This window comes from Rhizobium grahamii CCGE 502, from assembly GCF_000298315.2.
GTDB classification, from domain to species: domain Bacteria; phylum Pseudomonadota; class Alphaproteobacteria; order Rhizobiales; family Rhizobiaceae; genus Rhizobium; species Rhizobium grahamii.
Genome location: NZ_AEYE02000034.1, coordinates 1 through 57,671, shown reverse-complemented (window position 1 = coordinate 57,671; position 57,671 = coordinate 1). Strand labels below are relative to the sequence as shown.

At 58.8% G+C, this 57,671-nt stretch carries 36 protein-coding genes; 22 read left to right on the top strand and 14 right to left on the bottom strand.

The genetic code is table 11. The features are described from left to right. The first annotated feature begins 49 nt into the window (after positions 1–49). Positions 50–400, top strand: a complete 351-nt coding sequence (locus RGCCGE502_RS27380) for a VanZ family protein (protein ID WP_019280307.1) — start codon at positions 50–52, stop codon at positions 398–400. A gap of 71 nt (positions 401–471) precedes the next feature. Here the strand turns inward: RGCCGE502_RS27380 and pbpC are convergent, their stop codons facing one another. Both pbpC and RGCCGE502_RS27370 read right to left on the bottom strand, forming a co-directional pair. After that, positions 472–2,553: a penicillin-binding protein 1C gene (pbpC, locus tag RGCCGE502_RS27375; protein WP_016557461.1), complete on the bottom strand. Its 2,082-nt coding sequence runs from the start codon at positions 2,551–2,553 to the stop codon at positions 472–474. Then, a complete protein-coding gene (locus RGCCGE502_RS27370) occupies positions 2,550–8,018 on the bottom strand; it encodes an alpha-2-macroglobulin family protein (RefSeq protein WP_016557460.1) in 5,469 nt (1,822 codons plus the stop codon). Before RGCCGE502_RS27370 ends, pbpC begins: the two co-directional genes overlap by 4 nt. Positions 8,019–8,262: 244 nt before the next feature. Between RGCCGE502_RS27370 and RGCCGE502_RS27365 the strand changes: the two genes are divergently transcribed. Continuing rightward, entirely contained in the window at positions 8,263–8,661 is a 399-nt protein-coding gene (locus tag RGCCGE502_RS27365; RefSeq protein WP_016557459.1) for a response regulator, read from the top strand. 35 nt (positions 8,662–8,696) lie between these two features. On the opposite strand, the gene RGCCGE502_RS27360 is transcribed toward RGCCGE502_RS27365, so the two are convergent. From RGCCGE502_RS27360 to RGCCGE502_RS27340, 5 genes are all read right to left on the bottom strand, one after another. Then, complete coding sequence (locus RGCCGE502_RS27360) at positions 8,697–9,299, bottom strand: HupE/UreJ family protein (RefSeq protein ID WP_016557458.1); 603 nt, start codon at positions 9,297–9,299, stop codon at positions 8,697–8,699. A gap of 108 nt (positions 9,300–9,407) precedes the next feature. After that, positions 9,408–10,283: a copper homeostasis membrane protein CopD gene (gene copD / locus RGCCGE502_RS27355; RefSeq protein ID WP_016557457.1), complete on the bottom strand. Its 876-nt coding sequence runs from the start codon at positions 10,281–10,283 to the stop codon at positions 9,408–9,410. Further along, positions 10,280–10,645 carry a copper homeostasis periplasmic binding protein CopC gene (copC, locus tag RGCCGE502_RS27350; protein WP_016557456.1) on the bottom strand — a complete coding sequence of 122 codons (366 nt, stop codon included), beginning with the start codon at positions 10,643–10,645 and terminating at the stop codon, positions 10,280–10,282. Before copC ends, copD begins: the two co-directional genes overlap by 4 nt. Before the next feature lie 46 nt (positions 10,646–10,691). Next, positions 10,692–11,210 (bottom strand): copper chaperone PCu(A)C, encoded by a 519-nt coding sequence (locus RGCCGE502_RS27345; RefSeq protein WP_016557455.1) that lies wholly within the window; start codon positions 11,208–11,210, stop codon positions 10,692–10,694. A gap of 174 nt (positions 11,211–11,384) precedes the next feature. Then, the gene (locus RGCCGE502_RS27340) at positions 11,385–11,789 is read right to left on the bottom strand and encodes a hypothetical protein (RefSeq protein ID WP_016557454.1); all 405 of its coding nucleotides are present in this window, start codon (positions 11,787–11,789) and stop codon (positions 11,385–11,387) included. A 1,129-nt stretch (positions 11,790–12,918) separates the two neighbouring features. Here RGCCGE502_RS27340 and RGCCGE502_RS27335 point away from each other — a divergent pair. Next, positions 12,919–13,671, top strand: a complete 753-nt coding sequence (locus RGCCGE502_RS27335) for a right-handed parallel beta-helix repeat-containing protein (RefSeq protein ID WP_016557453.1) — start codon at positions 12,919–12,921, stop codon at positions 13,669–13,671. Positions 13,672–13,702: 31 nt separating this feature from the next. Beyond that, a complete protein-coding gene (locus tag RGCCGE502_RS27330; RefSeq protein WP_141652423.1) occupies positions 13,703–15,226 on the top strand; it encodes a hypothetical protein in 1,524 nt (507 codons plus the stop codon). Positions 15,227–15,554: 328 nt separating this feature from the next. Here RGCCGE502_RS27330 and RGCCGE502_RS27325 read toward each other — a convergent pair whose 3' ends face one another. Then, positions 15,555–16,529, bottom strand: a complete 975-nt coding sequence (locus RGCCGE502_RS27325; RefSeq protein WP_244441803.1) for an O-antigen ligase family protein — start codon at positions 16,527–16,529, stop codon at positions 15,555–15,557. Between the two features lie 3 nt (positions 16,530–16,532). On the opposite strand from RGCCGE502_RS27325, the gene RGCCGE502_RS38315 reads away from it, so the two are divergent. Then, complete coding sequence (locus RGCCGE502_RS38315) at positions 16,533–16,805, top strand: hypothetical protein (RefSeq protein ID WP_244441802.1); 273 nt, start codon at positions 16,533–16,535, stop codon at positions 16,803–16,805. 373 nt (positions 16,806–17,178) lie between these two features. Here the strand turns inward: RGCCGE502_RS38315 and RGCCGE502_RS27320 are convergent, their stop codons facing one another. Further along, positions 17,179–18,108: a glycosyltransferase family 2 protein gene (locus tag RGCCGE502_RS27320; protein ID WP_016557450.1), complete on the bottom strand. Its 930-nt coding sequence runs from the start codon at positions 18,106–18,108 to the stop codon at positions 17,179–17,181. 259 nt (positions 18,109–18,367) lie between these two features. On the opposite strand from RGCCGE502_RS27320, the gene RGCCGE502_RS27315 reads away from it, so the two are divergent. Beyond that, positions 18,368–19,591: a glycosyltransferase family 4 protein gene (locus tag RGCCGE502_RS27315; protein ID WP_040675762.1), complete on the top strand. Its 1,224-nt coding sequence runs from the start codon at positions 18,368–18,370 to the stop codon at positions 19,589–19,591. Here RGCCGE502_RS27315 and RGCCGE502_RS27310 read toward each other — a convergent pair. Further along, positions 19,570–20,514, bottom strand: coding sequence for a glycosyltransferase family 2 protein (locus RGCCGE502_RS27310; protein ID WP_051158732.1), 945 nt, complete (start codon positions 20,512–20,514; stop codon positions 19,570–19,572). The genes RGCCGE502_RS27315 and RGCCGE502_RS27310 overlap by 22 nt on opposite strands. Positions 20,515–20,951: 437 nt before the next feature. Between RGCCGE502_RS27310 and RGCCGE502_RS27305 the strand changes: the two genes are divergently transcribed. From RGCCGE502_RS27305 to tnpC, 6 genes are all read left to right on the top strand, one after another. Next, entirely contained in the window at positions 20,952–22,232 is a 1,281-nt protein-coding gene (locus RGCCGE502_RS27305; protein ID WP_016557447.1) for a hypothetical protein, read from the top strand. Next, positions 22,233–22,994, top strand: coding sequence for a WecB/TagA/CpsF family glycosyltransferase (locus RGCCGE502_RS27300; protein WP_040675759.1), 762 nt, complete (start codon positions 22,233–22,235; stop codon positions 22,992–22,994). It abuts the gene before it with no gap. Between the two features lie 43 nt (positions 22,995–23,037). Next, a complete protein-coding gene (gene wecC, locus RGCCGE502_RS27295) occupies positions 23,038–24,297 on the top strand; it encodes a UDP-N-acetyl-D-mannosamine dehydrogenase (protein ID WP_016557445.1) in 1,260 nt (419 codons plus the stop codon). A 316-nt stretch (positions 24,298–24,613) separates the two neighbouring features. Beyond that, on the top strand, positions 24,614–25,033 hold the full coding sequence (gene tnpA / locus RGCCGE502_RS35805; RefSeq protein ID WP_081647321.1) for an IS66-like element accessory protein TnpA: 420 nt from the start codon (positions 24,614–24,616) through the stop codon (positions 25,031–25,033). After that, the gene (gene tnpB / locus RGCCGE502_RS27285) at positions 25,014–25,367 is read left to right on the top strand and encodes an IS66 family insertion sequence element accessory protein TnpB (RefSeq protein ID WP_016557443.1); all 354 of its coding nucleotides are present in this window, start codon (positions 25,014–25,016) and stop codon (positions 25,365–25,367) included. Before tnpA ends, tnpB begins: the two co-directional genes overlap by 20 nt. 53 nt (positions 25,368–25,420) lie before the next feature. Beyond that, positions 25,421–27,001 carry an IS66 family transposase gene (tnpC, locus tag RGCCGE502_RS27280; protein ID WP_040675753.1) on the top strand — a complete coding sequence of 527 codons (1,581 nt, stop codon included), beginning with the start codon at positions 25,421–25,423 and terminating at the stop codon, positions 26,999–27,001. A 917-nt stretch (positions 27,002–27,918) separates the two neighbouring features. Here the strand turns inward: tnpC and wecB are convergent. Next, complete coding sequence (gene wecB, locus RGCCGE502_RS27275) at positions 27,919–29,139, bottom strand: non-hydrolyzing UDP-N-acetylglucosamine 2-epimerase (protein WP_016557441.1); 1,221 nt, start codon at positions 29,137–29,139, stop codon at positions 27,919–27,921. Between the two features lie 498 nt (positions 29,140–29,637). On the opposite strand from wecB, the gene RGCCGE502_RS27270 reads away from it, so the two are divergent. Beyond that, complete coding sequence (locus RGCCGE502_RS27270) at positions 29,638–30,564, top strand: glycosyltransferase family 2 protein (RefSeq protein WP_141652424.1); 927 nt, start codon at positions 29,638–29,640, stop codon at positions 30,562–30,564. Positions 30,565–30,930: 366 nt separating this feature from the next. Here the strand turns inward: RGCCGE502_RS27270 and RGCCGE502_RS34740 are convergent, their stop codons facing one another. Next, positions 30,931–32,178: a glycosyltransferase family 4 protein gene (locus RGCCGE502_RS34740; RefSeq protein WP_176705732.1), complete on the bottom strand. Its 1,248-nt coding sequence runs from the start codon at positions 32,176–32,178 to the stop codon at positions 30,931–30,933. A gap of 286 nt (positions 32,179–32,464) precedes the next feature. Here RGCCGE502_RS34740 and RGCCGE502_RS27260 point away from each other — a divergent pair, with 286 nt between their 5' ends. From RGCCGE502_RS27260 to RGCCGE502_RS27235, 6 genes are read left to right on the top strand one after another with little or no spacing between them, the layout of a single operon-like run. Further along, the gene (locus tag RGCCGE502_RS27260; RefSeq protein WP_016557438.1) at positions 32,465–32,971 is read left to right on the top strand and encodes an acyltransferase; all 507 of its coding nucleotides are present in this window, start codon (positions 32,465–32,467) and stop codon (positions 32,969–32,971) included. Then, a complete protein-coding gene (locus RGCCGE502_RS27255; RefSeq protein ID WP_016557437.1) occupies positions 32,968–34,005 on the top strand; it encodes a Gfo/Idh/MocA family protein in 1,038 nt (345 codons plus the stop codon). The genes RGCCGE502_RS27260 and RGCCGE502_RS27255 overlap by 4 nt, the downstream gene beginning before the upstream one ends. Then, positions 34,002–35,108 carry a DegT/DnrJ/EryC1/StrS family aminotransferase gene (locus RGCCGE502_RS27250; RefSeq protein WP_016557436.1) on the top strand — a complete coding sequence of 369 codons (1,107 nt, stop codon included), beginning with the start codon at positions 34,002–34,004 and terminating at the stop codon, positions 35,106–35,108. Before RGCCGE502_RS27255 ends, RGCCGE502_RS27250 begins: the two co-directional genes overlap by 4 nt. Continuing rightward, entirely contained in the window at positions 35,098–35,808 is a 711-nt protein-coding gene (locus tag RGCCGE502_RS27245) for an acyltransferase (protein ID WP_016557435.1), read from the top strand. Before RGCCGE502_RS27250 ends, RGCCGE502_RS27245 begins: the two co-directional genes overlap by 11 nt. A 2-nt stretch (positions 35,809–35,810) precedes the next feature. Next, positions 35,811–36,785, top strand: coding sequence for an NAD-dependent epimerase/dehydratase family protein (locus RGCCGE502_RS27240; protein WP_016557434.1), 975 nt, complete (start codon positions 35,811–35,813; stop codon positions 36,783–36,785). Beyond that, entirely contained in the window at positions 36,782–37,963 is a 1,182-nt protein-coding gene (locus tag RGCCGE502_RS27235; protein WP_016557433.1) for a DegT/DnrJ/EryC1/StrS family aminotransferase, read from the top strand. Before RGCCGE502_RS27240 ends, RGCCGE502_RS27235 begins: the two co-directional genes overlap by 4 nt. A 651-nt stretch (positions 37,964–38,614) precedes the next feature. Here RGCCGE502_RS27235 and RGCCGE502_RS27230 read toward each other — a convergent pair. Both RGCCGE502_RS27230 and RGCCGE502_RS27225 read right to left on the bottom strand, forming a co-directional pair. Further along, positions 38,615–40,120 (bottom strand): O-antigen translocase, encoded by a 1,506-nt coding sequence (locus RGCCGE502_RS27230; RefSeq protein WP_016557432.1) that lies wholly within the window; start codon positions 40,118–40,120, stop codon positions 38,615–38,617. Positions 40,121–40,177: 57 nt separating this feature from the next. After that, positions 40,178–41,500, bottom strand: a complete 1,323-nt coding sequence (locus RGCCGE502_RS27225) for a polysaccharide biosynthesis/export family protein (protein WP_016557431.1) — start codon at positions 41,498–41,500, stop codon at positions 40,178–40,180. Between the two features lie 337 nt (positions 41,501–41,837). Here RGCCGE502_RS27225 and RGCCGE502_RS27220 point away from each other — a divergent pair, with 337 nt between their 5' ends. The 3 genes from RGCCGE502_RS27220 to RGCCGE502_RS27210 all read left to right on the top strand — a co-directional run. Continuing rightward, positions 41,838–43,286, top strand: coding sequence for a GumC family protein (locus RGCCGE502_RS27220; RefSeq protein WP_040675773.1), 1,449 nt, complete (start codon positions 41,838–41,840; stop codon positions 43,284–43,286). Positions 43,287–43,419: 133 nt separating this feature from the next. After that, positions 43,420–44,166, top strand: a complete 747-nt coding sequence (locus RGCCGE502_RS27215; protein ID WP_016557429.1) for a CpsD/CapB family tyrosine-protein kinase — start codon at positions 43,420–43,422, stop codon at positions 44,164–44,166. Between the two features lie 920 nt (positions 44,167–45,086). Beyond that, positions 45,087–57,671 (top strand): peroxidase family protein (locus RGCCGE502_RS27210; RefSeq protein WP_016557428.1); only part of this gene is annotated, 12,585 nt, incomplete at its 3' end.

Below are 57,671 nucleotides of genomic sequence, written 5' to 3'. Positions count from 1 at the left end.
CACTTCAGCTGACTGGAGGCCGGAGCACTGGTCGGCTATCGTGCGCCTCATGGATCGACTGACAAAGGCAGCCGCGTGGCTGTGGCTTGGCGCTATTCTGTTCGTAACCGTTTCACCGATCGGCATGAGGCCGCATGACGTGATGCCGGTAAACTATGACAGGGCACTTGCCTTCACGCTGATGGCCGGACTTTTCGTGACCGCTTATCCTCGGCGGTTCTGGACCTGCGCGGTCCTGATGATCGTCGGTGCGGCTGCAATCGAACTGCTGCAATATTTGTCCGCCAGCCGCCATGCCAGGCTCGGAGATGCGTTTGTGAAGGCATTCGGCGCGATGGTCGGTGTTGCTTTCGGCTACGCAGCAAACCGTCTGCGCCGGCTTCGCCCGTTCAGCCGCTAGCGAGATGTTTTCGGTTGATCACAGCCACTGGCTGCGAAAACAGGCGCTTGGTTTGGAGAGCCGACCGTCCCTCATTCAATATAGACGCCGACGCTCGCCGCCCGACCTATAGCGTCAATCACCGTCAGCTTTGAGTAGCCGGCACCGTCGGGGATCCATTGGTTGGTACGCCGCCTGGACATATCCGGCAACGGCTTGCCGTTCGCAAGCCACCGGAAAGGACCTCGCCCGCCCTGCAGCTTCAACATCAGCGGCAAACCGTCTCCGGTTCGTGCCCCGAGATCGACGTGGGCCCCTTCGGGCGGATAAACGATCTGCGGTGCCTGCTCGCGGCTCGACATCGCAAGGAGACCACCCGCATTGATGGCAAAGCGGCGTTGGCTTATCGGCAGGTCGGCCTGGGCGATCCGTGCTGCACCTGAGGGCGGGCGGGGAAGGGGCGTCGTCGCAATCCCCGATTTTGCAAAACCTTCAAACAGGATGGGAGCAGCAGTTCCGTATCCTGTCAGCCCGGGAACGGAACCATTATCGGGTCGACCGACCCAGACGCCGAGCACGTAGCGGCCATCGTATCCCACGGACCAGGCATCGCGATACCCGTAGCTGGTGCCGGTTTTGTAAGCGATGCCGCGTCTCGGTGCGCCAGCTGGTGGAATGACGCCCGAGAGGATATCGGCGACATTCCAGGAGGCCACCGGATCGAGCATTCCCTCGCCGTCGATCTTGCCCGGCCGGTCGTTAACGCCATCGCCGATGCGAACTGGCTGGCCGCGATTGGCGAGTGCCGTGTAAAGCTGTACCAGATCCTTCAGCGTTATGCCGAGGCCCCCGAGCCCGATTGCCAGGCCGGGCGTTTCATTCGGCGGCAACAGAGGGCGCACCTCGGCGCGGCGAAAGCGGATCAATAGCTTGGCCGGATTGACGGCATCGAGCAACTTGACCGCCGGGACGTTCAGCGACAATTGCAATGCTTCGCGCACCGTGACATCCCCCTGGTAGCTCATGTCGAAATTCCGCGGCCGGTAGCCGAAAAAATCGGCGGGGCGATCTTCGATGATTGTCTCCTGGCTGACGAGACCTTCCTCGAATGCGAGGCCATAGATGAACGGCTTCAGGGTGGAGCCCGGCGAACGACTGGCGCGCGTCATGTCAACCCAGCCAGAGCGGCTGGCGTCGAAATAGTCGGCGGAGCCAACCTCACCGATGATGTCGCCCGTCTGGGCATCGGCCATGACCATGGCGATCGACAGTTTCGGGCCGAGCCTCAGGGCGGAGGCCCGGGCGACTGCTTCCAATCCCGTCTGCACTTGTTTCTTCAGGGTTGTCTGGTATCGCAGCGCTTTTGGATCCGTGCGTCGCGCTGTTTCGCCGACATGGGCTGCAATCGCCGGGAGCTGCATGCGTCGAGACGGCACCGGTACGACTTCCGCACGCGCCGCTTCACCCTCGCCGACAGCCTCTGCAACGGCGACACGCTCCAGCACCCGTTTACGCGCCGCCTCGGCTGTCGCTAAATTGCGATCCGGCCGGCGCCTTTCGGGCAGCTGTGGCAGCGCGACAAGGAGAGCGGCCTCCGCAACGGTTAGCCGCCGCGGTTCCTTGCCAAAATAAGCAAGGCTTGCGGCGCGCACCCCCTCGAGATTGCCGCCATACGGGGCATGCGTCAGATAGAGATCGAGGATCTGCTCCTTGGAAAGGCGACGCTCAATCTGGATGGCACGCGCCATTTGCAGAAGTTTTGCCGACAGCGAGCGACCTTGCCGCGGTTCGATGAGCCGGGCGACCTGCATTGATAGCGTCGATGCTCCGGAAACGATGCGGCCATGGATGACGAGCTGGAGCACGGCACGTCCGATGGCCTGCAAATCGACACCGGCATGGGTGTAGAACCGCCGGTCCTCGTAGGCGACGAGCATCTTGAGAAACTGCGGATCGACGTCGGCCACGGTAGTCTTCAGCCGCCAGAGACCTCCAGGGATTGCGAATGCACGCAGCAACTGACCGTCCTTGTCGAGCACTTCGGCCGAAACTATGTCTGCCATGGCGAGCGGCGGCGGATACGCTCCGTCGGCGACGTCGAGGACGACCATGCCGGCACCGGCAAGGAGTATGCCGGCAGCACTTCCGATCGCGAGCTTTCTTCCAGATCTCATTTCGACGCTGCTGTGACCTCCATCTTGCCGGTTGCGGTCCGCGCAAAGAGCTGCGGTCGATACATGTCCTCGACGACGGCGGCCGGATGATCGTAAGTGCCTGTAGTCACGGCGCGCACGACATAGGCGACATTGATTTCACGGTTGTCGGCCGCCGACCGATTGAATGCGGCCACGAACCGGTCGTTCCGGAATTCGGTGTGGGCAGCCGTCACCTCGCCGATCCAGTCGAAGTTCGTCAGTTGGGCGCTGTCGACCAGGCTCGGATTGTCGATCTGGAAGCCGGCGGGCAGAAGGTCCGTCACGACGATCCGCGACGGCCAGTTGTTGCTTTCCGTGATGTGGAGGACAACGACATAGCGTTGATTCTGCGTGGCCTCGGTGACATTCGTCTCCTCGCCATCCATCGTGTAGTAGGTACGCTCGATGGCAAAGCCATCGCCACCCGCGGGCGGCGGCACGACGGGGGCGGCAACCGTCGTCACGACAGCCGAGAGTGGCTCTCCGGTCTGGTTGGTGAGCGCAAGGCTGTTGCCGAGCAAGGCGTCGCCCGTCATCTTTGCCATGTAGGCGCCATTGTGAAACGCGCCGTTGACATCGATCTTGATCGAATCATCACCGCCCTGGATAGCGCGCGCGGCAAGCAGCATCCAGGCTTGTTCCTGTGTGCTTGTGTATTTGCTGCGGCTCCATTCCTTGGCGACTGCTTTCGCCAGTTCCGCAACCACGGGTGGAACCGGACGGCTCTCGGCGGCAAGCGCCAGGATTGCAGCTCCATCTCGCAGGATCGAGCCATAGTCCGTCCTCGAGAGATTGACGCGCGTTATCATCGACTGTTCCGACATCTGCAGGGCGTCGACGAAGATGTTTTTCGAACGGGTCGCATCGCCATAGAGGGCCAGTGCCGCGGCAATATGAGCCTTGGCAAGTGGCGTCGGGAAGTCGTTGATCATTGTATCGGCATAATAACGAAGGTCGCTGATCGCGGCTTTCTTGTTGCGGGCGAGAACATAGAGGGCATAGGCGATCTGGTCCCCTTGTTCCTTGACATTGACATCGTAGCTCAGCGCGTTCTGAAGGTTTTCCAGCGCCTGTGCGAAAGCGAGCTCCGGGACATCGTATTTCTGCTCGCGTGCGCGGGTGAGGAAATCGGAGACATAGGAATCGAGCCAGAGATCGCCGCTATCAGGTCCCCACAGGCCAAAACTCCCGGCCGAGGCTTGATAGGAGAGCACCCGATAGATCGCATCCTGTACCCGTTTCTTGACCTCTGCGTCATCCTCTAAGCCAGCCTGTCTGGCAAGCTCGCTCAGATAGAGCAGCGGCAAGGCACGGCTGGTCGTTTGCTCTGCGCATCCGAGCGGGTAGCGATCTAGCGACATCAGCAGGGCAGGAATGTCAAATGCGGCCGAACGCGTGACGCTGACGCTCACAGAGGCGCCTGGCAGCACGCTGTCGGCTAACAAGGCGCTGTCGATGGCGAGTTTCGTAGCGGGATTGAGCGCAAGCACTCGGCGTTCAGTCATCGGCAGAGCAGCCGGTCGGACGGGGACGTCGACCGTCTGATTCAGCGACAGGCCGGCGGCGTCAGCAAGATTGATCGAAACGCTGCCATTGCCCGGCTGCTTGCCGACAACAGCGAGCGTGACGGCTGATTTGGCTCCCGCCTCCAGATGGATCGTCTGCGCGGCCTGATTGACCCCCACAGCCTCATTACCGGCAACAGTCAGCTTGAAATCGCCTGCTGGCGCATCCGTATTGGCAATATCGAGCCGAAGCTCGGACGTATCTCCAGGCGCCAGGAAGCGCGGGAGGCTCGCCGTCACCACGACCGGATCGCGGATGACGACGTCCTTCGTTGCGTGGCCAACGCCGGCTTTCGACCAGGCAACCGCCATGAGCCGGGCCGTCCCGTTAAACTGCGGAATATCGAAACTCACCGTTGCCTTGCCTTCGGCATCGAGCTTCACTGGACCGGAGAAGAAGGCGACAAGCTTTTGCGTCGGCGGGCTTCCCTGAAGTGCCACAGCACCTCCGTCCCCGCCTGTCCTCAGCATGCCGGTAGCGCCGAGCGAACCGTCGATCAGCCGTCCGTAGAGATCGCGGATCTCAAGCCCAAGCTGCCGCTGGCCAAAATACCAGTCTTCTGGGTTGGGCGGTTCGTAGCGGGTCAGATTGAGGATGCCGACATCAACGGCGGCAACGGTCACATAGGCATCCTCATTGGCGCCAGAGCCGGCAACGGCAAGGGTGATCGGCAAGGACGCCCGCGGCAACATCTTTTCCGGCGCATCGATCGCAACCTGCAACGAGCGCTCCGCCGGATCAACCTTCAGCCATGTCACGCCGATCGAGCGCATCGGCATGTGGCTTTCCTGCGCGTCACCCGGGCGAAACAACGTGGCGGTCACATAGGCACCGGCACCCCAATTTGAGGTGACGGGAATATCGACTTCGCCGCCCTTCTCACCAATTGATGCGTTCTGCACGGCCACGAGATTTTCCGTTCCGGCTGCGATCATCAATTCGCCGGCGTAGCGCGACGAGACCTTAAGCCTGGCCGTCTCACCAATCTTGTAGCTGTCCTTGTCGAGCGCAATCTCGAGCCCATCCGGCGTTTCCGTCGACGTCGCCTGGACGAACCAGCCTGCGTCGAATTCCACGCTTGTTGCAGGTCCGTCGGTCTCAGTACTTTCGACTTCGAGGCGGTAACGCCCCCAGGCGACGGGAGACGATATCTTTGCTCCGTCCAGAGATGCATCGACATTGCCGTTGGCAACCTGCTCGGCGGTATAGATCGGCTCGTATTTCCAGGCGGTACCGTCGCGATACCATTGGTAGTCCCGATTTAGCTTATAGAGCTTCCAGCGCAGGCCACTCATAACCTGCTTCCCGCCGTCTGTATCGACCCCGATAACGGTGAAGTTCGCGATCGAGTTCTCGCCAAGGTCGCCGGAAAATTCCGGCTTGATGCCGATCATCGGGCCCTGGTTCCTAACGGGAAGGACAAGCGAACGCTCGATGGCACGACCACCGGCTTCCTGCATCCTTATGTAGACGGTGGCGCTCAGAAGTTGCGTCGTCGCGGGCAGATCGCCGACAGTCAGCTCAGTGACAGCATCGCCATTTTCGTCGAGGTCGGGCAGGCCTTCTATGGTCTGGCGTGTGTCTTCGCTCGCTTCCTCGTCGGCGAGGCCAAAGAAATATCCGGGGAAGGCCTCCGCCTGGCGGGTGGGCTTGATCACGACATCGCCTTCCAGCGACAGTCCTGCTGCTGGCGCGCCATAGAGATACTTGCCGCTGATGTTGATTGTCGAAGACGTTTCCGTACCGATGATTTTTGCTTCGGTCTTGATCTCCATGTCGGTGCGATCGGGCACGAAATCATCGACGAGGAAGGTTTTTGTCGCGATCAGCGAGCCTTTTGGGTCGGTATGAATGTTCATCGTCCAGGTGCCGCGCATGGCGCTTTCCTGAACGGGCAGGTCGACGGCATAGCCGCCGACATTGCTGGTCTGGCTGACGATCCGGCGGTCCTCGACACCATCGGGGCGCAGGAAGATGAAGGTCAGCGGCAGGTTCTCGATCGCCTTGCCATCGGTATCGCGGGCAAGGGCAGCGGCATGGACCGTCTCGCCGGCGCGGTATATGCCGCGCTCGGTCCAACTCAAGACGTCGATGGCACCGGGAGACCCGCGCCCTGTGACGCCCCGATCGGAGAGGTCAAATCCCGCTCGGGTCATGTCGAGGAAGACGTAGTCTGAGTCACTCTTCCTGGCGGTAATAACAGCGGGGGTCAGGGCAGCCGTGGCGCGCATCAAGCCGGCGGTGAACGTCGCGCGGCCGTTCTCATCCGTGGTCGCGGTGCCGAGCACCTCGTTGTTCTTCGCCAGAAGCTGCAGCTCTACGCCAGCGATCGGCCTTGCCGAAGCTAGCGAGCGGGTGAAGACATTGAGGCCATCCGTACCTGCATATGTCGTGATGCCGATATCGGAAACGACAAACCATTGCGTCGCCTGGGCATTCCAGTCCTGGTTCGGGGCGTTTGGCGCCGTTGCCGTCAGAACATAGACGCCCGGTTTGCGCTCTGGCAGCGCCTCATCCACCGGGAAGCTGGTGACGACATCCTTGTTGAGATCATTGGCGACATCGATCGACCCTTGCCAGACCAGTTCGCCGGTTTCGTCCTCGATCCGCTGCGCGCTATAGCCATCGATCTGTGTCAGGAACTGCGAGCTCGTCAAAAGCGACGCGATGCCGCGATCGCCAATGCGATAGAGCTTGAGATCGGCGGAAGCCATGTTGACCGAAACGATCGGGATCCCGCGACGGACGGTCGAAGGCAGGACGAAACTGTCCCCCGTGAAGCGTACGCTTGCCGTGCGATCCTTGACATAGATATCGAGGCTGACCGGCACCTCCAGGACTTCGTCCACGGAAGACGGAAGGCCAGTACGAAAGGTGATCTTGTAGTTCTCGCCGTGTGCCAGCCCCTCGATGCATATCTGCTTGTCCTTGGTCTCGAGAGCCTTGGGCGCGGCGCCGTTCAAGGTCACGAAGGCGGTGTAGTCGATCGTCTTGACCAGCGTTTCCGAGAATGTCGTACAGGCGCGAGGGTTTGCACCGTCGGCATCGACGGTATGCTCCGTCATGCGAAACCCGTGAGTCGCCTTCAGCTTCAGGAACGCCGCCTGGACATCCTTCGAGCTGACCAGTGCGAGGCTCGCCTTGTAGGCGTTGAGTGCGGCACGATAATTTGCATTCTTGTCGAGGGCGGCGGCAAGGACGGCCAGCGCCTCCGCACGGCTCGCCGTCGTCCGCGTCAGCTCATAGCCGTTGACGGCGGCAAGGACGGCCTGTCCGTAGAGGTCGCTGCCATTGTTGTCGTCGGTCTGGACGAAGCTGTCGGCCGCGCGGGCCGTCTCCAGCCACAGTGCGGCGTCATCAGCGGAGAGAGCGAGCGCACTTCGAAGAGATTTCACGGCGTCGATGGCGTTGCCTGACGTCAGGTCGAGGCGACCATTGGCGATCAGGCTGTCGGCACTCTGGCCCTGCTGATCGTCAGCCACTTCAAGATTGGACTTGTCGTCGCGGGCCTGCTGGATAACGTCGCCGGACAGGAAGGTGAGGCGGGGAGCCGCACCAATGTCCGGTTCCTTCTTAGCGGCGGAAGTCTCGACGATCTTGCCAGCGATGGCGCCGGGGAAAGCATTCATCGTCTTGAAGTCGGATTTAAGGAAGCACCATTTCACCTTCGGATTATAGGTGAAGGCCTTGCAGGACTTGTCGCCTATGCAGGACGACTTGCACTGATCCAGGGTGAGGTTCTGTTCCGTGCGCAGGTCGAAGCCGAAGTAATCGGCATCCTGAACCGTCTGTATGGTGCGTGTGGTCTCGGCAGCTGCTGTCGGTAAGCTGACCGAGATAAGGGTCACGGCAACGGCAAAAAACGCGCGTACAAACATACGTCCCCCAAGATGCTGGCGCTGATCAGGCCTGCACTCTCGGCACTCTCTATCCAGTTGTCAACACAGGCAAAACGCTGTCTGACAATCACCTTGCAGACCGCAAGCATGCATAGCCGGCACTCGTCCAATCCGACTGGTTTGGCAACAACAACTCTGCATGTCCGGAACCATTTCGCTTACGTCCCGTTTCCGCAAGGCCTACGCAAGGCGATCAAGTGGATGTGGATTTAAAGGGGCACTTATGTTCGGCCGGGCGGAAAACAAGTTCACCGGAGACAGCGCACGCAAGGTCATGATCGTGGAAGACGAATTCCTGATTGCGCTTGATCTGGAAGCAACCGTAACAGGAATGGGTCTCGATGTCGTTGGTCTTGCACGCGACACGGAGCAGGCTCTTACGCTTGCGCCAAAAGCCGATATTGCGTTTGTCGACGTCAATCTAGCAGACGGTGCGACGGGGCCTGACATTGGTCAACGTCTTGTCGACGAGTTTGGCGTTACGGTTGTTTTCATGACGGGAAATCCTGAGATGGTCGAGGGCCGCATCCGCGGCGCTCTCGGTGTCGTCAAAAAACCTGCGACGCCGTCAATCGTGCAAAAGTCCCTCCAGGAAGCACTCGAAGCGCGCCGCTTGGTGTAGAGTTCGGGTCGACGTGGGGGATCAGTATCGCCACATCAGATAAGTCCTGTGAGAAGGCCGAAGCCGGCCAGTGCTGCAATGCTTCCGCCCGCGCGGGTGACGATTTTCCCGTGGCGTTCGGTTGCCTTGCCTATTAGCCAGCCCACCAGGATCCCAAGGCCGTGCAGTATTGCGGTTGCCACCAAGAACCCGGCTGCATAGGCGATCCTGCCAGCCGCTTCGGGCATCTCAAGGCCATGGGCATGTCCATGAAAGACTGCAAATAGACCAACGGCGCCCGTCGCGAGGGCAACCGGCATCCATATTTCGATTGCAATAGCGGCACCAAGTACAATGACGGATAGGGCGATGCCGGTTTCAACGAAGGGCACGGAAATCTTCGCTGCTCCAAGCGCGCCGCCGAGAGCCATCAACGACACAAAAGCGGTTGGCACCGCGAATAGCGCACGACCGCCGAGCTGCCATGCGAGGATGCCAACGAGGACCATCGCGAGCACATGGTCAAGTCCCGCCACCGGATGAACGAAGCCATGAAAAAACCCGAGCGTTTGGCCGTCGCCTGGATGGGCGAAGGCAAGCGAAGGAACAAGAACGCAAGCCGCGAGTGCGATGTTGAATCTTTTCGTTTTTGAAAACATGGGTTGCCTCTTTCAATGCAGCTTTGCCGGGAAAATGGCACGGCGAACGGCAAGCATAAAGCTCAAATTGCCTCGCCACCGTTATTTGACGTAGGTCGCTCGAGGAGCTTACGTCGGTTGCAACGTGCCGAAGACGGCAACAAGGCCAAGGACAAGGAAGCCGAAAGCCATTTCCGCAATGGTGGCCCACTTCAACCATCCCAGGGTCGCGCTCCGGCCGAGCCTCGGAACAAGGATATAGCGATTGTTGATCGCGATCCCGACCAGAAGGCAGACGATCAAGATCTTGATACCGAGGAGACGTTGATAGTCTATCTGCCAGTCTATTGGAGGGGCTTTGACGACAAGTATGGTGTTGGCGATACCTGTTGTGATCACCAGCCCGACGGCCACATGTCCCGCTGTCGAAAACCGTGTCAATGCAAGACGAGCGTCCTGCTGCCACATTGGTTCACGAAGTTTAGGAAGGATAACCACGATGGCGGGAAGCGCACCGATCCAGGCGCCTCCCGACAGGAGATGAAGACCGTCGTTGATGCGGTGCAGGGGTCGTAGCCAGCCACTGTTCATGGCGGCGTGACCGGTCATCGTCGCGCTGATCAAAAGCGGTGCTGCACCGACGGCTATCGCGCGTCGCCCGACAAATGGCACCACGAACGACAGGAGGAGAAAGACGGTCGCGCAGGCCTGGCCAATCCAGGCCTGGCCAACGTTGGTCTCGCCCAGGATAGACTTAAGCATCTTCGGCTGAAACGCGTCGGTCCATCCCTCGCCGATCGTTGCAGCCTGCAGTGGAAGCGTCAGGGCGGTCGTGATGACGACCAGAAACAGTGCGAGGCGATACCAGGTGCGCAACTGCTGGCCCACCTGTGCAGCCAATCCCGATGGAACGAACCAGCCGAGGTACGCGGACGCTCCCCACAAGAACATGGCAGAGCCATAAAGGGAAAAGCGGCACAGAATGAGCGCAGCGTCGGGAGTCACGGCTTGACCACGAAGCTATAATTGCCGTTTGATTTGTGTCCGTCCGTCGAAAGAACGTGCCAGTCCACCGAGTAGGCCCCTGGACCTAGCCGCTCCGAAAGTGGGACCTTTAGCGTCTTGCCTTCGTCGACGAGAACAGGATCGCCTGTTTTGACAGATGCCTTGCCAGGGCCGGTGATCTTTGCGCCCGAGAACTTGATGTTGAGTTCCTCGGAAAAATGCAAATCGATTTCCGCGGGCGCTGCCGCGACAGTTGCCTTGTCGGCGGGGAGGCTGTCAGTCAAATGGGCGTGTGCCAAGGCGCGGCCTGCAAAGCAGAGAAGCGCTGCGAGCAACAGGGCTGTGAAACGAGAATTGGTCATTGAAATTCCCCTTGCTGAGACATTTTGAAACTCGCCGTCAAACACGCTATTGCGGCTTTGACATATCCATTCCGCCCATATCGTGATGACCGTCCGGAGAAGTCGACTTTACACCTCCAGCGTTTCCGACAGTGAATTCTACGTCGACGGAACCGGCCTTTTCGAAGGTCAGGGTCGCCCTGATCGTTTCGCCCTCCTTGAAAGGCTTAGCAACATCCATGAACATGACGTGATAGCCGCCCGGCTTGAGTTCTACCGTTTTGCCGGCTGGTATCGTCAGTCCGTCAACAACCGGCCGCATTGTCATCACTCCATTGGCGACGCTCATGTGGTGGACCTCCGCCGTTGCCGCGCGTTCGGATGTAATGCGGACAAGCCTGTCATCGATAGAACCGGTGTTGGTAAGTTCAAGGTAACCGCCACCCACCTTGGCACCGGGCACCATGGCCCGTGCACGGGGGTGTCCGATATCGATGGCGCCCACCTTGATGTCATTGGCGGTAGCGACTGCAGCAAACAGGCCGGTAAAAAACAGGCTTGTTATGAGAATCATCAGCTTTTTCAAAATGTGTTCCTAGCAGAGGGATTCCTCGCAACGACGGAAAGCGACGGTCGGAAGAAAAACGCCCCTTGTGAGATGGAATTGGATGCGGTTCGATCTACTAACGGCCGAACGGATGTCCACAGCGCAAATCAGCGCCTATTGTGCCAAGCATTGCGGATGAGCCGATTTGCCGGTTCAAGCAAATGCGGGCGAACCGGGTGGTGCCCGGGGCCCAGTGTTCGGCGATATGATCCGTCTGAAAGACACTTCAACGTCATAATGCCACAAAGCAAGGGTCGCGGCAGGAAGATGTTTGCTGCGATCATTGTCAGGAACCGGCAATAGAACCGAGGCGGCAATCCGGCAAGCTTCACAGCCATGCAATTGCTGCGCCGTATGCTTGTCCATCCCGGTTGCCTTGTCCGCTATGCAGATAACGGGAAGCGTGCCGTCAGGAAGGATATATTCTGCAAACTCGGCAGGAACGAACGCCTCTTTCGCAAGGGAGGGCATTTGATGGGCGAAGCTGACAAGCAGCAAGGCGATTGCGCAGGTCATGCGCAACATCCATAGCATGATCATCGCCTTTCGTGCCTGCAACCGCCTCTCCTTCGCTGACGCGCATGCTTATAGGGAGCAAAGCAATAGATCTCAATGCGGCAATTTGAAAGGGGCTCGAAACGGATATAGCTCGCGTCGTCGCAAACACAAATCCGGGTTTAGCGTGTTTGTGATATGGCCGACTAACTCCTTGACTGTTCGGAGGCGCAAACGGGCAACATAACTGGCTTGTTGTCGATGGCCTCGGCCGTCGATGGTCGCTGCTTGTTCGCGTTTTGGTGGCGCTAACATTGTATCAACTCAACAAGCGGCTTCTCGGCCGCGCGTGGGGTCTTTGCCCGACCAGACGTCGTTGTGCTTATCCGGCATGACAAATTGGTTCCGGTTACGACGAGACTTTATAATGGCGCGCCGGCGTACGCGTTTACTTTTCTTCATCTTGCGGACGTGCTCTAGGTCAAATTGCGTAGCAGCGGATATATTGAACAAAACAATATAAATTGATCTATTTTACGAAGAGGAACTAGGCGCCTGCTCTCAAAGAGAATTGCCACTGGAGAAAGCTTTCATCTCCCTTTTAAGGACAGTGATGGGTGCGATCTCTGAAAACAACGGTTCGTTAGAGAGCATGTCGATGCGCGGGTGACTATCACAAAAGTCGTCATCTAGAGTCCTTGGTAGAGGTTGATTGGGGAGGACCCTACAGCAACAATTGCGAAGGCAGTGACCGAGCCGCCGCAAGGTTACTAGAGCGGAGAAACGGGGAATGAAGGCAGTCAGATTCGGCCATCGAGTCATCGGATTTCTAGCGCGCAGATCGCGTAGAGCCGATGCCATTGGCAGCTGTCAGGCGAACAGACCGAGGTTGAGCCGATCGTCATGGGCCACCTTCCGACAGGCCAGGCTGCGCAATGCTGCGTGGGGGAGCATTGCCATGCTTATGTCGGCCACATTATCAGCGTCCGGCGCCTCCCTTGCCGAGGGCCAAGATGACGTGTGCGGCGGCTCGTCACCATGCCTGCCCGCCCCCGAACAGACGCATTGCGCCGAGCGCCCATCTGTATGCGGCTATCCCGATGAGACTAATACCGGGCCTGCACGCGGAACCGTCCTCCGACGGGTGCCGCAAGATGTGTCGTCAGGCCCAGGATGGGCGTGGGAGCCGAACATGGGCAGGCTGCGCGTCACGGGGCCGGGAGCAAAGATCGAAGCCGTCGAAGTGCGTGGACAGGTCGTCATCGACGCACCGAATGTCACACTGCGTGACAGTAAGATACTCGCGTGCGACACAGATTCCATCGTTGCCGTCCGTGCCGGTCGCCCCGCAGATGGCTATGACGCCGACGGCGCGCGTATCGAGAATAATCTCCTGGGATGCGATGGCGCGGCAGATCAGCGGGCTAGCCGCGGCGTAAGCGATGTTTATGGCAGTGCAAGGGGCTTGATCGTTCGCGGAAACAATATCTGGAACGTTTCCAACGGTATTACGATCGAGCGCGAGGGCCTAGTACAGGGAAATTTCGTGCGCGATCTTGGCCACAAGGCGGGCGACCATCATTCGGGCATCTCAAATCATGGCGGAGCGACCGATGTTATCTTCGACCACAATACGGTTCTGCTTTCTCAGGAGGGCGTTTCAGCTCCGATCGTTGTCTATTCGGATTTCGCCCCCGCGCGCAACGTGACGATTACACGCAATCTTGTTTCGGGCGGTTCCTACTGCGTGTACGGTGGCGAATCCGGGGCATTCGCACCCAGTAGTGGCCACATCCGGATCATCGGCAACCGTTTTTCAAAAATCTACGGCCACAATGGCCATTGCGGAATTTACGGTCAGATCGCGACGTTCGCTCCAACCAACCGCAGTGACTTGTCTGGCAATGCCTGGGACGAGGATCTTCGCCCCTTAAGCGGCGAGTAGTTCCCAGTCCAAAGCAAAATAGGAAGTCAAGTTGACTAGCAAAATGATGATTGGAACCAGCCACATTTTTCCCCTCCCTGATTTCCAAGGACAGTTCATTGTTTCGCGGGGCGACTGCCCGACGGCTGCGAGTGCCACGCGCCACTGTCTAGAAACGCTATGCGTTGACGTCTTTGAACCACTAAACAGGGTTGATGTGCTGGATGCGTCCGGCCGCTCAATAGGACTTCTTCTAGGAACCGTCATCGATACCGACGCGGAGGAAATTCTTACGTCCTCCATACGGTTGGACGATTCACTGGATCAGATCAACGATATCGACCAGTGGGTTGAGGAACAGATCTACCGGCTAGCGGGCAGTTTTGTCTTCGTACTCGATACAACCTTCGCGCGACGTATCTATCTCGATGCGAACGGCAGCAATTCCCTGGTTTACGACCCTCAAACCAAAACTGCAGCCGCCACGACCGCGTTGCTTCTCGACCCATCAGCCTACCGCCAACGGTTCGATAACGAGCTGTATCGAGGATTGACCGTTGATCAGGATGGCTGGTTTCCAGCAGGACTGACTGCACATACCGGCATCAGACGCCTGATGTGCAACCACTATCTTGATATGGTAACTATGCAGACGGTGCGGCATTGGCCTGCCGGCAAGATTGAGGAAGCCAAGGATCTTTCAGAGCCGGTCGCCTTGATAGCGGATAAAGTCGAACGCACAATACGGGCAATCCAGCGGACCGGACTTGGGACAATGGCTCTTACAGCGGGCAACGAGACGCGCCTTCTTCTCGGCTGTTGCCGTAGTTTTGCCGGAGATATTGACTTCGTCACGGTCAAGGCCCCGGGTGCGGAACTGGACGTCACGCGCTCGAGGGAACTAGCAAGGCGCTTCGACTTGAAGCATCGCCTGCTCGAATATGTAGAAGCGGACGCGAATGGAGCGAGAGCTTGGCAGATGCGCGTCGGCCATTGCATCAGCGGCTCCAATATGACGATGCATCCAAGCGTCGAGCCATTGAACGGCAGGATCTTCATCGGAGGGCTCGGCGGCGAGATAGGCCGCGGCTTCCTTTGGTTGAATTCTGAACAAGGAATAGCCATTGATGCGCCTGGCATCGTGTCGAGGCTGAAACTTCCGCATCATCCTTTGTTACTTAAGGAGGTGCAGCGTTGGCTCGAACCGCTCAGGCACTATGACAGCCTCTTCCTGTTGGATCTTGCCTATATGGAACTGCGGATGAGTTGCTGGGCTTTCTCGCAGTCGTACGCTGCGCCGCGGATAGTCGAGGTGAACCCGCTTGTTTCAAGAGATATCTATATGGCGATGCTGTCTGTGCCACCATCCCTCAGACGCAACAACGGCCTCATAGTACAGGGGATCCAACAAACGTGGCCGGAATTGCTATCGCTTCCAATAAATCGCTATGGCGATTGGCGCGACAGGGCGAGGATAGCGCGTAACGCAATGGCATCTCCGAATCGGGCGATTCGGAAAATCCGACAGCTGACCTCAGTCAAACTCGGCCGCATGCTCGCACGCCGCGCCGAGTAGGCAAGGCTGCGCAACCTGGGGACGGAGTGTATAGAGGGCGGCGACCATGTCGACATCGCGGTCCACGGGCAACGACCCATCCGTGCTGACAGCCTCAATGGCCGGCATTCGGCAATGACCCTATGCCGGCGCCATTCATGACCTCGAACGCAAAATCCCTGTCACTGTGCCTGCGTCACACGCGAGCCAAGTTCCGAAGAGATCGCCGCGACAATCTGTACTTCATCTCGTTGCCGAAACGTCGCCACCGGCCGCAATCGACAAGCTCAAGCCGTCCCATTCCTCCCTGTCCGTTTCGATAGGTAAAGTCAACGCCAGTCGACGGTGCCTACAATAGGCCGCCCGACTCGGTCGCGTACGGTCGTGATGACAGGCGGCCGGAAGGCCGACGGTTCGGAATGGCGCCAGGCCCGTCGCGGCTTGTCTTGCGATGCTGGTTGCCGGTATCGAGAAGCCAGCTGCCGCTTCCCAGGAAAAACAAGAAAAGTACGTAGGTGGCGTTCCAGAAATGCACAGTCCAACCAACGAGGAAATAACCGCTCATGACGGCCAGATAGGCCGTGCGATACTGGACGAGCCGTGGCTCGAGACCGCGCTTGAAAGCAACCGGAATGACCATCATGAGGAAGGCCAATATCATCAGCAGACCGGCAGGGATGCCGAACAGGACGGCATGATAAAGCCAGAACATGTCGATGCTGTTTGGCATCCATTCCGGTCGGTCCCATCGGTTGAAGCCAACCCCGAAGAGCGGGTGATTGAGGGCTGAACCGGATCCGAAGTGCCATATCAAGGTACGATAGTTAGCCGAGGCCGCATCAAAGGTGAAATGGGTCATGAGAAATTCTGGGACCGACTGGTTGGAGACCAGCGAGATCATCCCGTACATTGCGAGGAGAAGGATCCAGAGCACGCGCCAGCGCTTCGGATAAGCCTTGAAAACCCGGTCCCAGAACAAGATGAGAATCTGAACCATAAGGGCGGTTATCGGACCTGAGGACAGCGAAAGAGCTGCGGTCACGAGCACAACTCCGGTCGCACCCCAGCGCTGCACGGGTGACGCTCTCTCGCATACAACGAGGTGGACGAGGGCGAGGATGGCGCCGCAGGTTACGCCGAACAGTATCGGGTGTTCGAAGACGCTTTGCACGCGCCGCAACCCCCAGCGCGGAATGTTTTCCGCAACGACGTGAGTCGGGAAAAGTGTCGAAAAGACATCCAGCGATATGTTCGTGTTCGACACGGACTCAATGATCGCGAGGGGAAAGATCATGACGATGATCCAGAATAGCAGGCGGGACATCGCATGGAACTGCTCGGGCGTACGGATGAAGCACCGTCCCAAAAAATAGGCTCCGGCGGTTTCGATGGTCATCGTTCCGGCGGGTTGAAGGGCAGCATCTACGCCATGCACGACGGACAGGCTGATGAAACACCACAGACAATAAAAGCATATGGAAATGTCGGCGGCGCGAATGGTGCCTGCTCGACCGCTCAACCACATGAAGATGCAGGGCACCGCGGCAAGAATCAACACGAGCCGGTACGGAGAAATCCAGACGGAGCCGATCTGCCATAGCCAAGGAAGGAATGCACAAATGATGAAAGCCTTAACGGCCAATGCCAGCCGGGTGGTGGGCGCAGCGGCAGTCTCTCGCTGGCGAAGCGTTTGGCGCGAAAGGGGGGCAGGGCCGTCCTCAAGGATGGCGGTGTCCCTATTTGCCCTTGTTCTGGCTGAAGCCCTCATAATAAACCGCAGTCTGGATTGCTGATATTTCACTTTGATATCACGGTCGCAGATCTCTGGCGCACTACGCACTAAGGATGAGGAGGGCACTTGGAGCGCCAGGTCCGCGATCCAATCGCTACGTCGAGCGAGTGTCCCACCCCCGAAAAAGGACTGTGCGTTGACATGGAATCTCCTTTGCCTGATCCCGCATCGCGTTTGTGACCTACGACCACACTAGCAAGGATTGGACCCGCCGCGTTGTCGTCCTGCAAGCCCTTCTCAAGAAACCTGTTCCGAGTAAAAGGCTATGAGCCGGATGATCCTTGAGACCGGCCAGCAGGAATTTCATGGCCCACCTGGGCTTGCCGACTTTGTAGAACGTGATGGCAAGATCGATGAGCATCCACGACCGCTGGTTTTTCCGGAGCGACAGGACCGCCCTATGCTTTCGCAAGATACGGAGCATACCGATCATCTGCTTGCGCGGATTGGAGGAAATGCTGTCTGCTGAAGCAAAGCCAAGAACGACCGGCTCGATATCCTCGTAAACCGTCGTGTGTTGGACGAGCCTGATCGCGAATTCCCAATCCTCGTTGGCGCGAGCGCAGCTATCAAACCAAGCGATGTACGGCAGGCAGTCACGCCGAAAAAGTCCGTTCTGCACACTAATTCGGTTTTCCGTCAGGAGATGGCTCAGTTGATCTTCGTCCACGCGCAGGCAGGTTTCTGGTTGCGGTGCGTATGCGACGCGTCCTGAGCCATAGTTGAAGCGGGCGTCCCGGCCGTAAACGATCTTTGCGCCCGTGAGAGCGCCAACATGATGCGGCATACCCGAGAGCAGTGTTACCTGTTTCATGAGCTTTCCGGGCAGCCAGAGATCGTCACTGTCCTGAAAGGCAATGAAACGGCCTTTGGCTTCCATAAGCCCGGTATTGCGGGCGGCCGCTGCCCCCCCATTGATCGACCGGCGTACATAGCGCAGCCGGGGGTCGTCGATCGCCTTGACGACCCCTTCCACATCTTCTCGCGAACCATCGTCAACGATGATCAGCTCGAAGTTGGTATAGGATTGTGAAAGAACACTTGCGATAGCTGCTGGAAGGCTGTGCGTCCGATTGTAGGTAGGTAGTATGACGGAAACCTCAGCAGTCATCGTGGCCCTCCGGGCGCATACTCTTTCATCGCTTCGATAGTGTCATGATTATACAATCTGGAATCTGTCGAAAAGACAGACCAAAGCGGACTATGCCCTATCCTTTAGAGGAACTGCTGTCTCGGCACAGGGTGATGGAAAGAGGGCGTATATAGACCACACCAAAGGTGGCATTGTCTCTGATCAAGCGCGCATCCATACTGCTTTACTAAATCCTCGTTTGAAGGGATCTCCACGGTTAAGCAAGGGAATAAATGACGTGGCGAAGATTGTGCTTGTAGCGCCAACGTGCAACGGGGAAGATGTTGGCGAGGCATGGGTGGCGTCTCAATGGGCGCGAAGGCTTTCCGAGCGTCACGATGTAACACTGCTGACGTATTTCAAACGCGGAGCCAGGCCCCCCAGCGAGCAAATGACCGGCATAAGGGTCATCGAGTGGCGGGAGCCGCCGTTGCTTGGCCGAGCGGAGCGATTGAACAGTCTCATGAAACCAGGCTACGTGCCCTTCTACATCAGGGCCCGCCGATGGCTGATCTCAGCGCTAGAGAGGGGAGAACGCTTCGACATCGTTCATCAACCAGTCCCGGTTGCCATGCGCTACCCGTCACCCGCGGCGAAGCTGGGGCTGCCGCTGATCATCGGTCCGGTTGGTGGCGGTTTGTCAACGCCAGCGGGCTTTGCTGCCGACGAGGCGTCCAGCCCTTGGTTCATGAAGCTTCGGCATCTGGACCGCATGCGGTTACGCTGGGACCCATTGTTGCGCGCCAGCTTCCAAAGCGCCGATTGTGTCCTCGGCATCGCCAGCTATGTACGTGAACAACTTGCCGGGGTTCCGTTGCAACGTTTCGAGGTGATGAGCGAGACCGGCCTCGACGGCATCCCGGCGCCTATCGACAGATCAGCGCGACCTAATCCGGTAAAGCTGATCTATGTCGGGCGCCTCGTGCGAACCAAGGGCGCGCGCGACATCATTCGCTCCATGAACCTGATTCGCGATTTGCCTGTTGAGCTCGATATCGTCGGAGAAGGTCCGGAGCGGTCAGAGTGCGAACGGCTCATCGCGGAACTCCATCTAGGCGACCGTGTGCGGTTGCACGGCTGGCGGCGGAAGGAAGAGTTACCGGAGCTTTATCGTAAGGCCGATATCTTCGTCTTTCCGAGCTATCGAGAACCGGGCGGCAACGTGGCGTTGGAGGCTATGGCGTTCTCATTGCCCTTGATCGTCGTCGATCGCGGCGGGCCGGGAAGTGCCGTGTCTTCCGGCTGTGCGATTAAGCTTCAAGTCACGACACCGGATGCTCTGGCTATTGATATCGCTGCGGCCATCCGAAAACTGACTGTGGATCAAGATCTGCGAAACAGGATGGGGGCGGCTGCCTACGCGCATGTGGGCCAGACTGCACTCTGGTCGGCAAAGCTCGACCGGATGGACGCAATTTACGCCGATCTTATCAACGCGTCTCAACGCGCCGGCGCGCTTTGAGGCCCCGCGGCCGAGAAGAGTGCGGCGTATAAGGCTGCCCGATGTCCGGGGCCAAGCGTCATGCGCATCGTCTCGCCGACGATGATGCCGAGGCGGAAAAACAAGGTGGCGAAGGCACTGTGATGCCGACGGAAGTAGCGTATCCGATTGGACGTCATAAGCCCTGAAAGATAGGCGTTCTGGTGATACTCGCCGCCGGAATGTGCTACACAGGCATCGGCCACATACGCGACCTCCATTCCGGCACTCCGCACCCTTTCCATGTAGTCGACCTCCTCGCTGTAGAGAAAGAAGGTTTCGTCCCAGGAGCCGACTGTTTTGCGCGCCTTGGCTGAAATCGCCAGGGCTGCACCGGTCGCCCAGTCGACTGCGCCGCCGCGCCTGTAAAGATCGGGTGAAGCAACGATTTCGCCGAGACCGAGTTTGGCTGCCAGCTTCGTTCCGAGAAGTGCGTCCGACCAGATCGTGAGAAGAGACGGCTCGCGCCGCACTGAATGGGCGACTGTTCCATCATCGTTGAGGAGTTTCGGGGCAACCACGCCGATCGCATCATCCGAAAGCCGCCGGGAGAGAGCGCGAACACAGCCCGCCTGCAACCGAATATCGGGATTGAGGACTAGGACATCGATCTCTGGGGCAATTGTCGCGACAGCAACGTTGATCCCACCTGCATAGCCGGCATTTTTACCCGTTTCTATCACCGTCGCGCCGATTGGATGCGCCTGCGCCAAGGCGACGGAATCGTCGTGAGAAGCATTGTCGACGATAATAATCTCATATCGATCTGTGCCTTCAAGGCCGCTCGCAAGAGAATCGAGCATTCCCGGTAGAACTTGGGCGCTGTTGTAGGTGACGACTACGAGAGCAATCCCCGCAAAGGTGCTGAAGCAGGGGTCAGCACCAAGCGGGACCTTTTTCGACATCGCATCCATCTGCCTTTTCTCACTTTCGTTGCAATTTGGCTGCGGGTAGGATGCCGCCACATTGTCCAAAGATGGCGTCTGATGGAAGACTGTCGAGAGAGGTAGGGATACGAGGTGCACACAGCCGCCGTTATCCTGAAAGGCTAGTCGGGCTTTAGAAAAGATCATCCTATTGGGGAATGAGAGGATGGTCTTCACCTGATGGGGACTACGGACGTAAGCCTTTGCCATGAGGATTAGGTGGCATACCCGTTTAGTATAGCACCCTATTGGTGCATCTACCCGCTGCCACCCTATTCACATGCGGCATTACGTAAGTCTTTGAGAGCGGTGGTTGGGGCCTTCGAATTTTCTAATATGATTTTATCGCAGCTGGCGTCTCGCCCATTGAGGCGGAGGGACCGTTCGGTTGTCCACTCTATCGTTCAGGGTTTTGTATGGCCAATGATCTTCATGACAGCCGATGGCCGAACGGGCGAACGCCCGGACAGTTCGCAGAGCGGCATGCAGCCGGCGGCTTCAATCCCGCGGATATGCGCTTGAAGGCACTCGCCGCCATATCCTTATCAGCCAGCAATCAGCTCGATCCGCTCCTGCAGCTTGCGTTGGATGGTTTGCCGGCCATGCACCGCAACGGCATTTTCGGTCACACGCTGCGCGGTTTGCATTCGACATCAGGATGGAACACGCGGCTGGAAGGGGAAAGCATTCGCTATGCGGCGATGGTCGCACTTGGCCTTTCTCGCGTGAGCGACGAGGTCCAGCGGCGTGTGCTCGGTTTCGGCAATGCTATCGATCTCGCCAGGATGACCGCCCAGCGCGCCGAGGCGTCGCAGGACATCGGTGCGTTAGCCGTTGCGGCATGGGCGACAGTCGAAGTTTCCGGCGACCGGCCCTCCGCTCTCTTTCTCAAGCTCCGGGACTACCTCGCGGCCGACGTTCCCATCGCGACGGTCGCGTGCTCCTGGGCCTTAACAGCCGCTGTCGCGGCGTGGGGATGGGGACCGGCAATTGAGGTGGCGCATCTGGCCCGCAGGAAGCTTCTCTCGGGTTGGTCGGGCTCGGGGATCTTTCCGCACGTGCTGCCATCCACCTCAGCCGGTTGGGTACGCGGTCATATCGGGTCCTTCGCCGACCAGGTTTATCCGATCCAGGCGCTGGCGCGCTTTCACGTCGTGACGAACAATAGGGAAGCGTTCACGATCGCCGAAACCTGTGCGGAGACAATATGCGCTCATCAAGGCCCGCAAGGACAGTGGTGGTGGCATTATGATGCGCGGACGGGCCAGGTCACGGAAGGCTATCCCGTCTACAGCGTGCACCAGCATGCGATGGCGCCCATGGTCCTACATGAACTCCATCAAGCCGGCGGCAAGGACCGTCTCTCGGCGATCGTCAAGGGTCTCCACTGGATCTATGTACATCCAGAAACGTCTGCGCAGCTGATAGATGCCGAACAAGGGGTGATCTGGCGGAAAGTGGCACGGCGCGAGCCGGGCAAGGCCGTTCGCGGGGCGGCCGCAATGACGACTGCCTTCTTCCCGGGCCTAAGGTTTCCGAGGCTCGTCAACTACATCTTTCCGCCGATCCGTGTCGACTACGAGTGCCGCCCCTACGAGTTGGGCTGGCTCCTCTACGCTTGGCTTTCAAGCGATGTTGTAACGGAGCTTGCTTTGCAAGCCGGCACCGAAAACAACCAAAAGGCACGGGAGGGCTGAATGTCGGGCGCTCGACAACTCTTATTCGGAATGTATCTAGACGCTATGCGCATGGATGAGGTCATCGACAAGTGCCGTGCGGCGCTTAGGACCCGCAGTCGACTGATGCTCGGTGTCGTTAACGCAGCCAAGATCGTCAACCTTCGCAAGGACACGCAGTTGAGGGATTCCCTGATTGAATGTGACCTTCTGCTTGCGGACGGCCAGTCAGTGGTCTGGGCGAGCAGGCTCTTTCGGCGCCCGCTTCCCGAGCGGGTGGCCGGGATCGATATATTTCAGCGATTGCTCCGGCTGGCCAACGACGAGGAACGCTCCGTCGCGCTCCTCGGCGCACGGCCAGAAATACTCAGCAGATTGGAAAAGGTCATCGCCGAACGCTTCCCTAAGGCGAGGATTGCCTACAGTCATCACGGCTATTTCGGAGCGGCCGAAGCCGTCGAAATCGCCGCGGGGATTCGCGACTCCGCCGCCGATATATTATTTATCGGCATGACTTCGCCACTCAAGGAAATCTTTCTTGCCACTCATGCTGCCTCGCTCGGTGTCCCAATTCTGCATGGCGTGGGAGGCTCCTTTGACGTGATGGCAGGCCTTACGCGCCGCGCACCGCTCGGCTGGCAGAAGGTGGGCATGGAATGGGCCTATCGCGTGCTGCTGGAGCCGCGGCGCCTCTGGTGGCGCTATCTGTCGACAAATACACGCTTCATTCAATTGACGGCCGTGGAGGCCATTCGTCCGGCCCGCGCCTTTCGGCACAGCTAATACGGACTCTAGCGACATTGGTGTTTTAAAGGGGTAGGGGTTTATGAGCGAAGTTTTCAAGGGCCGGCTGGCTATCCTGGGATTGGGCTACATCGGCCTGCCGACTGCTGTGGCAATCGCCACCCGGGGCGTCGATGTCGTCGGCGTGGACATAAACCCGGCGATCGTCGCGGCCGTATCGCGGGGGGAGGTGCCATTCACCGAACCCGATCTCGCCGTGGCTGTGAGCGGCGCCGTGGCGATGGGTCGACTGACCGCCACCTGTGAACTCCCGGAGGCCGACGCCTTTATCATTGCCGTACCCACTCCCTTCAACGAGGATCGCTCGGCAAACTTGTCTTACGTCAAAGCGGCGGCGGAACAGATCGCTTCTCGGCTCAAGGTCGGAAACATCGTCGTGCTGGAGTCTACCTCACCCCCCGGGACGACCGAGCAGGTATGCAGATGGATTTCGGCGCTCCGGCCGGATCTAAGGATGCCGCTTGACGGCGAGAACGGCGCGGACGTCTACATCGCACATTGCCCCGAGCGTGTGCTGCCGGGCCGCATCATGATTGAGATTGTCACGAACGATAGGGTCGTTGGTGGTCTCACGCCCAAATGCGCCGAAAAGGCGGCTTCGATATACCGTTTGTTCGCGCAGGGCGAAATCCTGCTGACGGATGCCGCAAGCGCCGAAATGGCGAAGCTGGTCGAGAACGCCTACAGGGACGTGAACCTTGCATTTGCAAACGAGATTTCGCTTGTTTGCGAAACGTTGCATATCGATGCCTGGGAGGTTATCCGGCTCGCCAACAGGCACCCGAGGGTCAACATCCTTAATCCGGGGCCCGGCGTCGGTGGACATTGCATTCCAGTCGATCCCTGGTTCATTGTTGGTGCAGCGCCCGAGCAGGCCCGACTTATACGGACAGCGCGAGAAGTGAACGACCAGCGGCCGCATCATGTAGCGGGTCAGGTTGTAGAAAAAGCCCAAAGGTTCCGTTCACCGAAGATCGCCTGTCTGGGCCTTACCTTCAAGGCCAATGTGGACGATGTCCGAGAGAGCCCCGCCATCGAGGTGGTCGATCTTATCGCGAAGTCTCTTCCCGAGGTGGAGGTGATGGTCGCCGATCCCTATGTTGACAAGCTTCCCAAGGAGTTGTCCGGCCGTGACAACTTGCGTCTCGAGGGAGCACATTCGGCTGTCGAAAAAGCGGATATCGTGGTGCTCCTGGTCGAGCACGATCCATTCAAAACGATCCGCCATACTCGGCTTGGAGGCAAAGTCGTCTACGACACGCGTGGCGCATGGCGCCAATAGGGGCGAGTGCCGCCAACCGATGCGGACGAAGAGATCCTGACACGCAGCCCAGCAAGGCAAACCACAGCCTCAGCTGATCGCGCATCATCTGGCGCTGGTGCGGTCGGAGTAAATGTGAAGCTGCGGGCTTCCATGCCGCCGCAGGCGCAGTAAAGCTGGTTGCCGACCCAGCGCTCCGTCGCGCGTGAGGTGACGACAAGGCTCGGATTGGCGCTCAACCAATGCCGCCTATTCGTAAGCGCGAATTTCTGCGCACCTTCTGAAGCGCAGTGCTCTCAGGCATGAAGTGTCCACCAAAATAGGTGGACACCAAATCATGGAAGAAGATGAGCAAAGACTGCGGGTGCGGCTTGTGGGTAGTGACGGACGACGTCGATATGACCCAGCTTCGGTAGATCGTCTTGTTGCAGCCTGTCTTGAACCGGGGGTCTCGGTATCGCGGCTTGCGCTTGAACACGGCGTTAATGTCAATCTCCTGCGGAAATGGATACAGAGGGCCAAGCGGCTTGGTCATCCTGTGCCTGCGGGTCCGGCGTTCGTTCCGGTTCAGGTCGGTCCCGATCGGAGCCTGGCAGTGCAGCGCAGCAGCTTGGATAAGAGGATCGAGAGGCTGTCTTGTGCAGCCAAGCTGAGCGCTTCATTGCCGAACGGGGTGAGCGTGTCGGTGGAATGCAGTGATGTCGATGGGTTGACAGCAATAATAGGAGCGCTGGGTCATGTTCAGGCTAGGCGCTGATCTCAAGGTTTACCTGCATCGCGAACCGATCGACTTTCGGGCCGGCATCAACAGCCTTGCGGTCCTGGTCCAGGAGACGATGGCGCTGGATCCCTTTGCTCCTGCGGTTTTTGCCTTCTGCAATCGCCGGCGTGACCGGATGAAGCTCCTGTTTTTTGATCGGTCCGGTTTTGTGATGGTCCTGAAGCGGTTGACCGAGGACAAGTTCCGATGGCCCCGTCGCGAGGTGCCGGTCGTTGTGTTGACGACAGAGCAACTGCACTGGATCCTCGACGGCATCGATATCGATGCGATGATCCGCCATCCGGTGCGGCAATATCAGATCGCCGGCTGAGGATGGCGAATTGAGCTGTTGACGCAAAGGGGCGGTTCAGATTCAAAACTAGGATGACTCGAACCGGCGAACCTAGTGTTGCAGAGCTGATGGCGCAGTTGGCGGCCAATGCTGCCGAAATCGCTGCGCTCAAAGCTGAGAAAGAGGCGCTCTCGCGGCGGGTCCTCAAGCTGGAAGAGGAGCTGGCACTGGCAAAGCTGCATCGCTTTGCCCCGCGCAGCGAAAAGCACATTGACCGTCTCTTCAACGAGGCCGAAGAGGCTGCGGTCGACAGCGAGGAAGGCGATGTTGTCGAGCTTCCAGACACCGGCCTGCCAGCGGTAGAAGGTCAAACGGGAAAGAAGCGTGGACGCAGACCTCTGCCGGAAGACCTGCCACGCGAGCGCGTCGAATATGACCTCCCCGACGATCAGAAGTCTTGTCCCTGCTGTCAGGGTCAGATGCATCGCATGGGCGAGGCTGTTACCGAACAGCTCCATATCGAGGTCAAGGCGAAGGTCCTACAGAATGTGCGGTTCAAGTACGCTTGTCGCCATTGCGACCGCACCGGGATCAACACGCCCGTCGTGATCGCACCGATGCCGACGCAGCCCCTGCCGGGCAGTATCGCTACCGCCTCGACGTTGGCCTTCGCGCTCGTCCACAAGTACGTCGACGGCACACCGCTCTACCGCGTGGCGCAAACATTCGAGCGTGCTGGTGTTCCGATCAGCCGCGGCGCTCTCGCTCACTGGGTCATCGGCTCAAGCGAGAAGCATCTGCACCGCATCTATGATGCGCTGAAACTGCGGCTCAGATTACAGCCTCTCATTCATGGCGATGAGACGACGGTTCAGGTCCTGAAGGAAAAGGACAAGGAGGCCACCAGCACATCGTACATGTGGGCCTATCGCAGCGGCGAGGACAGTGACGAGCCAATCGTATTGCTCGACTATCGGCCGGGGCGCGGCCAGATCCACCCGCAGACCTTCCTTGGTGACTACCGCGGCATATTGGTGAGCGATGGCTACACAGCTTGGCGCACATTGAATGGCGCAACCCATGTCGGATGCATGGCTCACTCCAGGCGGCGCTTCGTTGATGCCCTCAAGGCGAGAAAGAATGGCGGAGGCCCGCCGGAGCAAGCTCTCAGGTTCTTCGAGCAGCTCTACCGGATCGAAAGGCAGGCGCGAGAGATAAAGCCCGACGCCGGTGAAACGCAGGCCGAGTGCATTTACCGCTTCCGGCAACAGCACAGCTTGCCTGTCCTGAACGCTCTAAAGACTTGGCTCGATAACATCGCGCCGAAGGTCGTACCGGATACCAAGCTCGGCGATGCTGTGTCCTACACCCTGAACCAATGGGATTATCTGACCCGTTACACCAGCGACGGCAGGATGCCGATCGATAACAACATTCTGGAACGCGATATCAGGGTTTTTGCGACCGGAAGAAAATCGTGGCTGTTCAGCGACACGGTTGACGGAGCCAAGGCCAGCGCAGTGATCTATAGTTTGATGCTGACATGCCGCGCCTGTGGCGTCGACCCTCTGATCTGGCTGCGGCACGTGCTCACTGAGTTGCCGCAGCGAGACGACGACGCCGACATCGGCGACCTGCTACCGATCAACTTCTTGAAAACATCCACCGCCTAACAGAGCCGGATCTCGCTACTGATGCGAGGCGCGTTCAGCGGTGCCATAGCCGTCAATGCGCATCGAAAATCGCGCTTACGCCTATTCTGCTTTTCCAACGAGCCGCCCTTCGTCGTGTCCAGTTGCGCTTCATTGACCACAGAAGACGCGGGTCGTTTGGCCATTTGCATGGGACGACAGGCGAGGATGGCCAGCTGCGATCATGAGAAACTCCAGATGGAGTATATGGCAAGCAATCGTGTCTCGACGTGGCGTGACCGCCCGCGAATGACCATCTCCCAGATACGGACCTGCTTCAGCATGCGAACCAGTTGAGCTTGCCATCGCGCATGTCGGGCAAGCCTCGCGGATCTGCCCGACGATTCTCGACCGCGCCGGCGCTGGAATCGATGGTGGAGCAGCAGCTTGGCAGGCAGAGCAGCAAATAGCAGTAACAAGATCTTTAGTCCTGATCGCCGTGCAATGAGCTATGCGGGTTGTCGAGGTCGCGGACGATGTTGCCAGGCGGTTTGGTAGGGACCCCCAGGGAACAGCTGAAGGCCTACAATTGCTGGCCTCTTGGGGCCCGATGCTAAGGTGGCACATCGGCTCGCCAGGGGGCGCATGTGCAGACTATTCAACGTAGACTTGCCTGCAAACAACGCGAACAAATTCTTCGACAAAAGCATAGCATTGGGTCGTGCGTAGCTTGTCCCGATGATCGACATCCTCCATCACGGTACGCTATGCCAAACAAGCGTGCGGATCACGCCAGTCGACAAAACACGCGGCGATCCGATCGACGTCCATGGACACGTGGCGGAGTTCGGGTTAATCCAACGCCGTCGAAGCCAGCCATGGCTGTGTGGACGTCAAGGCGTTGAAATTTAGTTGGTCACAGCGATAGTGTGTCGGGGTCCGCTGTCTTTTGTAAAAGGCTAGGCGGTTAGCGGTTCTCCCAAAGGCCGATTAGCAGGGATTTGCTGTGCTGCGGCTGGCGTTCTCCGCCTGCGGGAGCGTAGAGCGGGCAGCATCGCGCCGAATTCCACTGGCCGCTCGGCGTGGCCAAAGAAATGTTCGATGGCGCACACCGCACGCTCTGATGCGCGTCCGTCGCCATAGGGGTTGACCGCCCGGGCCATTGATTGATACGCGCTCCGGTTCGTCAGCAGGCTCGCGACATTGGTGACGATTGCGTCTTCGTCCGTCCCTACCAGACGAACCGTGCCAGCCTCGACGGCTTCTGGCCGCTCCGTCGTGTCGCGCATCACCAATACCGGCTTGCCGAGAGAAGGCGCTTCCTCCTGCACGCCACCGCTGTCAGTCAAAACGATAGAGCAATCGCGCATCGCCCGAACAAAGTCGGAGTAGTCGAGAGGCTGCGTGACCGTGACGTTGTCGAGGCCTTCGAGCGGTGGCAGAAGGACAGATCGCACGGCCGGGTTAAGGTGTGCAGGCAGGAGGAAGTTGACGGTCGGAAACATTCGGGCAAGGCGGGCGATGGCGCCTGCAGTGCGTTTCATGGGCTCGCCCCAGGATTCGCGTCGGTGGGTAGTAATGAGAACGGTTCGCTTGAGTCCAAAGTCGCCGTTTTCGATGGGGGTGTTTCGTCCCGACACCTGAAGGAGAGCATCGATCACGGTGTTGCCGGTGACCACAATCTCGTTTTCGGGCACGCCATCGTTGAGGAGGTTTTGCTTCGACACCCTGGTCGGCGCGAGGTGAAGCCTGGCAAGCCGAGTGGTCAGGCGACGGTTAATCTCTTCCGGGAAGGGATTGGTGTCATCCCCAGACCGCAAGCCTGCCTCGAGATGGATGAGCGGAATTCTTTGATAGAAGGAAGCAAGGCCTGCTGCAAAACAGGAAGTCGTGTCACCCTGAACCAGAAGCGCGTCCGGCCGCTCCACATCGATCACCGCGGATACACCCGTAAGTACACGGGAGGTGATCGTTTCGAGCGTCTGGGATTGGGTAATGATGTTGAGGTCGTGGTGAGGCTCGATTCCGAAAAGACGGTTCACCTGATCAAGCATCTCGCGATGCTGGCCGGTTACGGCCACGATGGGGCGGCAGAAGGCAGAGCGGCCAAGGGCATCTATTAGCGGCGCCATTTTAATGGCTTCAGGGCGCGTGCCATACACGATCAAAATTTTCCGCATATACTTTTCCTTCTTTTCGTGAAAAGTGAGCAGGTCGCAGCGTCTTTCTGAGGCCCGCCCGCTCTCGGTCGTATTGGCACATGATCAGGCGATCGCGGGCGGGTGTATAGTTCCCCAATGGGCGTTACACCCGGTCCGCGCGGCAGGTTCGGATAATCCCTTCGGCGACCATCTGCCACCTATGGATAAGGTCCTATTCGGTAGGAAAATGATGCACGCGCGCCCGTCGGATCGCCCCAACGCGGAACGAGCAGCGCAGTCATGTGCCTGTGACCGAGAGCGGTTTAGCGATCCGTCGCGCCGCCTACCCGCACGATCAGATGAGGGTGGACTGGTCGACCGATCATCGAAAGGCGTAGGCAGGTTTCCTCCAAAGTTGGCGGCAGGCAAGGCTTCCTAATCCACAGCCTCCGATGCCAGAGTCTCGGTACTGATTTAGAGGCGTGTCGTCGCATAGGCTTGGCCGCCAGCGAGACTGCCATGCTGACGGGAGCCGTCATGGGTTATAATTTCCAACTAAGTGTGGTGATCCCTCATCTTAATGAGCCGGAGAATCTCAGAGCTTGTCTTGCAGCGCTGGATCTCCAGCGAGCGTCTGCCGGCCGAATAGAGATCATTGTCGTCGACAACGGCTCGCACGAAATGCCCTTTAATGCTTGTAGCGGAGTAAGCGACGTCCGCCTGGTGCGTGAACCTACCCCCGGTCCAGGACCGGCCCGCAATCTCGGCGCGTCACTTGCGACCTCCGATCTGATCGCATTTATCGACGCAGATTGCGTCGTGCAGCCGGGTTGGGCAAAGGCGATTGTCTCGTTTATGGAGGGGACGCCTGGCGTGGATATTGTGGGGGGGGATATTGGCATTTTGCGGAAGGATGCATCGTCGCCCACGGGCATAGAAGCCTATGAGGAGTTATTCAGCTATCGCGCACGCCTTTACGTCGAGAAGCATAGTTACACCGCCACCGGAAACATGGCAGTTCGAAGCAGTGTGTTCCATGCGGTCGGTCCTTTCGGGGGCATCATGACGATGGAGGATACCGAGTGGGGGAAAAGGGCGGCAGCAAAGGGCTACCGCATCGCCTTTCTGGAGGAGGCACGGGTTCTCACTCCCTCCTGCACGTCGTTCTCCGAGCTGGCGCGCCGGTGGGACCGTCACGTTGCCCATGCCTTCGGCGATGTGCGCCGCGGCAAGTCCTCGTTGATGCGCTGGCTAGCCTTGACGCTTTTGGTCGCGGCTTCACCCCTTGTGGAAGTTCAAAACGTATTGACCTCCAGGCGGATCGCCGGGGTCAGAAGCCGGGTTATCGCTTTCGCCTGGCTGACTCGGGTGCGCCTCTATCGAGCCAGAAAGATGCTGGCTCTAACACTGTCCGGAAAAGCCTCCCCACTTGTTGAGGGGTGGAACAGAGAAGCGGATACATAGGGCGCGACGGAGGCTTTTTAACGCAGCGAAACGTCAAGCCGCCCTTAGACGCGCAGTTACTTTGTCAGGGCGTTAAGCGCGCAATGTATCGTGCTGATCGGTCTTCTTCCTCGCTCATTCGTATGGGCGGAAAGGAAACTCTCCCGACGAGTTTCCGTGCTCACTTTCCCTGATCATCGTACCCAGTCAAAGTTCAACCAAATTCGCTCGCTGCCGCGATGTTAGGCCGGAGAAACAATCGGTCTGCGATTTAGGTCATGTAGGACGGCATTGAGATTGCGCGCGTGAACAAGGTTTCCATTCCCCATCGAAGCATATCCGAAGAAAGAATCGATGAAGCAATGTCGGCAACCACCGCCCGTGCCGTTAGTCTTGCAAAATGGGAGGCCAATTGCCGGTCGTGGCGGCCGCAAGCAGGCCCTTTTCGCGCCTACGATTGCGGCGCTTACGCAGCGGATTATGATTGGCTACTTCCAATGCGGCGGCCAGATAAGCCGCGCGCACAGCCTCTCGTAGCTTCGGGGAGGCGCGGCTTTCTGAGACGCGTCTGTAGATTTCAAGCTGGAAGGCCACAGCCCGCTCTAAGGAAAATCGCTTATCTACAAAATGCCGACCGAACCGACCAAGATCCGCTCGTCTGCTGGGCTGATCCATGACAGATCGAATTTGCGCAGCAAGACGATCGGTTCCACGGGCATTGTCGGCCAAGCCGTAGAACCCCTGCCTCATGAACAGTTCGGACGTCTCGGGACTGAACAACTCCGAGAACGCCTGTTCTCCCTGAACAACGAGCGGGCGTCCGATAGCAAGTGCCCGTAAGGCAGAACTTCCCATCCCGATGACAAGGTCTGCCGCCGCATAGGCTTGTCGCGGATCCAAATCTGCTCCTGTGAGGATAATCACTGTGCGTCCGTGACGGCGATTGACATCATCCGCCCGCTTTTGCAGAGCATTGCGGGCCGGGCCGTCGCCGACGAGGATCAGCTTAATTGGCTGGGAATCGGCGATTGTGTCCACTGCATCGATACCCCTGACCAATGCGTCCAACTTGAGATCCAACGCTAGTCGCGAAACGCTTACCACGAGGAACTCGTCGTCTTTCACGTTGTGCTTGCGTCGAAAGCCGTCACCATTGATCGTCGGGTTGTCACGAACGACGTCGATGGGTGGCTCGAGGACCCACACATCAGCGCGATGTCCTCTACGCGCCTCTTCGCCAAGTTCCGCAGTACCCATGATTAGCGGAACAGACGGGGGCACATATGGCATGACCTGCATGCTTAAGACGGTGCACAAAAGCGGGACATTTAGTGCCAGCGACGCGCCAAAATAGCCGTCGAGACAGGTCGACCATTCGTAGGTATGAATAAGGTCTACGCGTTCTCGACGCGCTATTGTAGCTAATTCAACAATGCGAGTTGGAGCTGGCCGATATCGCAGGCCGTGAGCCGGCAAAAACCGTAGTCCTTTCTCGCGAATGTAATCCACAAGTGGGCCAGGCACGCCGTAGACCAGTACTTCGTGGCCCCGCTCTGCCACACCAGCTGCCAGGTCAATTGCGTTGATCTGACTGCCCCCAATGGAAAGATCATGCGGATACACGATTAGACGCAAGTTTGACTCCACTTCCGCACTTCAGATAACACGATATTTGAGGAGGGAAGCATATTATATTCAGATATATTTCATCTATGCAATTACATCTTGCACTGTAGTAGTTATAGGAATGATCCGCCGGCTAAGTGCTACGACTTTTTGGTAGCATAATTACCGATTTTTGTTCCATTTACTGACAAGCGACAAAGTTGTTCTCTGAAAAAAGAGAGGGCACGGTTCCGGCGCGATCGCAGTCACCTCCTCCCTCCACGTACTGAGTAGGAAGCAAGGGAAGCGTCACGACATGATTGCACCAAGCGTTACGTTGGGTGACGGCGTCGTTATTCATCATCCAGATCTCGTCAATTTGTACGGCTGCACGATCGGGCGCGGTTCACGCGTCGGAACCTTCGTCGAGATCCAGAAGAATGCAACAATCGCGGAGAACTGCAAAATCTCCAGCCACTCTTTCATTTGCGAAGGCGTGACCATCGAGGACGGAGTCTTCGTTGGTCACGGCGTGATGTTCACCAACGATCTGCATCCACGCGCAGTGAACGTGGATGGTTCCCTTCAGTCCGATGCGGATTGGTCGGTCGTGCCGACGGTTGTGAAGCGATACGCCTCAATCGGTAGCAACGCGACTATCGTTGCCGGCATAACCATTGGTGAAGGCGCGCAGATTGGCGCTGGCGCCGTCGTTACCAAGGATGTGCCTGCCTACGCAATTGTTGCTGGAGTGCCAGCGAGAATCATCGGTCGCGCAAAAGATGCGCCAGTCGAAGTCATTTCATCCGGGAGAGCAAGATGATTGGGGTTGCCGTCGTCGGTTACGGGTATTGGGGACCGAACCTGGTTCGAAATCTTGCAGAGACACCCGGCGCAAAGCTTATCTGGGTGTGCGATCTCAAGAAGGATCGCCTCGCCGGCGTCCAGCTGCGCTACCCAACGGTCCAGATCACAGACGATTTTGACGAGGTGTTGCGCGACCCCCGCGTGGACGCGGTCGCGATCGCGACGCCGGTATCGGCTCACTACATGCTGGCTATGAAAGCCCTGATGGCAGGCAAGCATGTCTTTGTCGAAAAGCCGATGGCTTCGACTTCCGAGGAAGCTCGGCGGATGGTTGAAGAGGCCGCGCGAAGACGGCTTATTCTCGCGGTGGACCACACGTTTATTCATACGGGTGCAGTTCGCAAGATGCGTGAAATCATCGAGAATGGTCTCGGAGACATTTATTACTATGACTCGGTGCGCGTGAATCTCGGCCTTTTCCAGCATGATGTCAGTGTCATCTGGGATCTCGCCGTCCACGACCTGTCGATCATGGATTACGTCCTGCCTGAAAAACCGGTGGCGGTCTCAGCGACGGGCATGGGACATGTTGCGGGCGAGCCTGAGAACATTGCCTACCTGACGCTCTTCTTCGAGAGCAAGCTAATCGCGCATATCCATGTCAACTGGTTGGCGCCGGTCAAAGTGCGTCGCACGCTGATCGGGGGCAGTAGCAAGATGATCGTCTATGACGACCTGGAGCCGAGCGAGAAGATTAAGGTCTACGACAAGGGCATCACTCTCAACGGCAACCCGCAGACTGATGGTGAAAAGGTCTATGACATGCGCGTCGGATATCGGACCGGCGACATGTATGCGCCCCAACTCGATATGACAGAGGCTCTCGGCCGTGAACTCAAGCAGTTTGTGGACTGCGTTGTCACCAACAGCCAACCAATCGCGGATGGCCACGCAGGACTTCGAGTTGTCCGCATCCTCGAGGCCGCCACACAGTCGCTCGCTCAACGTGGGCGCGTTATCGAGCTCGAACAGGCGAGGCTAATTGCATGATTCCGCTTCTCGATCTACAGGCCCAGTACGCATCGATCAAGGATGAGATTGAACCCGCCGTGCTGCGTGTTCTCGCATCGGGTCACTACGTTCTCGGCGTGGAAGTCGCTCGTTTCGAAGAGGAATTCGCGACCTATTGCGATGCCAGTCATGCCATCGCTGTGAACACCGGTACAAGCGCATTGCATCTCGCGCTGCTCGCTGCTGACGTTGGTCCAGGAGACGAAGTGCTCACCGTGGCCTTCACATTCGTCGCGACAGCGTCCGCAGTCTGCTACACCGGCGCTCGTCCTGTCTTTATTGACGTCGATCCGGTCACACTCACCATGGACCCCGCCAAGCTGGAAGCCGCGATTACCTCGCGAACGAAAGCTATTATGCCTGTCCATCTTTATGGACAGATGGCCGACATGGACGCAATCAAGGAGATTGCTGACAGATACGGAATTCCGGTCATTGAGGACGCGTGCCAGGCTCACGGCGCCGAATACAAGGGACGGCGCGCCGGAAGCATCGGTGCCTCGGGCTGCTTCAGTTTTTACCCAGGCAAGAACCTCGGGGCCTGTGGCGAAGGGGGCATCGTCGTCACCAACAACGACGAGCATGCCAGGAAAATCAGAATGCTGAGGGACTGGGGCCAGGAACAGCGATATCATCACGCCCTCAAGGGCTTCAATTATCGCATGGATGAAATACAGGGGGCGATACTTCGCGTCAAACTCCGGCATCTCGAGGCATGGACCGAAGCACGCCGCGTGCGCGCTGAACATTACTCTGCTCTTCTGGCTCACTCGCGGTCGGTACTGGCCCCAGTTGCGATGATCGACCGCCGCCACGTGTACCATGTTTACGCCGTACGCACCCGTGACCGCGAACAGCTCCAGCATACACTCCGGTCAGAAGGCATCCATTCTGGCCTGCACTACCCAATTCCGGTGCATTTGCAAAAGGCGCATCTGGACCTTGGTTATCGGCCTGGAGATCTCCCTGAATCGGAGGCCGCAGCCCGGGAAGTCCTTTCGCTACCAATCTATCCGGAGCTGACATTGAAGCAGGTAGAACGGGTTGCTGCTGTCTTGGAGCAGGACGCTTATGTCAGTTGATCCCATCACGGGCGTGCGCCTTGTCCTTTCCGTTCACGGCCGCCAGAAAACAGTATCGGATCCAGAATATGTCGTCCAATTGGCCGAGGAACTGAAGCAATCCTATGGCACGGCGGGGCTTGTAGAACTCTACGGACGCTTTGCGACCGGCGACGGGTTTCTTGACAGTTTCATGCGAAGGGTGATGTGGAAAAGCCTTGCGCGCGAATGCGGCAGCGGCCTGCACGTCGGGAGCGGAGCTGGTTTCAAGCATCCAGAGACCTTCGACATTGGCGACGGTGTCTTTATTGGAGCACAGGCCTACATCCAAGGGCGCTTTGACGGAACTTGCCGGATCGGCAACAACGTCTGGATTGGGCCGCAGGCTTATTTTGACGCCCGTGACCTTGTCCTTGAAGATCATGTCGGATGGGGCCCCGGCGCAAAGGTTCTCGGCTCAAGTCATACGGCAATACCGGTCGACATGCCGATCATTCGCACTGATCTCGAGATAAAGCCCGTGCGTGTCGGCGCATGGGCAGACATTGGCACCAACGCGACAATTCTTCCCGGCGTGACCATCGGCAAAGGGGCGATCGTGGGCGCGGGTGCGGTCGTTGTCGATGATGTCGCCCCTTTTTCCGTGGTGGCCGGCGTTCCCGCGAAATTCCTCCGCTGGCGTGCGGAGCAGGATTCGAGCGAAACTAATTCGGAGTGTTGAGTATGAAAGACAAGAGAGTATTGATCACCGGCGGCGCGGGACTCATCGGCTCGCACATTGCAGATCTCGTCGCTCGCGAGGAGCCCCGGGAGATCCTAATCCTGGACAATTTCGTTCGAGGACGGCGCGAAAATCTTGCTGATGCTATCGCTATGGCTCCGGTGACCATCGTCGAGGGCGACATCCGGGACCGAGCGCTTCTCAAAGAGGTCAACCAGGGCATGGACGTTGTTTTTCACCAGGCGGCTATTCGGATCACGCAGTGCGCAGAGGAACCCCGGCTTGCATTCGACGTCCTTGCGGGCGGGACATTTGACGTGCTCGAAGCGGCGGTGCAGGCAGGGGTTTCGAAGGTCGTCGCGGCCTCATCCGCGTCTGTGCTCGGTCTCGCAGATACTTTCCCCACCACCGAAACGCATCACCCCTATAACAACCGGACGATTTACGGGGCCGCGAAGGCCTTCAACGAAGGGCTGCTGCGCAGCTTTGCGGACATGTATGGCCTGCGCTACGTCGCGCTCCGCTACTTCAATGTCTACGGCCCGCGGATGGACGTCTACGGCGCCTATACCGAAGTCCTGATCCGCTGGATGGAACGCATTGCCGGTGGCTTGCCGCCCATCATCCTCGGCGATGGGACGCAAACAATGGATTTCGTGCATGTGCATGACATCGCGCGTGCCAACCTACTTGCTGCAAAGTCGGACGTGAGCGACGAGGTGTTCAACGTGGCGAGCGGAACGGAGACGAGCCTTCGGGAGCTTGCGGCTCTGCTAACCAAGGTTATGGGTTCGTCCCTGGAGCCGCAGTTCGGGCCGGCGCGAAAGGTCAACGCGGTGCCGCGGCGCCTCGCTTCCATCGAAAAGGCGGAGACGATGCTCGGTTTCCGGTCCCAAGTGACCATGGAAGAGGGCTTGCGGGATCTCGTTGAATGGTGGCGTCAGGAGAAAAGCCCGACTGCAGGAGAAGCTGCATGAGCCAGATCCCAGTTGCCAAGCCTGTTCTGGACGAGCAGGAGGTCGAAGCTGTCCGCCGTGTCATTATGTCGGGGTGGGTAACGCAGGGCCCAGAAGTGGCAGCGTTCGAGCAGGAGTTCGCCGCCTATGTTGGTGCGCAATACGCATGCGCGGTCTCAAATTGCACGACGGCGCTGCATCTTGCCCTGAGGGTTGTCGGAGTAGAGGCCGGCGATGAAGTCATCACCGTCAGCCATACCTTCATCGCCACTGCAAATGCAATCCGCTACTGTGGCGCGGTGCCTGTCTTTGTCGATATCGAAAAGGACTGCTACAATATTGACCCGGATCTTATCGAGGCTGCAATAACGCCTCGTACGAAAGCCATTATCTGCGTCCACCAGCTTGGAATGCCCTGCGACCTACATCGCATCGTTGCCATTGCTTCCCGGCATGAAATCCCCGTGATTGAGGACGCTGCTTGTGCGACAGGCAGTGAGGTTTTCTGGAAAGGGCATTGGGAAAAGATTGGCAAGCCGCACGGCGACATTGCGTGTTTTTCCTTTCATCCCCGCAAGGTCGTGACTACCGGCGATGGCGGCATGTTGACGACTGCCAATCCGGAGTACGACCGGAAATTCCGGCTCTGGCGTCAGCACGGGATGAGCGTCACCGACGCGGTTCGGCACGGGTCAAGGCAGGTTATCTTCGAATCCTACCCCGAATTGGGGTATAACTACAGGATGACCGATATGCAGGCAGCGGTCGGTCGCGAACAGCTCAAACGTCTTCCGGGCATCATAGCACGACGGCGCGAAATTGCGCGCCAGTATGCAGAACAACTCCGTTCAACAGCCAATGTGATGCCGCCGATCGAACCAGCCTGGGCGCGCAGCAACTGGCAGAGCTTCTGCATCAGGCTGCCTGGATATCTCGATCAGCGGGATGTCATGCAGGAACTGCTTGACCGAGGAATCTCGACGAGGCGCGGGATCATGAACATCCATCTTGAGGAAGCTTACGCCGAGCCTGGGCTGTCTCGCATTGCCGCGAGCCTGAAAGAGAGCGTCGCAGCGCAGGACTATTCCATTATACTTCCCCTGTACGCGCAGCTGACGGACATTGAGTTGACGTCTGTCGTCGATGCCATAAGGGCGTCGCTCTATTCGTGCCAGGTGGCGGTTGGCCGCGCAGGTTGATTCTCCGGTTCACCCTTGAGAAGAGAGCGGGCAGGCGTTGGTCGCGGCCGTAAACTCAGCGAACACGTAACCGCTTGTGGAGTTCACCTGCCACTCCGCGCTCCAGTTCCTGCAGCGTCGCGCCCGGCATATGACGGGTGGGCGCCAGATCTTCCTCGATAACCAGCTGACATCAATCGACTACCATGAGAGGCACCCCAGCACGAGCTCCTAGATCTGGAAGCGGGGCAGCGCTTTCCCCCACTTGTTGTCGCTGACTTTCACCGGCCCGGATTTAACTCTTAGCGACCGTCGACGTCGAAAATCCCTCAACCCTTCCAAGTGCAACCGATATCTGGGAGGCAGCGTCGAAGCACGGTTGCTGTGGGGGCTGTGTGGACAGGAGGATTCGTCGATTCTGTGGCCCGTTTGGCCTCTATGCTGGCCACCGCATCACCGCATCGCTGCCTTGTATCGTTGGGCGGAGCAGGAAACCTGCAATCACGTGGGGAGCCAGTGCGTCTTGTGCCTCTGCCAAATGCGCTCGGCTGCATAAGCGTAATTTCCGCTAGTGAAGCGGCGTTGTGTGTTCGGTTTGGTGCCCGCATGGCACGCTCAACCAGACACCAAACAGCCCGTCTTCCACGCAAGAGGAATTGCCGTGCGGTGCCCTTAGCCGCCACGAGGAACCAGGAGCGGACGGATCATTCGCGGAAAGGCGTGTTCTGGCAGAAGGCTGGCGAGTGTTCTCAGCGAGAAGAAACCCACGACAATCGTGATTGCCAGGCCGAAGGCCGTTGCCTCCCAGAGAGGCAGGAGCTGAAAAGCCCCGAAAACCGTTGCCGATATTGGAAGGTAGGCAAGTATCAGTCTGCGATTGGCAGGTGACCAGCGGAAACCGGTGTATCGCCGCGCGACGTAATACACAAGACCGCTGTGCCAGACATAAAGACCGAAGAACGCTAGGCCAGCTCCCGCTGGTCCTAGTGCCGGTACGCACAGCCATGCGAGGCCGACGTGGACAACGGTGGCAGCAACTTCCGACCAGAAGAATATCCCCTTGGCACCTTTCGCCAGGATAATGAATCCGATCGGCCAAGCGACTATTCGAAGCATCATTCCGAGACATATCCAACGAAGAATGTCGACCGCATCCCCAAACTCGGAGGAATAGAACAATGCCATTACCGCCGGGGCAAGGGTCAGTGTTGCGATGAGACCTGGGCCGGCCAACATGATGCTGACTTCAGTTTGTTCGTTGACGAGGCGGTTGCACTCAGGGTTATCACCGGAAACCGCAGTCAGCCGAGGGTAGAAGTCCGTTCCCATGGCCTGCAAGATGAAGCCGGCGTAGAGGCCTCCCAGAGACCATGCCGCCTGGTACAGGCCGGCTGCGTGCAATCCATCTTCGGACGCCACGATCAACCGGACCGCGTATGCGCTGCCCATCGTCAAGAAACCGCTTGCCATGAACACGATACCCAGCTTGAACAACGCGCTTGATTCCTGGAACGCCCGACGAGCCGTAAGAGAAATGCTCGGGACATCGATCCTCCGGCTGAACCACCAGGAGGCGACAAAGCTTGCGCAGGCCGCTGCCGCCAGCGATATAGCAATGCCTTGTGCTCCAAGAAAATAGATGAGCGGCACACCTACCACCAGGCTGAACAAGCCTCCAATAACGCTCATCCAGGCGAGGCCGGGGATGTCACGCGTCCCTTGCATGAGGGCCGTGCGGCCCCCGGCTGCTACCTGGAAGAAAAGGGCGAGCGAGAGAATCATGACGCCGGCCGTGTGTTGTCGGTCCCCAAAGGTCAATTGTGCCACAAGTCCGGAAAATGGCAGCAATAACGCCGCTCCTAGGAGCCCGAGAAGGAGCGAGACGCGTCGCAAAACTATTACGACCTCTGCGACCCGGCAAGCGTCTTGCGTATTGACAGCGGCGATTTGGCGAACGCCGCTTGCATTGATCCCCATTCCTGCAACGGTCTGGGACATGTCCACGATCGAGTTGTAGAGTGCCATCACTCCGATGCCTTCAGGCCCAAGGAGTAGCGCCATCGCCTTGTTGCGAAGTATCGAGAAGACCACATTTATGACGGATGATCCGCCAATGAGGATGGTTGATCTGATGATCTGGATGTAACTTCTGTTACCGTCGCCATCAGGGAGGGTCATAAACATTTGTCCCGATTTGACCGAGTTCGCCAGGATTTCGTTGCTACCTCACGTGTCTCATTGGCCCGCATCAGGCGTCGACACAGTGACTTCAACGGCGTCTGCGGATTTTGACGCCAAAGGTTGCGACGTCGCGCGCAGGGTCACCTTTAGCACGTCGCCGGGCGCCATTGCTGATGTTTCAGATGCGGCGACCTCCGCGCTCTTCTCAGTCTTGCCTGCTCGAACAATGGTGAACTGAAGCCTCGGTGGTTCGTCTGCTTCAACGGCGCTGCCTGATGACAGGATTTCCGTCAACAATTTCTGAGTGGTCTCTTTCTTCACCCGGAGCTGGCTCATGGTTGCCTGCTCCGACTGCAAGTCAGACGCAATTTGCGTTTGTCTCTTGTCGTAGAGACCCTCCAGATCCCGCGTCGTCTGACTTATGCTTTGGCGCGCACGCATGATTGCGACGGTCAGGTCGAGGCGATCGTTCTGATAACCTCTCATGACACGCTCGACTTCTGCTTGACGTGTCGCGACAATAGCACCTTTCTCGATGAGGGCGATCGTGCTGTCCAGTTGTTGTTGTACGGAAGCAATGTTGAGGTCTGTGCTCGTGGTCTTCTCCTCGAGGACTTTAATCTCCTCTGACAGGAGGTCACGCAGTGTAGTAAGAGACTTGGACTGTCTGGTGAGTTCATTAGCCCTGGCGGAAAAAATGGTTTGCTCCTGCGTGTAGATGGCATCCGAAGAGGCCGTCGCGTCAGAGCTTTCCTTTGGACCTTGAAAGGTCTTTTCTCCGGCCAATTCAGCCTTAAGGCGGGCAATCTTTACTGTGCTGCGAACGATCGAATCATCGATTTCCCTGAGGTCTCCCGCCATCCTCGTAACATCGGTGGAGCCCTGTAAGGAGCTGGCAGCGCGACGCTGGCCGCCGCCCAATGCCAAGGCCTGAAGAACCGTGATCCCGCCGTGGAAGTCATACTCACCGGGCTTCTCCACATCGCCAACAACATAAATTGGGGGGTACTTCAGGACCTCTACGGTGGCGGCTGGCTCATCTACCAGGCCGATCTTTTCCTTCAGCCGCTTTGCTATAGAAGATGCCAGGCTCACCTCATCTAACTGTTCGACCGAAATCGGGCCAAGGAGAGGAACTGAAATTGTCCCTTCCTCAGACACGGTATACTCGCCTCCTACGGTTGCCCATTGCTCGTAACTGCCCTTTGTCGGCATCCACTGCACAAGCGTCAGGCGGATTTTCGTATTGGGAAAAAGAGGGCCTGCAACAGCGGAACCGACACCGGTCAGAAAAGAAGCGGCCACGGCGAATGTTATGGCCCGCGAGATCCCGCTGAGAAGCTTGCTGCTGCGTACCCGACGTTGCTTTTCATGCATCAGCTAGGTTCCGGATTGCCTACAATACTCAAGATACTCGCCGGACATCAAACGGGTCGATGTATAGCAACATGATCTGGCGTTATATTAGTTTTTCCAGCATTCAATGCGCAAGTGCGCACCTATAACCAATAATGATTACAGAAAAGCGGAATAACAGCGCGGGTTTCATGCCGTCTAGCGGAAGTCGACTCTATAGTCACATGGCACCTCACCCAAATGGACTAACAAGAACCAGCCGAGGTCTCCACTATAGATCAACTATCGTCGCTCCCAAAACTAAATGAAGATGTCGGTCAGTACGCCGCTCTGGTTCTCAAGTTCGGATGAATTCGCAATGGGTGACATTGATGTTGGTTTCTATCTTTCCATTCTGCGACGGAGGCTGCCCTACATCGTCGCGTGCGTCATAGCGACCACGCTGATCGCTCTTGCTATCGCTGGGAACATGCCGCGAACCTACATGTCGGCTGCCAAAATCCTTGTCGAGGCGCCGCAGATTCCAGCCGCTTTGGTCCAGTCCACCGTTCCTACAAGTTCAGTTGGCCAATTACAGATCATCCAGCAGCAGCTGACAACCCGTGACAATCTCGTCAAACTAGCGGCTAAACTGAAAATCTTTGCCGGTGAAAAGGAACAGCCTCCAGTCGACTATCTGGTGAAGAATCTTCGTTCGAGGATCACTTTTGAGCAAACCGAAGTCAGCAGCGCCGATGGAGCATCTGTCTTCACGGTCGGTTTCGTGGCCGGCAGCCCGGCGCTAGCGGCAAGTGTCGCCAATGAACTCGCAACATCAATCCTCACCAGCAATCAGAAGCGAAGAAACGACAGTGCTGGCAACACGCTGCAGTTTTTCGATGACGAAGTGAAAAGACTCGACGGTGAACTCAATCACATCGAGGCGGACGTCCTGCAGTTCAAGAACAACAACAGGGACACGCTGCCCGAAAGCCTCACATTTCGCCGTACCGAGCAGAGTGGGTTGCAGGAGCGGTTGATATCGCTTGATCGAGAGCAATCGGACTTGCGCACCAGGCGTAGTCTCTTGGTCGAAACCTACATGGTGACCGGGAAATACCCGACCGGTGAGCCGCTGACTGCTGAACAGCAGATGTTGCTCGATCTGAACAAGGCGCTTGCCGATCAGCTAACGGTATTTGCAGAGACTAGCCCCAACATTATTTCACTGAGAGCTCGTATCGCGGCCTTGCGAGCGAAGGTCATTCCAGAGAAACGGGAGAACGGGGATGCCAAGGCCCAGTCCGGTCTTGACCTTCAGTTGTCGGACGTCGACAGGCGCATAGACGCAATCGACAAAGAAAAAGTGCAGATTACCGCAAGGATTGCGGCCCTCGATCAATCCATCGTCGCTACGCCGGCAACCGATATCCGATTAAACGCCTTGGAACGAACAGTTGCGAACACTCAAACCCTGTACAACACGGCCATCGCCAAGCGGGCGGAGGCATTGCTCGGTAAGCAGATCGAGACGCGGTCCGATGGTGGACGCTTCTCGCTTCTGGAGGAAGCCACCGAGCCGCTCGAACCGATGCGGTCCAAGCGTCGCCTTATCGTTTTCGGTGGTGTTGCCGCCGGGCTAGCATTGAGTTTTGCAATCATTGCACTGCTCGAATTCCTGAACAAGACGATCCGCCGGCCAACCGAACTCGTCCAGATGCTTCAGGCACAGCCGCTGGCAGTGATCCCCTTCATCCAAACACCTTACGAGAGTCGAACGCCACCTTTGAAAAGAAAGCTCAACAGCGTCACGCGAATGTTCAGCTGACGGAACATGCGACAGGGATGCCGTGCTGCAATGGTCAAAAGTAAAACCGAGTAGCGTCATGGTTCGACGCAGGGATTGAGGACATGCAATGGAATTTGTGGGCAGATCGTCGCGTAGTAGAGGAATTTCCGAGATGGACGATCGCGTCCCTGAGATGCCCGAACCGCTCGGAATCGTTAGAGGGGCATGGGAAGGGCTTTCGCCGCTGATCGTTGATCACGATGTAGCCGCCAATAATCGTGTCATCACGTTGAATCGGTCGTCTTCGGCCCACGCCGCTTTCGACATGATGCGCACGAAGCTGTTACGCATCCTCAGGCAAAACAACTGGACCTCGGTTGCGATAACGTCTCCCACGCCGGCCTGTGGCAAAACCTGCATTGGGCTCAACCTTGCCTTCAGCCTGGCCAATCAAAAGGATTGTCGGACGGTACTGATTGACCTCGACCTTCGGCGCCCGCAGATCGGTAAAACGCTCTCGATCAAGAATTCAGGCTCCATCGAGAGCTTCCTGAAGGGGGGCGCGGGCTTGCGAGAAACGTTCTTCCGGTACGGAGACAACCTGGCGATTGGGCCAAACCGGCATCCGGTGCAATTTTCAGCTGAGCTCCTTCAAAGCGCTGCGGCCGCCCAGGCTCTCGAAGAGATGCGTCAGGAGTTAAAGCCCACCGTCATCCTGTATGATTTGCCCCCGATGCTTTCAACCGACGACGTACTCGCGTTTCTTCCGAACGTGGACGGGGTCATCCTTGTTGCCGCATCCGAACAGAGCACGGTGAGTGAAGTCGATATCTGCGAGCAGAGCCTGCGCGAAAAGACAAATGTGCTCGGTGTAGTGCTAAACAAGAGTGCGTACAGCCAGGAGCAATACGGCTACTAGACCGGTACGGAATCCATCGATACGCACAACGGTGAGGAAGAAGGCCAAACACCTTCGGTTACATCGGGCAAACTAGTGCAGGGGCCACCCAGCTGCCGTGATCGTGTCGAGCCTTTGCAGCGATTTCGAGCAGTCAGCGAGCCTCGGCAATGTCCATCAGGCCGTCGCCCCGGCGCGGGAGACCAGTAGCCGTGGATTGCGCGACATTGATACGCGGTCCACTGTCATTGCCGCATTGATCCTGCCCCATTGGAATAATGTTCTCGACCACAATTCACGACGCCGGCGTTCGCTCACCCTTTTGATAACAGTAGCGTCCGCCACGCTATCCTGTCCGAAACACTTGAATGCGCAGAGTAGCTCGTGACCCGCACTTTCATTGAGATGATGGCAATGACTGGCGCGAGGCGGCCAAGAATAGGGCCTGAAATCACTATACACGCATTGTTCCCTTGTCCGGCGAGAGATGTTCGCATTGCGCTTACAAACTGCGTCGTTCTCTCCGATGTTGGCAACTCCCAGGGCCCTATTATCGAGGCCCTATACCGAGGCCAAAGTGTTCCGTTGATCCGGATCTGATTGTCAACGACCTCAGTCTCTCCTCGTCTCAAAAGCGTCGCCGCCTCGCGGAAATCGTCAGATCGGCGAATCGCCAAAAGACGGCCCTTTGGTCTCAGACCAAAGTCTCAACAAATAGCGACCTTCGTGCCGTCGGCTACTGGACAGTTGTCCAGCTGATTGTGCGACCTAGTCCCCTCGCACACTGATCCTCGGGCCTGCATAATGGTGGCAGGGTGGTCCTTGGGGACCTACCAACTGTCTCGGTCATAGCTTCGGCGACGTGTTCAGCCGGCACGCACTTCGTTTGTGCGAAGGGCGAAGCTTTGTCCAAGGCGTAGGGCAACTTTGGGGAGGGTATTATGGTACAATTCATTCGTTCAGACCTGGATTTCATCCTGCAGCAGATCATCATTGCGGAGCGGAATGCTCAGGGCGAGAGCCTCGCTGACATCTTGCCAAACGCCGAGGTGCCATTCGGCCTCCGAACCGTCGATGGCTCTTTCAACAATCTGGTCCACCCCGAATTCGGGTCTGCGGATCTGCCGTTTCCGCGCCTGACCGACCCGTCGCTCCGTCCTCCCTACGACACGTCGGGCACCGTGACAGACGCCCAGCCGCGCACGATCAGCAACCTGATTGTCGATCAGACGGACAATAATCCGGCAGCCCAGGCCGCGGCCAGTCAGACACCGGGATCAGGCACCGTCACCAGCCCCGGGCTGGACGGCCTGTTCGGCACAGCCGACGACACTCCAGTCAACTTCATCCCGAACGTCACCGCCGATGCGGGCCTGTCAGCGCCGTTCAACGCCTGGATGACCTTCTTCGGCCAGTTTTTCGACCATGGTCTCGATCTGGTCACCAAGAGCAGCACGGAATTTGTTTTCATTCCTCTGCAACCGGACGATCCGCTGTTCGTCGCGGGTAGCCCGACAAATTTCATGGTCCTCAACCGTGCCGAGGGCGGGCAGAACGCAACCAACACGACGTCGCCCTTCGTCGACCAGAGCCAGACCTATTCCTCGAGCCCATCGCATCAAGTCTTCCTGCGCGCCTATAGTCTGGACGCGGGCGGGGCGCATGCCACCGGCGAGCTGATAACCAACCGAAATCTTGGCACCGATGGGCACTTCGGCGGCGGCGATGATGTCGAGATTGGCGGCATGGCGACCTGGAAGGTCGTCAAGGCACAGGCCAATGACATCCTTGGTATCAACCTCACCGATGCCGATTTCGACAACGCGCCACTTCTCGCGACCGACGCCTATGGCAATTTCATCAAGGGACCGAATGGCTTCCCGCAGGTCGTGATGAAAGGGGCGGACGGCATCGGCGGCACCGGTGATGACGTCCTTGTCGAGGGCAATCCCCTTGCGCCGATCTCGCTCGCCAATGCTGTGCGAACCGGTCATGCCTTCCTCAATGACATCGCGCACGCGGCCGTACCGGTGTTCAACACCGGAGGTGGCGCAGACGGTATTGCCCATACGGCAGATGACCTGAATACGGCGGCCTATGACACCGCGCTTCTCGACGCACACTACATCGCCGGTGACGGACGCGTGAACGAGAATATCGGCCTTACCGCCGTGCACGCTGTGTTCCATTCCGAGCATAACCGGCTGGTCGAGCAGACCAAGGACGTTGTGCTGGCGAGTGGCGATCTTGCCTTCCTCAACCAATGGCTCGACACCCCGCTTGCCGCGAACACTGCATTCCCGCTGACGCAGACCGAGATCGATGCGCTCGATTGGAATGGCGAGCGCCTGTTCCAGGCTGCGAAATTCGGCACCGAGATGCAGTATCAGCACCTTGTGTTCGAGGAGTTCGCCCGCACGGTCCAACCTCAGGTCGACGAATTCCTGGCGCCGAACGGCTACGATACCACGATCAACCCGGCGATTCTTGCCGAGTTCGCACATACGGTCTACCGCTTCGGTCATTCGATGCTCACCGAGACGGTCGACCGCCTGGATCCAAACTTCAATACCGTCGGTGGCGACCCGCAACTCGGCCTAATCGCAGCCTTCCTCAATCCGCTTGCCTATGCCGAGAGTGGCCTGACGCCTGAACAGGCGACCGGCGCGATCGTACGCGGTGTAACCCGTCAGGTCGGCAACGAGATCGACGAGTTCGTTACCGAGGCGCTGCGCAACAACTTGCTCGGCCTGCCGCTCGACCTGCCGGCGCTGAACATTGCGCGTGGCCGTGACACCGGCATTCCGACGCTCAACGATGCGCGGGCCGAGTTCTTCGCCATGACCGGCGATAGTCAGCTCAAGCCATATATCAGCTGGGCCGATTTTGCCGACCACCTCAAGCATGCGGAGTCGCTTATCAACTTCATAGCAGCCTATGGCACGCATGATTCAATAACCGGCGCGGCGACGCTGGCCGAAAAGCGTGCTGCAGCCACGCTGATCGTGCTGGGCGGAGTCGGAGCGCCAGCCGACCGACTAGACTTTTTGAACGCGACCGGCACCTATGCTGCCGATGGTACCCTTGGCGGCCTCAACGACGTCGATTTCTGGATCGGCGGCCTTGCGGAAGAAAAAATGCCGTTTGGCGGCATGCTCGGCTCGACCTTCAACTTCGTCTTCGAGACCCAGCTTGAATCGTTGCAGAACGGGGACCGCTTCTACTACCTGTCGCGCACGGCCGGCATGCATTTCGGCACTGAGCTGGAAAACAACTCCTTCGCCAAGCTGATCATGCTGAACAGCGATGCGACTCATCTGCCGAACGCGATCTTCACAACCCCAGCCTTCACGCTCGAAGTCGATCAATCGCGCCAACACACCGGGCTAGGCCCCGATGGCCGTGCGGATCCGACCGGCGGCATCGAGATCAATGGCGTCGAAGTCGTTCCACTTGTCATTCGCGACAACCCGGAGACAAACGGTACGGACACGAACTACCTCCACTACACCGGCGAGGACCATGTGGTCCTCGGTGGCACCGCTGGCGATGACATTATCACCTCCAGTGAAGGTGATGACACGCTTTATGGAGATGGGGGCAACGACCGTCTCGAGGGAGGCATGGGCAACGACACGGTTCTCGGCGGTGACGGCGACGACATTCTGTCCGACTCCTTCGGCGACAATCGCATCGAAGGCGGTGCTGGCAACGACGTGATTGTCGTAGGCAACATGTCGGTCCTGGGCAACCTGATCCTCGGCGGCGACGGCCAGGACTTCATCATCACCACGGAAGACATCTCGACGACGTTCGGCGGCACCGGTGACGACTTCATCCTCGGCGCCAAGACCAATCTGCCGCCGACAGGCAATGAAGGCGACGACTGGATCGAGTTGGGCACCCAGGACGGGGCGCCCGGCGACAACTTCGCGCCGTTACTGGCCGACGACGTGATCGGCAATGACATCTTCATCGGCGGCGGCGGCTTCGACGAAATGATCGGTGAAGGCGGCGACGATATCTTCACCGGCAGCGACGCCCAGGACAAGATGGACGGGATGTCAGGCTTCGACTGGGTCACCTATCTGAACGATCGCTTTGGCGTGACCGTTGACCTCACGCTGGCTGCATTGGCGCAACCGCACGGCGCACCGGCGACCAACATCGGAGCTTTCCAGCCCATAGGTGCTTCGCCTGCCTCGATCCTCGACCGCTTCGCGGAAGTGGAAGGTCTGTCGGGTTCGAGATTTGCCGACGTACTGCGCGGCGACGACGTTGACGCCGTCACGATCGTCAACCATGGCGGCGCCACCGGTAGCGCACTCACCAACGTTGCACTCATCGACCAGCTCGACGCGCTGCTCGGCAATGCCGGGCTGTCGACGACGGGATTTGCGACCGGCAACATCATCCTCGGTGGTGACGGCAGCGATATCATCGAGGGCCGCGGCGGCGACGATCTGATCGATGGCGACAAGTGGCTGAACGTGCGTATCGGCGTCTATGCGGCCGATGACATAAATCACACCGGCACGCCGATTGCCTCATTCAACAACATGGTCCAGTTGATGCCGTTCATGCTGGCGGGCACCTACAATCCCGGCCAATTGCATGCGATCCGCGAGATCATGGATGGCAGCTCGACCGGCGGCAACGCCTTCGACACGGCCGTCTTCTCGGGCAACAGAGCAGACTATACTGTCACCATCGACAATAGGGGAACTGCAGACTTCAGCGATGATATCGTGACGGTCGCCGACGGTGTGGTTGCCCGCGACGGCAGGGATACCCTGACCCATATCGAGCGGCTGCAATTCGCGGACCAGGCCGTCGTCGTTGTGCCCGGCCTCAACGCGGAACCGGTTGGACTGCTTGAGATTCGCGATGCCACGACGCATGCCGCAGACGGCACACCGACAGCCGGCCAGTTGCTGGAGGTGTCGATTGCCGGCGTGACCGATGGAGACAATCCCGATTCCGGGGCAATCACAGAGTCCGTCTCCTACTACTGGCAAGTCGATCGCAATGGCGATGGCGTCTTTGAAGATATCATCCTCCTTCCGGCGGGCGATCTTGCTTTCCTGAGCGCTGATGGCGTCAACTTCCGCGTGACGCCAGACCTTGTTGGCTTACCTATCCGTGTCAAGGCCTACTACCAGGACGCCCATGGTGTGACCGAAACGGTCTTCTCGGCACCGACTGCGGCGATCGCCGCTGCACCGGTCGTCCCGCCGACGGTCGCAGCTCCGCTGAACGAAGTCACCGCCGGCGGCGCCGGCATTCATATGGCGGTTTCCGACCTGCAGTTCATTCTTGATCAGATCAAGATTGCCGAAGCTCACGCCAGCGGCGCGAGCCTCCTGTCCCTGATCCCGAACGTTCGCTCGCCGCTTGGCCTGCGCGCTGTCGACGGTTCAGACAACAACCTCGTGCATCTCAACGGTATTGACCAGAGCGAGTTCGGGGCGGCCGACAACACTTTCCCGCGGGTGGTACCACCTAACTTCCTGGACGAGCAGGATGAAAGTCCATTCAGCCTGGGACCAGGCGGCCCGCCGCCCGTCACCAACACCAACTACAATTCTTCCATCAGTGTGGTTGACTCGGATCCACGCACGATCAGCAACCTGGTCGTCGACCAGACAGCCAACAATCCGGCGGCCTATGCGGCTGCGTTCGATCCTGGCCTCAACGGCCATCTTGACTTCGGCGTATCCGGTCCCGGTAATGACGACGTACTGAAAGACGGCGTTTCGATCGTCAAGAGCCCTGGAATCGACGGCCTTTTCGGCACGCCTGATGACCGCGACGTGTTCAAGATTGACGCGGTCGCGCCTGATGTCGGCCTTTCGGCACCGTTCAATTCCTGGTTCACGTTCTTCGGCCAGTTCTTCGACCACGGTCTCGACCTCGTCACCAAGGGCGGAAACGGCACCATCTACATTCCCCTGCAGCCAGACGATCCGCTTTACGTCCCCGGCGGCAGTTCAAACTTCATGGTTGTGACGCGGGCGACACAGGCAGGGCCTGACGGCATCCTCCTCGACAACCCGAACACCAGCGTTGACGAGTCCGCCGACAATACTCACGCCGGCACCAACACGACCACGCCATTTGTCGACCAGAACCAGACCTATTCCTCGCATCCATCGCACCAGGTTTTCCTGCGCGCCTACAGTCTGGACGCGGGCGGGGCGCATGCCACCGGCAAGCTGATAACCAACTGGAATCTCGGCGCCGACGGGCATTTCGGCGGCGGCGATGACGTCGAGATTGGCGGCATGGCAACCTGGAAGGTCGTCAAGGCGCAAGCCAACGACATCCTCGGCATCAATCTCACCGATGCCGATTTCGACAACGTGCCGCTGCTGGCCACCGACGCCTACGGCAATTTCATTAGGGGGCCGAATGGCTTCCCGCAGGTGGTAATGAAGGGGCTGGACGGCATTGGCGGCACGGCTGACGACTTCCTTGTCGAGGGCAATCCTCTTTCGCCGATCTCGCTGACCAATGCGGTGCGCACAGGCCATGCCTTCCTCAATGACATCGCCAACAATGCGGTCCCGGTCTTCGCACCTGGCGGAGGCGCTGACGGTGTCCCGAAAACCGCCGATGACCTCATTGCCGATACCGACGACATTACTGGAAACCCAATCATACCCGACGCACAGGGCCACAATCCATTCTATGACAACGAACTGCTCGACGCGCACTACATCGCCGGCGATGGCCGCGTGAACGAGAATATCGGCCTCACCGCCGTGCACTCGATCTTCCACCATGAGCACAACCGGTTGGTCGACCAGACCAAGGAGACGGTCCTTGCGTCAGGCAACGTCGACTTCATCAATGAGTGGCTGGACAAGGATCATCATATCACCGGTCTGCCGACTCCCGCAGAGATTGGATCCCTGGTCTGGGACGGCGAGCGCCTGTTCCAGGCAGCCAAGTTCGGCACCGAGATGCAGTATCAGCATCTGGTCTTCGAGGAGTTCGCGCGCACCATCCAACCGAATGTCGACCTGTTCTTCGCACCCACCCAGGTCTATGACGCCGACCTCGACCCCTCGATCGTGGCCGAGTTCGCCCATACCGTCTATCGTTTCGGCCATTCGATGCTGACCGAGACTGTCGACCGCTACGATGAGAATTTCAACGTCGTGGGCGACGGGAACCCCAGCGAAGCCGGCAATCAGCAGACCGGCCTGATCGCAGCGTTCCTGAACCCGCTGGCTTTCGCCGCGAGCGGGGCGACTCCGGAGGATGCGACCAGCGCCATCGTGCGCGGCGTCACCCGCCAGGTAGGCAACGAAATCGACGAGTTCGTGACCGAAGCTCTTCGCAACAACTTGCTTGGCCTGCCCCTCGACTTGCCTGCGATCAACATTGCACGTGGCCGCGATGTCGGCATTCCCTCACTGAATGCGGTTCGCCGCGACATCTACAGGCAGACCGGGAACTCTGACCTGAAGCCGTACACGAGTTGGGCCGACCTGGTCCAGCACCTGAAGCACCCGGAATCGGTGATCAACTTCATTGCCGCCTACGGCACGCATAGCTCGATCGCCAGCGCTACGACGACCGCGGCCAAGCGCGCCGCGGCTGCACTCCTGGTGCTGGGTGGTGTCGACGCGCCCGCCGACCGGCTCGACTTCCTGAATTCCTCCGGTGCCTGGACGAGCCCAGCCAGCGGGGTCACTACAACGGGTCTCGACGCCATCGATCTGTGGATTGGCGGCCTGGCCGAGGAGAAGAACCCGTTCGGGGGCATGCTCGGCTCGACCTTCAACTTCATCTTCGAGAACCAGCTCGAGAAGCTGCAGGATGGCGACCGCTTCTACTATCTCGAGCGCACCGCAGGCCTGGCCTTCAACGCCGAGCTGGAGAGCAATTCGTTCGCCAAGCTCATCATGGCCAACACAACTGCAGCCCACCTGTCGGCGCTTGTTTTCTCCACACCAACCTGGACACTCGAGGTCGACCAGAGCAAGCAGTTCACCGCGCTTGGCCCAGACAATCATGCCGACCCGACAGAAGGAGGCACAGCGCTCAATCCGCTGGTGGTTCGCGACAATCCCGATACTGTTGGTCCCGACAGCAACTACATCAAATATACCGGTGAAGACCACATCGTGCTTGGCGGCACCAACCCTGGTAGCCTCGCCAATCCGAGCGGCAACGACATACTGATCTCGGGAGCTGGCGACGACACCGTCTATGGCGACGGAGGCGACGACCGCATCGAAGGCGGCTACGGCAACGACCAGCTTCGCGGCGGTGCCGGCAACGATATCATCACCGACATTGGCGGCGACGACAACATCCAGGGCGGCGATGGCGACGACGTGATCCAGGGGGGCAATGGTGTCAACCTGATCATCGGCGGCTTCGGCAGTGACTTCATCATCACCGGCGAGGACGCATCGGAAGCGATTGGCGGTCAGGGCAACGACTTCATCCTGGGCAGCAAGGCCAACGAACAGGATATGGGCAACGAGGGTGACGACTGGATCGAGAAGGGCACGTCGGACGGAGCGCCTGGCGACAATTTCGACCCGCTTGGCAACGACCCGATCATCGGCAACGATGTCTTCATCGGTGACGGTGAAAACGACAAGTTCAACGCCGAAGGCGGCGACGACATCATGGTCGGCAAGACCGGCTTCGGCGACCGCTACATCGGCGGCTCCGGCTACGACTGGGCCGACTTCAAGGATAACGACCGCGGCGTCTACATCGACATCTCGGATCGCTTCTTCGACTCGCCTCTATTGCCGGGTTCGGCCACGCCGCTGATCCGTTTCGATATCGTCGAAGGCATCTCCGGTTCGCATTTTGGCGACGTGCTGCACGGCGACAACGTCGACGCGGCAGCCCTGCCGACAGCGGGCGCAACGGGCAGCGTGCTGACCAACATTGCTCTCATCAACGGTCTGGGGAGCCTGCTCGATACAGCCTACGGTGAACATAAGACGTTCTACGATGGCGGCAACATCATCCTTGGCGGTGATGGCAGCGACATCATCGAGGGCCGCGGCGGCGACGACGTCATCGACGGCGACAAGTGGCTGAATGTCCGCATCGCCGTCTACGCGGCGGGCGACACAAACCACACCGGGCCGGAAATCGCCTCCTTCGACAGCATGGCCGATCTGGACTTCCAAGCGAAGATGCTGAACGGCACCTGGAACCCTGGCCAGTTGAACATCGTGCGTGAGATCAAGACAGGCACGGCTGCCTTCGACACGGCGGTCTTCTCAGGCAGGCAGGCCGACTACTCGATCACGACGGCTGGCGGCGTGACAACGGTGACGGACAATCTCGGCACAGACGGCACCGACCGGTTGATGAACATCGAACGGCTGCAATTCTCCGATGGGTCAGTCTTGCTCGGTGGCACGAATGCCGCACCTTCCGGAGTGATGTCGATCCTGGCTGGCGGAACGCCTGTCGACTCGGCTGCTGCTGGCACGGTGTTGACGGTGTCGTTCGCCGGGATCACGGATGCCGACAATGTGAGCGCCACCAATCCGACCGGAACAATCACCGGACCGGTCGACTATTTCTGGCAGGTCGAGACAGTTCCCGGATCAGGCGTCTATGAGGACATTCTCACCTTCGGTGCCGGCGAAGTCGAGCGTGCCCACGGCACGAGCTTTACGGTCACCGACGCTGAGGCGGGACTTGGCTTGCGCGTGCGCGCCATCTACCAGGACGGCCATGGAACGCTGGAGCAGATCTATTCAGCCCTGCCGCCAACACCGGGCGTCGGCCTCACCCTGGTCGGCACGCGTGGTGCGGACACACTCGTTGGCACCGCGCTTGCGGACACGATCACGGGCGACCGTGGCGACGACATTATCACTGGCCTTGGCGGCAATGACACGATCGACGCAGGTCGTGGGGCTGATACTGTCGACGGCGGCGACGGCGACGACACCATCCTCGGCGACCGCGACAACGACATCCTCAATGGCGGGGCCGGTGACGACACGATCGACGGCGGCCGTGGTGACGACACCATCAATGGCGGTCTGGGCAATGACACGATCCTTGGCGATCGCGGCAATGACCTGATCGTCGTCGGATCTACCGAAGGGCGTGACATCATCGACGGCGGCCGCGATACCGACACCGTTCAGGTCGTGGGCGACGCGACTGCCGAAGCCTTCCGGATCTATGCCCGGGTGGATGCGATCGCGGCCGGCATCACGGTGGCGGCAGCGACCGAGATCGTGATCACGCGCGGTACCGCGGTGGTCGCGGAACTTGCGAATATCGAGGAGATCCAGATCACCGGTGGCGGTGGCGGCGATACATTCCAGGTCATCGGAAATTTCGCACCGACGACATTGCTCACCAGCACCATTACGATCGATGGCTCGGCAGGAGACGATACCGTCAACATCAGTTCGCTGACGTCGGCGCACCGTATCGTCTTCACTTCGAATGGTGGCCATGACACCATCATCGGCACGCTGCGTCCGCAGGATATCGTGCGGCTGGCCCCCGGTTCAACCCTGGCCGACTACCACTCGACGACGGCCAACGGCATGACGACAATGTCGAACGGCACGCACTCAGTCACCTTCGCCAGCGCAGGAACGCCGACCTTTGAGGCCGGCTCCGGCTCTGGCAACGGAGGCGGCGACACCGGTGGAAACGGCAATGGTGGGGGCGGCAATGGTGGAGGCGGTGGCAACGAGGATCCGGGAGGCAGCGGCGCCTTCCATCTGACAGCCAGCGATCTCGCTGCTCTGAAAAATCTGGTGAATGGCTTGCCTGGCGGCGAAGACAATGACGCCGTCGGCATTCGTGACCTCGAAGGCACGGGCAACAATCGCGCGCATGCATACTATGGATCCGCCGACCAGCCCTTCATCCGTCTAACGGACGCGCATTTCGGCGATTACAACGACACCACCCACAACCGCGATATCAACCCGCTCTTCAACGGGCTGGACCCGCGTGCGATCAGCAATGCGCTCGGTGCCCAGGAAGCGAACCTTCCGACCAGCGCCGAACACGCCAACAGCCTGTTCACGGCATTTGGCCAGTATTTCGACCATGGCCTCGACTTCCTGCCGAAGGGCGGCAACGGTACGATCCAGATCGGTGCAGCAGGTGCCGGACATACGCCTGGTACCGACAACCCTGCGGATCTGACCCGCGGAACGGTTTCCGGCTTCGATGCCAACGGCGTTCCGGAAAACCTTAACAAGACCTCGCCCTTTGCCGACCAGAACCAGGCTTACGGCTCGGATGAGCTCGTTGGCCAGTTCCTCAGGGAAGGCGACGGCCACGGTGGGTTCAGCGGTCGGCTCTTGGCCGGCGCGCCCGATCCATCCAACCCGGACTTCAATCTGTTGCCCAATCTGCGTGAAATGATCATGCATCATTGGGCCAATAACACGGTCTTCACGGCAGCTTCGTTGCCGGGCGGCCACATCGGCTTCCGCGACTATTTTGCCGGGCTGGTCGATGCCGGCGGTCACATCGATGAGACGATGTTGCCGCAGATGACGAAGAACTTCATGGGCAGCGGCTTTGCGCTGTTGCTCGACACCAATCCGTTCATCAGCCTGCTCGATCACTATGTAGCCGGCGATGGCCGGGCCAACGAGAACGTCGCTTTGACGGCGATCCACACCATCTGGGCCCGCAACCACAATTTCCATGTTGCCGGGCTGCTGGAGGCGGGTTTCACCGGCACTACCGAGGAACTCTTCCAGGCCGCCAAGGTGATCAACGAGACCGAATACCAGCGCGTCGTCTATACCGAATTTGCCGACAAGCTGCTCGGTGGCATGAAGGGTGACGGCGAGCACGGCTTCAACGAGTACAACCCCGACACCGATGCCCGGGTATCGCACGAATTCGCGACGGCGGCCTATCGGTTCGGCCATTCTCTCATCGGCCAGAACTTGACCGTGATGGATGCGCAAGGCCATCCGACCCAGGTGGCGCTGTTTGACGCCTTCCTCAACCCGACGAACGACGTAAGCGCGTTCACGGCACCGCTGCCTCCCGGCTACGTGCCACAGCCGGGTTATGAACAGCTCGGTATCAACGGCATCCTTGCCGGTGGCGTCGTGCAGCCGGCAGAAGAGGTCGATGTCAACATCGTAGACGCTGTGCGCAACGATCTGGTGCGCAGCAGTGCTGACGTGTTCGCCTTCGACGTTGCCCGCGAATGGGACGTTGGTCTAGGCTCGATGAACCAGATCCGCGCGGATCTCCTGGCATCGACCGATCCCTATGTGCATGAAGCGGTCGGCTTTGCCGGCAACCTCTCGCCCTACACGTCATGGGAGGACTTCCAGAACCGCAATGGCCTTTCGGACACTGTCATCAACCAGTTCCGCCAAGCCTATCCAGACCTCGTGCTGCAAGCGGGTGACATCGCGAAATTCAAGCAGATCAATCCAAGCATAGAGGTCGCGATGCAGCCGGATGGTACCGGCGTCGTCAAGGGCATCGACCGTGTCGACCTGTTCGTCGGCGGTCTTGCCGAGAAGCACATCAACGGCGGCGTCGTAGGGCAGACCTTCTGGGTCATCTTGCACGAGCAACTGGATCGCATCCAGGAAGGCGATCGCCTCTACTACCTCGATCGCGTGGAGAACCTCGACTTCTACGACATCGTCGAGGAGCAGGGCTTCGCTGCGATCATCGCTCGCAACACCGGGCTGACCAACCTGCCTGAAGATATCTTCGGAACGAACCAGCAGGGCAATCAGGGCGGAGGCGACGACGACCAGAACCAGGGCGGTGGTGATGGTGGCGGCGACGGCGACGGCCAGAACGGCGGTGGCGATGATGGCGGCAACGGCGGTAACGGCGGCGATGACGACGACGGTGGCGACGATGGCGACAACAATGGTGGAGGCGACGATGACGGCCAGAATGGCGGCGGCGATGATGGCGACAACAATGGTGGAGGCGACGATGACGGCCAGAATGGCGGCGGCGATGATGGCGACAACGGCGGCAACGGCGGCGGTGACGACGACGGTGACGATGATGGCGACAACAATAGTGGCGGCGACGACGATGGCCAGAACCAGGGCGGCGGTGACGATGATGGCGGCAACGGCGGCGGTGACGATGACGGCCAGAACCAGGGCGGCGGCGATGGCGATGGCTCCGGTGACGGTGGCACGGATCCGCTTCCTGTCGCGGCGCGGACGTTGATCGGGACGGTTGCTGGGGATGTCCTGATTGGTGCGGCGGGGGATGACACGATCCTTGCCGGTGGTGGTGGGGATATCGTTGCCGGCGATGCGGGCTCCGACATCCTGCGCGGCGAGGACGGCGACGACGTGGTGACGGCCGGTGACGGCAACGACAGCGTCACCGGCGGGGCCGGCGACGACGAGCTGCACGGCGGGTCCGGCGACGACATGCTGTTCGGCAATGCCGGCAAGGACATGATCCATGGCGAAGCGGGCAACGACTTCATCGAGGGCGGTGCCGGCGAGGATCAGGTCTGGGCTGGTGACGGCGACGACACGGTGATCGCG

Excerpts from the sequence above, each read along its gene's own strand:
- RGCCGE502_RS27380 (WP_019280307.1), top strand. The coding sequence starts at position 50 with ATGGATCGACTGACAAAGGCAGCCGCGTGGCTGTGGCTTGGCGCTATT.
- pbpC (WP_016557461.1), bottom strand. The coding sequence starts at position 2,553 with ATGAGATCTGGAAGAAAGCTCGCGATCGGAAGTGCTGCCGGCATACTC.
- RGCCGE502_RS27370 (WP_016557460.1), bottom strand. The coding sequence starts at position 8,018 with ATGTTTGTACGCGCGTTTTTTGCCGTTGCCGTGACCCTTATCTCGGTC.
- RGCCGE502_RS27365 (WP_016557459.1), top strand. The coding sequence starts at position 8,263 with ATGTTCGGCCGGGCGGAAAACAAGTTCACCGGAGACAGCGCACGCAAG.
- RGCCGE502_RS27360 (WP_016557458.1), bottom strand. The coding sequence starts at position 9,299 with ATGTTTTCAAAAACGAAAAGATTCAACATCGCACTCGCGGCTTGCGTT.
- copC (WP_016557456.1), bottom strand. The coding sequence starts at position 10,645 with ATGACCAATTCTCGTTTCACAGCCCTGTTGCTCGCAGCGCTTCTCTGC.
- RGCCGE502_RS27335 (WP_016557453.1), top strand. The coding sequence starts at position 12,919 with ATGGGCAGGCTGCGCGTCACGGGGCCGGGAGCAAAGATCGAAGCCGTC.
- RGCCGE502_RS27325 (WP_244441803.1), bottom strand. The coding sequence starts at position 16,529 with ATGTCCCGCCTGCTATTCTGGATCATCGTCATGATCTTTCCCCTCGCG.
- RGCCGE502_RS38315 (WP_244441802.1), top strand. The coding sequence starts at position 16,533 with ATGGAACTGCTCGGGCGTACGGATGAAGCACCGTCCCAAAAAATAGGC.
- RGCCGE502_RS27320 (WP_016557450.1), bottom strand. The coding sequence starts at position 18,108 with ATGACTGCTGAGGTTTCCGTCATACTACCTACCTACAATCGGACGCAC.
- RGCCGE502_RS27310 (WP_051158732.1), bottom strand. The coding sequence starts at position 20,514 with ATGTCGAAAAAGGTCCCGCTTGGTGCTGACCCCTGCTTCAGCACCTTT.
- RGCCGE502_RS27305 (WP_016557447.1), top strand. The coding sequence starts at position 20,952 with ATGGCCAATGATCTTCATGACAGCCGATGGCCGAACGGGCGAACGCCC.
- RGCCGE502_RS27300 (WP_040675759.1), top strand. The coding sequence starts at position 22,233 with ATGTCGGGCGCTCGACAACTCTTATTCGGAATGTATCTAGACGCTATG.
- wecC (WP_016557445.1), top strand. The coding sequence starts at position 23,038 with ATGAGCGAAGTTTTCAAGGGCCGGCTGGCTATCCTGGGATTGGGCTAC.
- tnpA (WP_081647321.1), top strand. The coding sequence starts at position 24,614 with ATGGAAGAAGATGAGCAAAGACTGCGGGTGCGGCTTGTGGGTAGTGAC.
- tnpB (WP_016557443.1), top strand. The coding sequence starts at position 25,014 with ATGTTCAGGCTAGGCGCTGATCTCAAGGTTTACCTGCATCGCGAACCG.
- tnpC (WP_040675753.1), top strand. The coding sequence starts at position 25,421 with ATGACTCGAACCGGCGAACCTAGTGTTGCAGAGCTGATGGCGCAGTTG.
- wecB (WP_016557441.1), bottom strand. The coding sequence starts at position 29,139 with ATGCGGAAAATTTTGATCGTGTATGGCACGCGCCCTGAAGCCATTAAA.
- RGCCGE502_RS27270 (WP_141652424.1), top strand. The coding sequence starts at position 29,638 with ATGGGTTATAATTTCCAACTAAGTGTGGTGATCCCTCATCTTAATGAG.
- RGCCGE502_RS27260 (WP_016557438.1), top strand. The coding sequence starts at position 32,465 with ATGATTGCACCAAGCGTTACGTTGGGTGACGGCGTCGTTATTCATCAT.
- RGCCGE502_RS27255 (WP_016557437.1), top strand. The coding sequence starts at position 32,968 with ATGATTGGGGTTGCCGTCGTCGGTTACGGGTATTGGGGACCGAACCTG.
- RGCCGE502_RS27250 (WP_016557436.1), top strand. The coding sequence starts at position 34,002 with ATGATTCCGCTTCTCGATCTACAGGCCCAGTACGCATCGATCAAGGAT.
- RGCCGE502_RS27245 (WP_016557435.1), top strand. The coding sequence starts at position 35,098 with ATGTCAGTTGATCCCATCACGGGCGTGCGCCTTGTCCTTTCCGTTCAC.
- RGCCGE502_RS27240 (WP_016557434.1), top strand. The coding sequence starts at position 35,811 with ATGAAAGACAAGAGAGTATTGATCACCGGCGGCGCGGGACTCATCGGC.
- RGCCGE502_RS27235 (WP_016557433.1), top strand. The coding sequence starts at position 36,782 with ATGAGCCAGATCCCAGTTGCCAAGCCTGTTCTGGACGAGCAGGAGGTC.
- RGCCGE502_RS27230 (WP_016557432.1), bottom strand. The coding sequence starts at position 40,120 with ATGACCCTCCCTGATGGCGACGGTAACAGAAGTTACATCCAGATCATC.
- RGCCGE502_RS27225 (WP_016557431.1), bottom strand. The coding sequence starts at position 41,500 with ATGCATGAAAAGCAACGTCGGGTACGCAGCAGCAAGCTTCTCAGCGGG.
- RGCCGE502_RS27220 (WP_040675773.1), top strand. The coding sequence starts at position 41,838 with ATGGGTGACATTGATGTTGGTTTCTATCTTTCCATTCTGCGACGGAGG.
- RGCCGE502_RS27215 (WP_016557429.1), top strand. The coding sequence starts at position 43,420 with ATGGACGATCGCGTCCCTGAGATGCCCGAACCGCTCGGAATCGTTAGA.